General features: G+C 60.3%; 48 protein-coding genes and 1 tRNA gene (1 of these 49 running past the window's edge). 15 read left to right on the forward strand and 34 right to left on the reverse strand.

The window, feature by feature from the left end:
• Positions 1–118: 118 nt before the first annotated feature.
• Positions 119–2,296 (reverse strand): malate synthase G, encoded by a 2,178-nt coding sequence (locus tag ACM6I7_RS06840; protein ID WP_414888210.1) that lies wholly within the window; start codon positions 2,294–2,296, stop codon positions 119–121.
• Between the two features lie 636 nt (positions 2,297–2,932).
• Here ACM6I7_RS06840 and ACM6I7_RS06845 point away from each other — a divergent pair.
• On the forward strand, positions 2,933–3,451 hold the full coding sequence (locus ACM6I7_RS06845) for a glycine cleavage system protein R (protein ID WP_123469342.1): 519 nt from the start codon (positions 2,933–2,935) through the stop codon (positions 3,449–3,451).
• 223 nt (positions 3,452–3,674) lie between these two features.
• Here the strand turns inward: ACM6I7_RS06845 and rarD are convergent, their stop codons facing one another.
• The 5 genes from rarD to ACM6I7_RS06870 all read right to left on the reverse strand — a co-directional run bounded on the left by rarD (position 3,675) and on the right by ACM6I7_RS06870 (position 9,601).
• Complete coding sequence (rarD, locus tag ACM6I7_RS06850; protein WP_095137447.1) at positions 3,675–4,562, reverse strand: EamA family transporter RarD; 888 nt, start codon at positions 4,560–4,562, stop codon at positions 3,675–3,677.
• A gap of 193 nt (positions 4,563–4,755) precedes the next feature.
• Entirely contained in the window at positions 4,756–5,730 is a 975-nt protein-coding gene (locus tag ACM6I7_RS06855; RefSeq protein WP_115988752.1) for a serine/threonine protein kinase, read from the reverse strand.
• A 209-nt stretch (positions 5,731–5,939) separates the two neighbouring features.
• The gene (locus ACM6I7_RS06860) at positions 5,940–7,841 is read right to left on the reverse strand and encodes a PhoX family protein (RefSeq protein WP_414888211.1); all 1,902 of its coding nucleotides are present in this window, start codon (positions 7,839–7,841) and stop codon (positions 5,940–5,942) included.
• Positions 7,842–7,911: 70 nt separating this feature from the next.
• Entirely contained in the window at positions 7,912–8,676 is a 765-nt protein-coding gene (locus tag ACM6I7_RS06865; protein ID WP_097089095.1) for a TOBE domain-containing protein, read from the reverse strand.
• Between the two features lie 190 nt (positions 8,677–8,866).
• Positions 8,867–9,601, reverse strand: coding sequence for a ComF family protein (locus ACM6I7_RS06870; RefSeq protein ID WP_414888212.1), 735 nt, complete (start codon positions 9,599–9,601; stop codon positions 8,867–8,869).
• 91 nt (positions 9,602–9,692) lie between these two features.
• Here ACM6I7_RS06870 and bioB point away from each other — a divergent pair, with 91 nt between their 5' ends.
• The 9 genes from bioB (at position 9,693) to ACM6I7_RS06915 (ending at position 20,230) form a co-directional block, all read left to right on the forward strand.
• Positions 9,693–10,748 (forward strand): biotin synthase BioB, encoded by a 1,056-nt coding sequence (gene bioB / locus ACM6I7_RS06875; protein WP_027610689.1) that lies wholly within the window; start codon positions 9,693–9,695, stop codon positions 10,746–10,748.
• 159 nt (positions 10,749–10,907) lie between these two features.
• Positions 10,908–12,086 carry an 8-amino-7-oxononanoate synthase gene (gene bioF / locus ACM6I7_RS06880; RefSeq protein ID WP_414888213.1) on the forward strand — a complete coding sequence of 393 codons (1,179 nt, stop codon included), beginning with the start codon at positions 10,908–10,910 and terminating at the stop codon, positions 12,084–12,086.
• On the forward strand, positions 12,079–12,810 hold the full coding sequence (locus ACM6I7_RS06885) for an alpha/beta fold hydrolase (protein ID WP_414888214.1): 732 nt from the start codon (positions 12,079–12,081) through the stop codon (positions 12,808–12,810). Before bioF ends, ACM6I7_RS06885 begins: the two co-directional genes overlap by 8 nt.
• On the forward strand, positions 12,803–13,615 hold the full coding sequence (gene bioC / locus ACM6I7_RS06890) for a malonyl-ACP O-methyltransferase BioC (protein ID WP_414888215.1): 813 nt from the start codon (positions 12,803–12,805) through the stop codon (positions 13,613–13,615). Before ACM6I7_RS06885 ends, bioC begins: the two co-directional genes overlap by 8 nt.
• Positions 13,612–14,292 carry a dethiobiotin synthase gene (gene bioD, locus ACM6I7_RS06895; protein WP_098965936.1) on the forward strand — a complete coding sequence of 227 codons (681 nt, stop codon included), beginning with the start codon at positions 13,612–13,614 and terminating at the stop codon, positions 14,290–14,292. The genes bioC and bioD overlap by 4 nt, the downstream gene beginning before the upstream one ends.
• Positions 14,293–14,401: 109 nt before the next feature.
• Complete coding sequence (locus ACM6I7_RS06900; protein ID WP_003228898.1) at positions 14,402–14,698, forward strand: hypothetical protein; 297 nt, start codon at positions 14,402–14,404, stop codon at positions 14,696–14,698.
• A gap of 276 nt (positions 14,699–14,974) precedes the next feature.
• Positions 14,975–16,780, forward strand: coding sequence for a phenylacyl-CoA dehydrogenase (locus ACM6I7_RS06905; protein WP_095137437.1), 1,806 nt, complete (start codon positions 14,975–14,977; stop codon positions 16,778–16,780).
• A 192-nt stretch (positions 16,781–16,972) separates the two neighbouring features.
• Positions 16,973–18,262, forward strand: a complete 1,290-nt coding sequence (locus ACM6I7_RS06910; RefSeq protein WP_414888216.1) for a GGDEF domain-containing protein — start codon at positions 16,973–16,975, stop codon at positions 18,260–18,262.
• 189 nt (positions 18,263–18,451) lie between these two features.
• A complete protein-coding gene (locus ACM6I7_RS06915) occupies positions 18,452–20,230 on the forward strand; it encodes an acyl-CoA dehydrogenase C-terminal domain-containing protein (RefSeq protein WP_414888217.1) in 1,779 nt (592 codons plus the stop codon).
• 226 nt (positions 20,231–20,456) lie between these two features.
• Here the strand turns inward: ACM6I7_RS06915 and ACM6I7_RS06920 are convergent, their stop codons facing one another.
• Positions 20,457–21,386, reverse strand: coding sequence for a LysR family transcriptional regulator (locus ACM6I7_RS06920; protein WP_096796669.1), 930 nt, complete (start codon positions 21,384–21,386; stop codon positions 20,457–20,459).
• Between the two features lie 169 nt (positions 21,387–21,555).
• Here ACM6I7_RS06920 and ACM6I7_RS06925 point away from each other — a divergent pair, with 169 nt between their 5' ends.
• A complete protein-coding gene (locus ACM6I7_RS06925) occupies positions 21,556–22,839 on the forward strand; it encodes an aminotransferase class III-fold pyridoxal phosphate-dependent enzyme (protein WP_115988761.1) in 1,284 nt (427 codons plus the stop codon).
• Between the two features lie 196 nt (positions 22,840–23,035).
• On the forward strand, positions 23,036–23,194 hold the full coding sequence (locus ACM6I7_RS06930) for a YqaE/Pmp3 family membrane protein (protein WP_003228885.1): 159 nt from the start codon (positions 23,036–23,038) through the stop codon (positions 23,192–23,194).
• A 133-nt stretch (positions 23,195–23,327) separates the two neighbouring features.
• Here the strand turns inward: ACM6I7_RS06930 and ACM6I7_RS06935 are convergent, their stop codons facing one another.
• The 16 genes from ACM6I7_RS06935 to rpsU all read right to left on the reverse strand — a co-directional run bounded on the left by ACM6I7_RS06935 (position 23,328) and on the right by rpsU (position 43,871).
• Positions 23,328–25,139, reverse strand: coding sequence for an alpha/beta hydrolase family protein (locus tag ACM6I7_RS06935; protein WP_115988762.1), 1,812 nt, complete (start codon positions 25,137–25,139; stop codon positions 23,328–23,330).
• On the reverse strand, positions 25,105–26,277 hold the full coding sequence (pqqE, locus tag ACM6I7_RS06940; protein ID WP_115988763.1) for a pyrroloquinoline quinone biosynthesis protein PqqE: 1,173 nt from the start codon (positions 26,275–26,277) through the stop codon (positions 25,105–25,107). Before pqqE ends, ACM6I7_RS06935 begins: the two co-directional genes overlap by 35 nt.
• Positions 26,249–26,524: a pyrroloquinoline quinone biosynthesis peptide chaperone PqqD gene (pqqD, locus tag ACM6I7_RS06945; protein ID WP_003228880.1), complete on the reverse strand. Its 276-nt coding sequence runs from the start codon at positions 26,522–26,524 to the stop codon at positions 26,249–26,251. Before pqqD ends, pqqE begins: the two co-directional genes overlap by 29 nt.
• Entirely contained in the window at positions 26,521–27,273 is a 753-nt protein-coding gene (pqqC, locus tag ACM6I7_RS06950) for a pyrroloquinoline-quinone synthase PqqC (protein WP_414888218.1), read from the reverse strand. Before pqqC ends, pqqD begins: the two co-directional genes overlap by 4 nt.
• A 142-nt stretch (positions 27,274–27,415) precedes the next feature.
• Complete coding sequence (gene pqqB / locus ACM6I7_RS06955) at positions 27,416–28,327, reverse strand: pyrroloquinoline quinone biosynthesis protein PqqB (RefSeq protein WP_027610702.1); 912 nt, start codon at positions 28,325–28,327, stop codon at positions 27,416–27,418.
• A gap of 81 nt (positions 28,328–28,408) precedes the next feature.
• Positions 28,409–28,483, reverse strand: coding sequence for a pyrroloquinoline quinone precursor peptide PqqA (pqqA, locus tag ACM6I7_RS06960; protein ID WP_003422658.1), 75 nt, complete (start codon positions 28,481–28,483; stop codon positions 28,409–28,411).
• A gap of 158 nt (positions 28,484–28,641) precedes the next feature.
• Positions 28,642–31,059: a pyrroloquinoline quinone biosynthesis protein PqqF gene (gene pqqF / locus ACM6I7_RS06965; RefSeq protein WP_414888219.1), complete on the reverse strand. Its 2,418-nt coding sequence runs from the start codon at positions 31,057–31,059 to the stop codon at positions 28,642–28,644.
• Between the two features lie 48 nt (positions 31,060–31,107).
• Positions 31,108–31,902 carry a carbon-nitrogen hydrolase family protein gene (locus ACM6I7_RS06970; RefSeq protein WP_414888220.1) on the reverse strand — a complete coding sequence of 265 codons (795 nt, stop codon included), beginning with the start codon at positions 31,900–31,902 and terminating at the stop codon, positions 31,108–31,110.
• A 12-nt stretch (positions 31,903–31,914) separates the two neighbouring features.
• Positions 31,915–33,597, reverse strand: coding sequence for a flavin monoamine oxidase family protein (locus ACM6I7_RS06975; RefSeq protein ID WP_414888221.1), 1,683 nt, complete (start codon positions 33,595–33,597; stop codon positions 31,915–31,917).
• Between the two features lie 207 nt (positions 33,598–33,804).
• Positions 33,805–34,266, reverse strand: coding sequence for an Lrp/AsnC family transcriptional regulator (locus ACM6I7_RS06980; RefSeq protein ID WP_115988767.1), 462 nt, complete (start codon positions 34,264–34,266; stop codon positions 33,805–33,807).
• Between the two features lie 295 nt (positions 34,267–34,561).
• On the reverse strand, positions 34,562–34,891 hold the full coding sequence (locus tag ACM6I7_RS06985) for a PBECR2 nuclease fold domain-containing protein (protein WP_414888222.1): 330 nt from the start codon (positions 34,889–34,891) through the stop codon (positions 34,562–34,564).
• Positions 34,892–35,326: 435 nt separating this feature from the next.
• A tRNA-Ile gene (locus tag ACM6I7_RS06990) sits at positions 35,327–35,403 on the reverse strand.
• A gap of 15 nt (positions 35,404–35,418) precedes the next feature.
• Entirely contained in the window at positions 35,419–39,165 is a 3,747-nt protein-coding gene (locus tag ACM6I7_RS06995) for a bifunctional diguanylate cyclase/phosphodiesterase (protein ID WP_027610708.1), read from the reverse strand.
• Positions 39,166–39,291: 126 nt separating this feature from the next.
• Positions 39,292–41,139: an RNA polymerase sigma factor RpoD gene (rpoD, locus tag ACM6I7_RS07000; protein ID WP_027610709.1), complete on the reverse strand. Its 1,848-nt coding sequence runs from the start codon at positions 41,137–41,139 to the stop codon at positions 39,292–39,294.
• Positions 41,140–41,206: 67 nt separating this feature from the next.
• Positions 41,207–43,174: a DNA primase gene (gene dnaG, locus ACM6I7_RS07005; protein ID WP_336841133.1), complete on the reverse strand. Its 1,968-nt coding sequence runs from the start codon at positions 43,172–43,174 to the stop codon at positions 41,207–41,209.
• Between the two features lie 481 nt (positions 43,175–43,655).
• Positions 43,656–43,871 carry a 30S ribosomal protein S21 gene (gene rpsU / locus ACM6I7_RS07010; protein WP_002551877.1) on the reverse strand — a complete coding sequence of 72 codons (216 nt, stop codon included), beginning with the start codon at positions 43,869–43,871 and terminating at the stop codon, positions 43,656–43,658.
• 199 nt (positions 43,872–44,070) lie between these two features.
• On the opposite strand from rpsU, the gene tsaD reads away from it, so the two are divergent.
• Entirely contained in the window at positions 44,071–45,096 is a 1,026-nt protein-coding gene (gene tsaD, locus ACM6I7_RS07015) for a tRNA (adenosine(37)-N6)-threonylcarbamoyltransferase complex transferase subunit TsaD (protein WP_414888223.1), read from the forward strand.
• A 35-nt stretch (positions 45,097–45,131) separates the two neighbouring features.
• Here the strand turns inward: tsaD and plsY are convergent, their stop codons facing one another.
• Complete coding sequence (plsY, locus tag ACM6I7_RS07020; RefSeq protein WP_027610711.1) at positions 45,132–45,701, reverse strand: glycerol-3-phosphate 1-O-acyltransferase PlsY; 570 nt, start codon at positions 45,699–45,701, stop codon at positions 45,132–45,134.
• A gap of 74 nt (positions 45,702–45,775) precedes the next feature.
• Between plsY and folB the strand changes: the two genes are divergently transcribed.
• Entirely contained in the window at positions 45,776–46,132 is a 357-nt protein-coding gene (folB, locus tag ACM6I7_RS07025; RefSeq protein ID WP_003228857.1) for a dihydroneopterin aldolase, read from the forward strand.
• Complete coding sequence (gene folK / locus ACM6I7_RS07030) at positions 46,123–46,641, forward strand: 2-amino-4-hydroxy-6-hydroxymethyldihydropteridine diphosphokinase (protein ID WP_027610712.1); 519 nt, start codon at positions 46,123–46,125, stop codon at positions 46,639–46,641. Before folB ends, folK begins: the two co-directional genes overlap by 10 nt.
• Before the next feature lie 80 nt (positions 46,642–46,721).
• On the opposite strand, the gene ACM6I7_RS07035 is transcribed toward folK, so the two are convergent.
• From ACM6I7_RS07035 to ACM6I7_RS07080, 10 genes are all read right to left on the reverse strand, one after another.
• The gene (locus ACM6I7_RS07035; RefSeq protein WP_414888224.1) at positions 46,722–47,951 is read right to left on the reverse strand and encodes a multifunctional CCA addition/repair protein; all 1,230 of its coding nucleotides are present in this window, start codon (positions 47,949–47,951) and stop codon (positions 46,722–46,724) included.
• A gap of 64 nt (positions 47,952–48,015) precedes the next feature.
• Positions 48,016–49,578 (reverse strand): SpoVR family protein, encoded by a 1,563-nt coding sequence (locus ACM6I7_RS07040; protein ID WP_414888225.1) that lies wholly within the window; start codon positions 49,576–49,578, stop codon positions 48,016–48,018.
• On the reverse strand, positions 49,575–50,846 hold the full coding sequence (locus tag ACM6I7_RS07045) for a YeaH/YhbH family protein (RefSeq protein ID WP_003228849.1): 1,272 nt from the start codon (positions 50,844–50,846) through the stop codon (positions 49,575–49,577). The genes ACM6I7_RS07040 and ACM6I7_RS07045 overlap by 4 nt, the downstream gene beginning before the upstream one ends.
• Before the next feature lie 107 nt (positions 50,847–50,953).
• A complete protein-coding gene (locus tag ACM6I7_RS07050) occupies positions 50,954–52,876 on the reverse strand; it encodes a PrkA family serine protein kinase (RefSeq protein ID WP_003228848.1) in 1,923 nt (640 codons plus the stop codon).
• Between the two features lie 294 nt (positions 52,877–53,170).
• The gene (gene glpE / locus ACM6I7_RS07055; RefSeq protein WP_027610715.1) at positions 53,171–53,500 is read right to left on the reverse strand and encodes a thiosulfate sulfurtransferase GlpE; all 330 of its coding nucleotides are present in this window, start codon (positions 53,498–53,500) and stop codon (positions 53,171–53,173) included.
• 33 nt (positions 53,501–53,533) lie between these two features.
• On the reverse strand, positions 53,534–54,415 hold the full coding sequence (locus ACM6I7_RS07060; protein WP_027610716.1) for a symmetrical bis(5'-nucleosyl)-tetraphosphatase: 882 nt from the start codon (positions 54,413–54,415) through the stop codon (positions 53,534–53,536).
• Complete coding sequence (gene apaG, locus ACM6I7_RS07065; protein WP_027610717.1) at positions 54,415–54,795, reverse strand: Co2+/Mg2+ efflux protein ApaG; 381 nt, start codon at positions 54,793–54,795, stop codon at positions 54,415–54,417. Before apaG ends, ACM6I7_RS07060 begins: the two co-directional genes overlap by 1 nt.
• 114 nt (positions 54,796–54,909) lie before the next feature.
• Entirely contained in the window at positions 54,910–55,728 is an 819-nt protein-coding gene (gene rsmA, locus ACM6I7_RS07070; RefSeq protein WP_027610718.1) for a 16S rRNA (adenine(1518)-N(6)/adenine(1519)-N(6))-dimethyltransferase RsmA, read from the reverse strand.
• A complete protein-coding gene (pdxA, locus tag ACM6I7_RS07075) occupies positions 55,725–56,714 on the reverse strand; it encodes a 4-hydroxythreonine-4-phosphate dehydrogenase PdxA (RefSeq protein WP_414888226.1) in 990 nt (329 codons plus the stop codon). Before pdxA ends, rsmA begins: the two co-directional genes overlap by 4 nt.
• On the reverse strand, positions 56,711–57,671 hold the 3' portion of the coding sequence (locus ACM6I7_RS07080) for a peptidylprolyl isomerase (protein WP_414888227.1). The gene runs 356 nt beyond the window's last position; only the last 961 of its 1,317 coding nucleotides appear in the window; its start codon lies off the right edge, out of view — the gene reads right to left on this strand; its stop codon occupies positions 56,711–56,713. Before ACM6I7_RS07080 ends, pdxA begins: the two co-directional genes overlap by 4 nt.

Consider the following 57,671-nt stretch of genomic DNA (forward strand, 5'->3'; position numbering starts at 1 on the left):
GGGGGAGAGGGCTGGGGTGAGGGGGACCGGTCTAAAGTCCTCCACAAATCACCTCCCAAACCGCACAAACAAAAAAGCCCTGATCTCTCGATCAGGGCTTTTTCACATCAGCGCAAACTTACAGGCCGTTGGCCTTCTTGAACTCGCGACGACGACGGTGCAGTACCGGCTCGGTGTAGCCGTTCGGCTGTTTGGTGCCTTCGATCACCAGTTCGACCGCCGCCTGGAAGGCGATGTTGCTGTCGAAGTTCGGTGCCAGCGGACGGTACAGCGGGTCGTTGGCGTTCTGACGGTCAACCACTGGCGCCATGCGCTTGAGGCTTTCCATCACTTGCGCTTCGGTGACGATACCGTGGCGCAGCCAGTTGGCGATGTGCTGGCTGGAGATGCGCAGCGTTGCACGGTCTTCCATCAGGCCGACGTCATTGATGTCCGGCACCTTGGAGCAACCCACGCCCTGGTCGATCCAGCGCACCACGTAACCGAGAATGCCCTGGGCGTTGTTGTCCAGTTCGTTCTTGATCTGCTCCGGGGTCCAGCTCGGGTTGACCGCCAGCGGAATGGTCAGGATGTCGTCTACCGAAGCACGGGCACGCTTGGCCAGTTCGGCCTGACGGGCGAACACGTCGACCTTGTGGTAGTGCAGCGCGTGCAGCGCAGCGGCGGTCGGCGACGGTACCCAGGCGGTGTTGGCACCGGCCAGCGGGTGCGCGATTTTCTGTTCGAGCATCGCCGCCATCAGGTCGGGCATCGCCCACATGCCTTTACCGATTTGTGCACGACCTTGCAGGCCGGTGCTCAGACCGATATCGACGTTCCAGTTCTCGTAGGCGCCGATCCACTTCTCGGCCTTCATGTCGGCCTTGCGCACCATCGGGCCAGCTTCCATGGAGGTGTGGATTTCGTCGCCGGTACGGTCGAGGAAACCGGTGTTGATGAACACCACGCGCTCGCTGGCAGCCTTGATGCAGGCTTTGAGGTTGACCGTGGTGCGGCGCTCCTCGTCCATGATCCCGACTTTCAGGGTGTTGCGCTTGAGGCCCAGCACATCTTCGATGCGACCGAACAACTCGTTGGTGAACGCCGCTTCTTCCGGGCCGTGCATCTTCGGTTTGACGATGTAGACCGAGCCGGTGCGGGTGTTCTTGCGCGAGGTGTTGCCGTTGAGGTTGTGCATCGCCGCGAGGCACGTCACCAGACCGTCGAGAATGCCTTCCGGCACTTCATTGCCGTGTTTGTCGAGGATCGCGTCGATGGTCATCAGGTGACCGACGTTACGCACGAACAGCAGCGAGCGACCGTGCAGGGTCAGTTCACTGCCATCGACCTTGGTGTAGGTGCGATCCGGGTTCATGGTGCGGGTGAAAGTCTGGCCGCCCTTGGCGACTTCTTCGGACAGGTCGCCCTTCATCAGGCCGAGCCAGTTGCGGTAGATCACCACTTTGTCGTCGGCATCGACGGCAGCCACGGAGTCTTCGCAGTCCATGATGGTGGTCAGTGCCGCTTCCATCAGGATGTCTTTGACGCCGGCGGCATCGGTCTGGCCGACCGGGGTGCTGGCGTCGATCTGGATTTCGAAATGCAGGCCGTGGTTCTTCAGCAGGATCGCGACCGGCGCGTCTGCCGGGCCCTGGAAGCCGATCAGTTGAGCATCGTCACGCAGGCCGGTGTTGCTGCCGCCCTTGAGGGTGACCAGCAGTTTGCCGTCAACGATCTTGTAAGCCGTCGAATCGACGTGGGAGCCAGCGGCCAGGGGCGCCGCTTCGTCGAGGAACGCGCGGGCGAAGGCGATGACTTTGTCGCCACGCACCTTGTTGTAGCCTTTGCCTTTTTCCGCGCCACCGTCTTCGCTGATCGCGTCGGTGCCGTAAAGGGCGTCGTACAGCGAACCCCAGCGGGCGTTCGAGGCGTTGAGGGCGAAGCGGGCGTTCATCACCGGAACCACGAGTTGCGGGCCGGCGGTACGGGCGATTTCATCATCGACGTTTTGCGTCGTTGCCTGGAAATCAGCCGCTTCTGGCAGCAGATAACCGATTTCTTGCAGGAAGGCTTTGTAGGCCACGGCGTCGTGCGCCTGACCAGCACGCTCCTGATGCCAGGCATCAAGACGAGCCTGGAAGTCATCGCGTTTGGCGAGTAGGGCTTTGTTCTTCGGCGCCAGGTCATGAATGACCTTGTCGGCACCTTCCCAGAATTTTTCGGCGGTGAGGCCGGTACCGGGAATGGCTTCGTTGTTCACGAAGTCGAACAGGACTTTGGCGACCTGCAGGCCACCGACTTGAACGTGTTCAGTCATTGCTTGCCTCACTCTGCTCAGCTATTTCGCTTTTCAGCTCTTCAATTTTGACAATGAAGCCTCTGGCCATTTAAACCACAAACCTTCCGACCAGTACATGCCATTGCTGGCGGCTGGGCTGGGACCAATCAACGGCTTGGGGGCCTTGCTGACGGGGCTTTCAGGGTTGCGAACGTGCCTTGGGCAGACATCGATCCAGCGTTATGTAGTGCGCGCCGAGGCATACTACATGATGCGTTGCGCTTGTGAAAATCAGACTAATAACGTCGTTCTGCGACCTCATGACGCATTGCGGTCACGTCGCGGAACGGGATGTTCTCAAAAAACCATCGGATTGTTCCAGCTAAATATAAAAAGTTGTACACATAAATCCTTTCTGCCTGCTATGGCATTCCCCTGCGGTGCACACTCTGTGGCGAGGGGATTTATCCCGGATGGGTGGCGAAGCCGCCCCCTGCGCGCTGACAGGTAGACCGAGCTGACAGGGTTTACGGCTGCTGCGCAACCGATCGGGGATAAATCCCCTCGCCACAGGTTGCATCCAAAACCAAGACACAGGTTTGCTGCCTGGGCTGAATCAAACCCTTGCCTATACTTGCCTTTCTATAACAAAAGTCATGACAAGAGGGCGGCGCCATGGACCATCTCGTACTCACTGTGTTTGCTCCGGACAAGCCGGGGCAGGTCGAGCGCATCGCCCAATGCATCGCCGAGCACGGCGGCAACTGGCTGGAAAGCCGCATGTCACGGATGGCCGGGCAGTTCGCCGGGATTCTGCGGGTGGGCGTACCGGCGGAGGCTTACGACGAATTAGTCGATTCCCTACAAGCGCTGTCGGCACAGGGCATTCGCGTGCTGATCGCGGAGAGTGGTATCGAGCAGTCCTGCACCTGGAAACCGATTGCCATGGAACTGGTGGGCAATGACCGCCCGGGCATCGTGCGCGACATCACCCGTTTGCTCAGCGAGCAGGGGGTGAACCTCGAACGGCTGGTGACCGAAGTGCGGCCGGCGCCGATGAGCAGCGAGCCGCTGTTCCACGCCGAAGCGATTCTGGCGGTGCCGCTGACCTTGTCGCTGGATGTGCTGCAATCGCGTCTGGAAACCCTGGCCGATGATCTGATGGTCGAACTGGTGTTACGCACAGAAGTTTAATCGCTGCCCGGGTTATCCAGTTTTTACATGCACCTGCCTGTGGATAACCTGTAGAGACCGGGCGCAACGCCACGTCGGCCGTGGCTTGCAGCATGCTGATCAAAAAACCGCCAGCATTCAGTGACTTGCGCACAAACGGCGGGGATCACGCTGTGGATAACCTTGGGAAGGAACGTTGCAGGCCACGAGAACCGTGGCCTGCGAAGCTTTGTGCGTTTTTTGATCAGCTGCGCCGGCGCAAACTGATCACTGCATCGACGCTGTAAACGGCCAGACCAGCCCAGATGAAGATGAACGCGATCAGCGTGCTCGACGACAAATGCTCACCAAACAGCAGCACCGCCTGCAGCAGCACCAGGGTTGGCGCGGTGTACTGGAGGAAACCGATGGTGGTGTAGGGCAGATGACGGGTGGCAGCATTGAAACACACCAGCGGGATGAGCGTCACCGGCCCCGCCGCGACCAGCCACCAGGCTTGCGAGGTGGTCCAAAACTCGGGTTGGGCGCTGGTGGCGGTCTGGTTGAACAGAAGCCAGGCCACGGCAATTGGCACCAGCATCCAGGTTTCCACCACCAGCCCCGGCAAGGCCTTGACCGGCGCCTGTTTGCGGATCAAACCGTAAAAGCCGAAGGTCAGTGCCAGCACCAGCGACACCCACGGCAGACTGCCGACCTGCCACACCTGCTGCGCCACGCCGACGGCGGCCAGCCCCACCGCGATCCACTGCATGCGCCGCAGGCGTTCGCCGAGAATCAGCATCCCCAACAGCACGTTGACCAGCGGGTTGATGTAGTAACCGAGGCTGGCTTCGAGCATGCGCCCGTTGTTCACCGACCACACATAGGTCAGCCAGTTGGCCGCAATCAAGGTGCCGCTCAGGGCCAGAATCGCCAGACGCTTGGGGTTGTCGAGCAACTCGCGCAACCAGCCCGGATGCTTCCACACCATCAGCAACAGCGCACCGAACAGTGCCGACCACAACACGCGGTGAATGATGATCTCGACAGCGGGGACTTCGGCGATGGCTTTGAAGTAGATCGGGAACAGGCCCCAGATGATGTAGGCACTCAGGCCCAGAATGTACCCGCGACGCGGGTTGGCGGCTTGCATGCAGAATCCTTGCTTAGGCAGCTGACAAAGCAGGGATTGTAAGGAGATTTGTTGGCAAATGAGTTTTGAATTTGTGAACACTGGCCAAATGTGGGAGCGGGCTTGCTCGCGAATGCGGTGTATCAGCAGCAGAATAATTGCCTGACACACCGCCTTCGGGAGCAAGCCCCCTCCCACAATGGTTTGTGGTGAATCAGAAAAGTTTCAGTGGTTCTTCGTTCAGTGCCGACAGCTGCTCACGCAACGCCAGCACCTGATCGCCCCAATACCGTTCGGTACCAAACCAAGGAAAGCTGTGCGGGAACGCCGGGTCATCCCAACGCCGTGCCAGCCAGGCGCTGTAGTGCATCAGGCGCAGGGCGCGCAGCGGTTCGATCAGCGCCAGTTCACGGGGATCGAAGTCGTGGAATTCGTTGTAGCCGTCCATCAGTTCCGACAGTTGCCCGAGGCATTCCTGACGGTCGCCGGCGAGCATCATCCAGATGTCCTGCACGGCCGGGCCCATGCGGCAGTCGTCGAGGTCGACGATGTGGAACATTTCATCGCGGCACATCATGTTCCCGGGGTGACAGTCGCCGTGCATGCGGATGTTCTGGTGCGGCGTGGCGGCGTAGACGTCTTCGACCCGCTTGAGCAGGTCGCGGGCGACGGACTCGTAGGCCGGCAGCAGGCTCTTGGGGATGAAGTTGCCTTCAAGCAACGTCGCCAGCGAGGCATAGCCGAAGTTCTGCACGCCCAGTGCTTCACGGTGTTCGAACGGTTTGGTCGCGCCGACCGCATGAATCCGCCCGAGCAACTGGCCGAGGCGATACAACTGATCGAGATTGCCCGGCTCCGGCGCACGCCCGCCGCGACGCGGAAACAGGGTGAAGCGGAAACCGGCGTGTTCGTGCAGGGTCTGGCCGTTGTGGATCAGCGGCGCCACCACCGGGATTTCGACGTCGGCCAGTTCGAAGGTGAACTGGTGTTCTTCGAGGATGGCTTCGTTGGTCCAGCGCTGCGGACGGTAGAACTTGGCGATCAGCGGTTCGGAGTCTTCGATGCCGACCTGATAGACGCGGTTCTCGTAGCTGTTGAGCGCCAGAATGCGCGCATCACTGAGAAACCCGATGCTTTCGACGGCATCGAGTACGAGATCGGGTGTGAGGGTTTCAAACGGGTGGGCCATGCTGACTCCTGCGCGCAGCAGGCTGCCGCGTCCGGCCCAGCATGGTAGCGCAGACTGTGGGAGTTGAGGGTTTTGCCTTGAATAGTGGGCTGCCTGGAAGGGCCTCTTCGGGAGCAAGCCCCCTCCCACAGTGGATATCCGGTGTGCCGACCATCTCATGCACTCAGCCGATCCAATGTGGGAGCGGGCTTGCTCGCGAAAGCGATTTATCAGGCGCCGACGATCCCGCCATCCTCACGGGTAATCGCCATCACCGAAGACCGTGGCTTGCCATTCGGCAGATGCTCGGGGAAGGTCGAACCACCGTTCTCGCCCGGATGCTGAATCCCGACAAACAGGGTTTTCTGGTCCGGCGAGAAGCTGATCCCGGTGACTTCGCAACCTATCGGCCCGACCATGAAGCGGCGAATCTCGCCGGTCTTCGGGTCGGCACAGAGCATCTGGTTGTTGCCCATCCCGGCAAAGTCCCCAGCGTTGCTCGAGTCGCCGTCAGTCAGAATCCACAAGCGCCCGGCCTTGTCGAAGCCCAAACCGTCCGGGCTGTTGAACATGTTCTGCGGGGTGATGTTCGACGAACCGCCCTTCGGCGTACCGGCGTGTACACCCGGGTTGCCGGCGACCACAAACAGGTCCCAGGCGAAGGTTTTCGCCGCATGATCGTCGCGGTCGGTGCGCCAGCGCAGGATCTGTCCGTAGACGTTCTTCGCGCGCGGGTTCGGCCCGCCCACCGGCTGCCCGTCTTCGCCGCGCTTGGCGTTGTTGGTCAGGGTGCAATAAACCTGGCCGTCCTTCGGGCTGACCACGATCCATTCCGGGCGGTCCATGCGCGTGGCGCCGACCACACTGGCGGCGAGGCGGGCGTGGATCAGCACTTCGGCCTGATCGGCGAAACCGCTGCTGGCGTCGATGCCGTTCTTGCCGTGGGTCAGTTCGATCCACTGGCCCTGGCCTTTCGGGTGATCCGGGTTGCCGTCGCCGGCGTCGAACCTGGCCACATACAGCGTGCCGTGGTCGAGGAGGTCGCGGTTGGCTTTCGCATTGCGATGGTTGATGCGGTCGCGGCTGACGAACTTGTAGATGAACTCGCCACGCTCGTCGTCGCCCATGTACACCACGGCGCGACCGTCATCGGTCTCGGCCAGTGCGGCGTTTTCATGCTTGAAGCGGCCGAGGGCGGTGCGCTTGACCGGGGTCGATTGCGGATCGAACGGATCGATCTCGACCACCCAGCCGTGACGGTTGAGTTCGTTGGGGTTCTTGGCCATGTCGAAGCGCGGGTCGAACGGGTGCCAGTTGATCTCGCGGCTGGCGGCCGACACGCCGTAGCGCTTTTGCGCCGGGTCGAACTGCTGCTGGGCGTTGCTGCTGCCAAAGCAATCGGTGAAGTTTTCTTCGCAGGTCAGATAGGTGCCCCACGGTGTCTTGCCGTTGGCGCAGTTCTGGAAGGTGCCGAGGACTCTCTTGCCGTGCTTGTCGGCGGCCGTCTTCATCAGCTCGTGACCAGCCGCCGGGCCGCTGATGCGCAGCGGCGAGTTGCCGTGGATGCGGCGGTTGTAGCGCGAGCCCTGGACGAACTGCCATTGGCCGTTCCTGCGCTGCACTTCGATCACCGACACGCCTTCACAGGCCAGCGCCTTGCGCACGTCTTCGGCCGATTGCGGCATGCCGCCGTGCGGGTAGAGGTAGCGATAATTGGTGTATTCGTTGTTGATCGCCATCAACGCACGGTTTCGGTCGTCGGGGAATTCGAACAGGCTCATGCCGTCGTTGTTGTCGCCGAACTGCACTTCCTGGGCGGCGGCGGTGCCATTGCCGCTCGGATCGAACGCCGGGCCGTTCTTGTGCAGCGGCTGACCCCAACTGATCAGCACAGAGGACTTGTAGCCCTTGGGCAGGCTGATGACATCGGTGGTCGCGGCGGGAATGCTCTCGAAACCGAGCAGGCGGCTGTTGCCGGCGCTGATGCCGGTGGCCAGCGCGCTGCGGCTCAGCAGGTTGCCGCCGAGGAACATGGCGGCGCCGCACAGCGCACCGGCGCTGATGAAACCGCGACGGCTGAGGCCGACCATCTTTTCCAGATCTGTGGATTGGTTTTCTTCTAATAGGCTCACATCAGGCTCCCTGCTTGGTTTTGGCAGCCACCTTAATGAGCGTCGATTACGCTTTCGTTGCAGCGCCTTATTACAGCGGCGTGCCGATCAGCACATTGGACGGCGAGAACTGCACCTGCACCGGTTGCTCGACACTCAGCCCGCGGGTGCGAAGCTGCAGCGGCTCCGCCAGAGCGCAGAGCGTCTGGCCGTTGGGCAGGGCGATGCGCACTTCGCTGGGGCCGTCTTCGGCATCGAGAATGGCTTCGATAGTGCCGCTCAGAAGATTGTGTCCAGATGTTGCAACTTGCTCCGGGGGCAGTAGTTCAAGCCAGCCAGCCTTGATCAAGGCCACCACTTCGGTGCCCGGTTGCAGTTCCAGGTGCACGGTGCTGTCGTGGGTGATCTGCGCGTTGATCCACAGGCCTTCGGCCAGTTCGAGGCGAATTAGGTCGTTGCGGCCCTGACCCTCGATAGCCACGACTTTGCCGTGCAACTGGTTGCGCGCGCTGGTTCTGAGCATCAATCGCCCAAGCAGATCCAGATCGCTGGCGTCCTCAGCGGCCTCCAGCACCTGCGCCTGTAAAGCTTGCAGCTTTTGGTACAGACGCAACACCCGTTCGCCTTCGCTGGACAATCTGGCACCGCCGCCGCCCTTGCCGCCGACCGCACGTTCCACCAGCGGTTTCTGCGCCAGGTTGTTCAGCTCATCAATCGCATCCCACGCCGCTTTGTAACTCAGCCCGGCGCTTTTTGCGGCGCGGGTGATCGAGCCCTGTTCGGCAATGTGTTGCAGCAGGGCGATGCGCTGCGGACGGCGGACGATGTGCTGGGAGAGCAGGGTGGGCAGGGACATGGATGGGTGCTTTTTCACGGTGGCGGTGGGAAGTGAAGTTGGCGGCTTGGAGCGCGAGAGTCAAGCCGCACGCTGTCCTCCCTGTGGGAGCGGGCTTGCTCGCGAAGGCGGTGGGTCAGTCGCCAAAGATGCTGAATGTGCAGGCCCCTTCGCGAGCAAGCCCGCTCCCACAATGGGATTGTGCTGACTTTCAGTTCCCCGGTTTTGGCGTGCGCGCCAGGCAATACACGTCAACTCGCGCCGCCCCTGCATCCCGCAGCAGTCGCGCCAGTGCCTGGGCCGTGGCGCCGGTGGTCAGCACATCATCAATCAACGCGAAGTGCCGACCTTTCACCTTTGCGTCAGGGGCCAGAGCGAAGGCGTGACGCAAATTGCGCTTGCGCGCCTTAGCGTCGAGATCCTGTTGGGCGCTGGTGTCGTGGATCCGCCGTAGAGCATGTTCCTCAAAAGGCAGATCCAGCTGTTGGCTCAACCATCGGCCCAGCATCGCCGCTTGATTGAACCCGCGTTGACGCAGACGTTTGCTCGCCAGTGGCACCGGCAACAACACATCGGGCCGCGGCAAACCTTCATCGAAGCGATGTTGCAGGTATTGTCCGGCAACGTCGGCGAGCAGGTGACCAAACGGCCATTTCGCGTTGTGTTTAAAGCGCGTAATCAGACTGTCCACCGGGAAGTCATAGCGCCACGGCACCACCACCTGTTCGAACGCCGGCGGCTCTAGCCGGCATCCGCCGCAGGTCAGGCCAGCGCTGGGCAGCGGCAAGGCGCAGGTCTGGCAATGGTCGCCGAGCCAGGGCAGATCGGTTTCGCAGGCGACGCAGATTGGCACTTCTGCTTCTGCGGGTTCATCGCACAACAAACAGCTTTGTACGTTTTTTAAACAGATGTAAACCTGTGCTTCGTCTCGTGGTTGACAGCGCATGACTCTTCCTTAAATATGCCGAACATCCGTGTCGCGCCTGTGGGTATTCCGTTCCCGCAGCCGCCAGCCAAGCATAACCAAGGAACTGCCCATGAGCGCCAGCACCTCTGCCACCCTGCGTCACGACTGGTCTTTAGCCGAAGTCAAAGCGCTCTTCGTACAGCCATTCAACGACTTGCTGTTCCAGGCGCAGACGGTGCACCGTGCACATTTCAACGCCAATCGCGTGCAGGTTTCCACGCTGCTGTCGATCAAGACCGGTGCCTGCCCGGAAGACTGCAAGTACTGCCCACAGTCCGGTCACTACAACACCGGCCTGGAAAAAGAAAAGCTGATGGAAGTGCAGAAAGTCCTCGAAGAGGCTGCCCGCGCCAAAGCCATCGGCTCGACCCGTTTCTGCATGGGCGCGGCGTGGAAGCACCCGTCGGCCAAAGACATGCCGTATGTGCTGAAGATGGTTGAAGGCGTGAAAGCCATGGGTCTGGAAACCTGCATGACTCTCGGTCGTCTCGATCAGGAACAGACCGAGGCGCTGGCCAAGGCTGGTCTCGATTACTACAACCACAACCTCGACACCTCGCCGGAGTTCTACGGCAGCATCATCACCACCCGTACTTACAGCGAGCGCCTGCAAACCCTGGCTTATGTGCGTGAGTCGGGGATGAAGATCTGCTCCGGCGGCATTCTCGGCATGGGCGAGTCGCTGGACGACCGCGCCAACCTGCTGATCCAGTTGGCCAACCTGCCGGAGCATCCGGAGTCGGTGCCGATCAACATGCTGGTGAAGGTCGCCGGCACGCCGCTGGAAAACGCCGATGACGTCGATCCGTTCGACTTCATCCGCATGCTCGCCGTGGCGCGCATCCTCATGCCGCAATCCCACGTACGCCTGTCCGCCGGCCGCGAAGCGATGAACGAGCAGATGCAGGCGTTGGCGTTCTTCGCCGGTGCCAACTCGATTTTCTACGGCGACAAACTGCTGACCACCGCCAACCCGCAGGCCGACAAGGACATGCAACTGTTCGCGCGTCTGGGCATTCAACCGGAAGCGCGCGAAGAGCATGCCGATGAAGTGCATCAGGCCGCGATCGAGCAGGCGCTGGTGGAGCAGAAGAGCAGCGAGCAGTTCTATAACGCGGCGGTCTAAACCTGCGCGGATTTCTCTGAAGGAATGCAAAACCCCTGTGGGAGCGGGCTTGCTCGCGAAAGCGTCAGTGCAGTCGACATTACCGTTGAATGTCAGACCGCCTTCGCGAGCAAGCCCGCTCCCACAGGGAATCTGTGTCACTTGAAAGTCGAGGCCTGCATGTCTTTCGATCTCGCCGCACGCCTTGCTGCCCGCCGTGCCGAAAATCTCTACCGCCAGCGTCCGTTGCTCGAGTCCCCGCAAGGGCCTGAAGTGGTGGTCGACGGCCAGCCGTTGCTGGCGTTCTGTAACAACGACTACCTCGGACTGGCCAATCACCCGCAGGTGATCGAAGCCTGGCGCGCCGGTGCCGAGCGCTGGGGCGTCGGTGGTGGCGCGTCGCATCTGGTGATCGGCCACAGCGGCCCGCATCACGCACTGGAAGAAGCACTGGCTGACCTCACCGGCCGGCCGCGTGCGTTGCTGTTTACCACCGGCTACATGGCCAATCTCGGCGCGGTCACGGCACTGGTCGGGCAGGGCGATACGGTGCTGGAAGATCGCCTCAATCACGCCTCGTTGCTGGATGCCGGTCTGTTGTCCGGCGCGCGTTTCAATCGTTATCTGCACAACGACGCCGACAGCCTGGCCAAGCGCCTGGAGAAAGCCACCGGCAACACGCTGGTGGTCACCGACGGCGTGTTCAGCATGGACGGCGATCTCGCCGATCTGCCAGCGCTGGCGCGCGAGGCCAAGGCCAAAGGCGCGTGGCTGATGGTTGATGATGCCCATGGCTTCGGCCCGCTCGGTGCCAATGGCGGCGGGATCGTCGAGCATTTCGGCTTGAGTCAGGACGATGTGCCGGTGCTGGTTGGCACCCTCGGCAAGGCGTTCGGCACCGCCGGTGCTTTCGTCGCCGGCAGCGAAGAGCTGATCGAAAGCCTGATCCAGTTCGCCCGGCCCTACATCTACACCACCAGCCAGCCACCGGCGTTAGCCTGTGCGACGCTGAAAAGTCTGGAATTACTGCGCAGCGAGCATTGGCGGCGTGAGCACCTTAACCTGCTGATCCGCCAATTTCGTCGAGGGGCCGAGCAGATCGGTCTGCAACTGATGGACAGTTTCACCCCGATCCAGCCGATCCTGATCGGCGACGCCGGTCGAGCCGTGCGCCTGTCGCAGCTGCTGCGCGAACGCGGCTTGATGGTCACGGCAATCCGTCCGCCTACCGTCCCGGCAGGAAGTGCACGCCTGCGCGTGACCCTGACCGCCGCTCACAGCGAGGCGCAGGTGCAGCTATTGTTAGAAGGACTGGCCGATTGCTTTGCCCAACTGCCGCCGGAGCCAAGCCATGCGTGATCGCCTGATTCTGCTGCCCGGCTGGGGCCTCGGTGTTTCGCCACTGGAGCCTCTGGCCGCGGCGTTGCAGGGGCTCGACGAGCATCTGCATGTCGAGATCGAGCCGTTGCCGGAGCTCGATTCCAGCGACCTGCAGGACTGGCTCGACGAATTCGATGAATGTATTCCTCAAGACGTGTGGCTGGGCGGTTGGTCGCTGGGCGGCATGCTTGCCTCTGAACTGGCAGCACGTCGCGGCGAGCGTTGCTGCGGTCTGCTGACGCTGGCGAGCAATCCTTCATTTGTCGCCCATGAGCGTTGGCCGAGTGCGATGCCGGGCGAGACGTTCGATGCATTTCTCGCCAGCTGCCAGACCGACCCGCGGATGACCCTAAAACGGTTCTCGTTGTTGTGTGCTCAGGGCGCGCAGGACCCGCGCGGCATGTCGCGGCTGCTGCTGGGTGGCGCGCCGGCCACTTCGCCGCAAGCGTTGATGGCCGGGCTTGAACTGCTGGCGCAGATCGACACGCGCGAAGCGTTGCAGGCGTTTCGCGGCCCGCAGTTGCACTTGTTCGCCGGTCAGGACGGCCTGGTGCCGGCAGAAGCGGCGGGGGCGTTGTTCGCCCTGTTGCCGGATATCGAAATTGGTCTGATCGAACAGGCCAGTCATGCGTTTCTTCTGGAAGACCCCCATGGCGTGGCGGGTGCGATCCAGGCTTTTCTACACGAGTGCGGTGATGACTGATTTGTCTCTTGTTGCGCTGCCTGGCGGCTTGCCTGACAAGCGCCAGGTCGCGGCCTCTTTCTCCCGTGCGGCGGCCAGCTACGACAGCGTTGCCGAGTTGCAGCGCGACGTCGGTTCACAGTTGCTCGCGCGCTTGCCAGCGGGTTTTGTGCCGGCACGCTGGCTGGATCTGGGCTGCGGCACCGGCTATTTCACTCGCGCATTGGCCGAGCGATATGTCGAAGGTCAGGGGCTGGCGCTGGATATCGCCGAGGGCATGCTCAATCACGCACGACCATTGGGCGGCGCGCAGCATTTCATCGCCGGTGATGCGGAGCGCCTGCCGTTGCAGGATTCGACGTGTGAGCTGATTTTTTCCAGCCTCGCGGTGCAGTGGTGTGCGGACTTCGAATCGGTGCTCAGTGAGGCTTTTCGCGTACTGAAACCCGGTGGGATTTTTGCGTTTGCTAGTCTTTGTGAAGGGACGTTGTACGAGTTACGGGACAGTTGGCGGCAGGTCGATGGTCTGGTGCACGTCAACCGCTTCCGCGAATTCGCCCGGTATGAGCAGTTGTGTGCCGAAAGTGGCTTGCGTACGGTGAGTCTGCAGAATCAGGCGCATGTGTTGCACTACCCGGATGTGCGCAGCCTGACTCACGAACTCAAGGCACTCGGCGCGCACAATCTGAACCCCGGTCGGCCGGGTGGCTTGACCGGACGCGCGCGGATTCTCGGCCTGGTCGAGGCTTACGAGCAGTTCCGTCAGGCACAGGGATTGCCGGCGACTTACCAGGTGGTCTACGCCGTGTTGGAGAAACCCTTATGAGCGCAGCCTATTTCATCACCGGGACTGACACCGATGTCGGCAAGACCACCGTGGCTGCCGGGTTGCTGCATGCTGCGCGCTCGGCAGGGCTGAGTACGGCGGCGGGGAAACCGGTTGCCTCGGGCTGCGAGGTAACGCCCAAGGGTTTGCGCAATGCCGATGCGCTGGCGTTGCTCGCCGAGTGTTCGGTGCCGCTGACTTATCAACAGGTCAATCCGGTGGCATTCGAGCCGGCCATCGCGCCGCATCTGGCAGCGCGTGAGGCCGGCGTCGCGCTGACCGTGCAATCGTTGCTGGCGCCGATGCGCGAAATTCTGGCGCTGAATGCCGATTTCACCTTGATCGAAGGGGCGGGTGGCTGGCGGGTGCCGTTGGCCGATCAGGACAATCTGTCGGATCTGGCCATCGCGTTGAAGCTGCCGGTGATTCTGGTGGTGGGTGTGCGCCTGGGCTGCATCAGTCATGCCTTGCTGACGGCCGAGGCGATTGCCCGCGATGGCCTGCAGCTGGCCGGTTGGGTGGCCAATATCATCGATCCGAAAACCTCGCGTCTGGAAGAGAATCTGGCGACGCTGGCCGAGCGGATTCCCGCGCCGTGTCTGGGGCGGGTACCGAAACTGAAGTCGCTTAGCGCCGAGGCGGTAGCTGATCATCTGCAACTCGATCTGCTCGATTAATGTTTTTGGCTATGACAAGGCACTGTGCCATCATTATTTTTGACGGGTGTTTTTCTGGCGCCTCTGCTTCAATGGCAACCATTGATCCTTCCCAAGGATGAGAACTCCCATGGAAATCTCCGGTAACACAGCTTTTTATGCGGGTTTGAGCACGATTCAGACCGGTCAGAACCGTGTCGATCAGGCGGCCAGCCAGATCGCCAACAACACCATCGAGCGCTCGGTCACCAGCCAGTCTTCCGAGGCGCAGGTCGATCGTCTGCGCGGTATCGACCGCAGTCAGCAAATGGATCCGGGCAGCGCCATGGCCGAAATGGCCCAGGGCAAGTTTCAGGTAGAGCTGGGCACCAAGGTCGCCAAGGCTTCCGATGAAATGCTCGGTACGATCATCGATACGTTTGCCTGACTTTTCGCGCCTCCTGCCTGCCGAACGCCGCGTCTTGTCGCGGCGTTTTTCGTTGTAAGTCCTTCTCCCTCAACTAATCTTTTTTCATTGCCCGTGACGCTTTGCAGTTCATGGCGGTTTGCCGTGTCCGGCATTTGAAAAAAGTCATGACGAACGGCAAAAGATCGACGCTTGACAAGATTTCGGCGTAAACGTATGTTTCAAACAACTGTTTGACCGTCACAACAAATCAACGCGGTCGTTCATTCCCGGTTACATCAGCAGAGGTTTATCGCTATGCCTGACTACAAGGCCCCCTTGCGTGATATTCGCTTCGTTCGTGACGAACTGCTCGGCTACGAAGCGCACTATCAGAGCCTTCCAGCTTGCTCCGAAGCAACGCCGGACATGGTTGACGCCATTCTTGAAGAAGGCGCCAAGTTTTGTGAGCAGGTACTGGCACCGCTGAACCGTGTGGGCGACCTCGAAGGCTGCACCTGGAGCGAGTCCGGCGTGAAGACCCCGACTGGCTTCAAAGAAGCCTACAAGCAATTCGTCGAAGGCGGCTGGCCAAGCCTGGCGCACGACGTCGAGCACGGCGGTCAAGGCCTTCCAGAGTCGCTAGGTCTGGCTGTGAGCGAAATGGTCGGTGAAGCCAACTGGTCGTGGGGCATGTACCCAGGCCTGTCCCACGGCGCGATGAACACCATCTCCGAGCACGGCACCCCTGAGCAGCAAGAAGCCTATTTGACCAAACTGGTTTCCGGCGAGTGGACCGGCACCATGTGCCTGACCGAACCGCACTGCGGCACCGACCTGGGCATGCTGCGCACCAAGGCCGAGCCTCAGGCTGATGGCTCCTACAAGGTTTCCGGGACCAAGATCTTCATCTCGGCCGGTGAACACGACATGGCCGACAACATCGTCCACATCGTACTGGCCCGCCTGCCGGACGCTCCGGCTGGCACCAAAGGCATTTCCCTGTTCATCGTTCCAAAGTTCCTGCCGAACGCCGATGGCACCATCGGTGCGCGCAACGCAGTGAGCTGCGGTTCGCTGGAACACAAGATGGGCATCCACGGCAACGCCACTTGCGTGATGAACTTCGACGGCGCCACCGGTTTCCTGATCGGCCCGGCGAACAAAGGCCTGAACTGCATGTTCACCTTCATGAACACCGCACGTCTGGGTACCGCGCTGCAAGGTCTGGCCCACGCCGAGATCGGCTTCCAGGGTGGCCTGAAATACGCTCGCGATCGTCTGCAAATGCGCTCCCTGACTGGCCCGAAAGCGCCGGACAAGGCCGCTGACCCGATCATCGTGCACCCTGACGTACGTCGCATGCTGCTGACCATGAAGGCCTTCGCCGAAGGCAACCGTGCGATGGTGTACTTCACCGCCAAACAGGTCGACATCGTCAAATACGGCGTCGACGAAGAAGAGAAGAAGAAGGCCGACGCACTGCTGGCGTTCATGACGCCGATCGCCAAGGCGTTCATGACAGAAGTCGGTTTCGAAGCCGCCAACCACGGCGTGCAGATCTACGGTGGCCACGGCTTCATCGCCGAGTGGGGCATGGAGCAGAACGTTCGCGACAGCCGCATTTCGATGCTGTACGAAGGCACCACCGGCATCCAGGCACTCGACCTGCTGGGCCGTAAAGTGCTGATGACTCAAGGCGAGGCCCTGAAGGGCTTCACCAAGATCGTCCACAAGTTCTGCCAGAACAACGAAGGCAACGAAGCCGTCAAAGAATTCGTTGCACCGCTGGCTGCACTGAACAAAGAGTGGGGCGAGCTGACCATGAAGGTCGGTATGGCAGCCATGAAAGACCGTGAAGAAGTCGGCGCGGCCTCCGTGGACTACCTGATGTACTCCGGTTACGCCTGTCTGGCCTACTTCTGGGCCGACATGGCACGTCTGGCAGCCGAGAAGCTGGCAGAAGGCACCGGCGACGCCGCGTTCTACACCGCCAAGCTGCAAACCGCGCGCTTCTACTTCCAGCGCATCCTGCCACGTACCCGTACCCACGTGGCCACCATGCTGTCGGGCGCCAACAACCTGATGGACATGAAAGAAGAAGACTTCGCCCTGGGCTACTAAGCCTCAACGCGGTCTGACGAAAACCGCTGCTCCCTTGGGGGCAGCGGTTTTTTTGTTTCCGAATCGCTCAGAAACCCGGGTTTTCTGCCGTTAAAGAGACTGCGTGTGATCTGGATCACATTGTGTGTGCTTAACTGGCCACATTGCAGGCACAATGCCATCTCTTTGATATGACGGGTCGGAGCTTTACCCTTGCCGCGTTCTTCCGCTGTACGTTTCAGCCATTTCCTACCTTCACTGCTGTTGTTGCTCGCGGGGTTGGCGGCTGCGTACGTCAAAGACCTCAACGTGTTCTTCACTTCGCTGTTCAACGTGTTGCCGACCCTGGTTCTGCTGTTGGGCGGCGCTTACTGTGCGGTTTACCGACGTCAGCGCGAGCTGTTTCTGATGCTCACGGTGTACATCGCCTACTTCTTGCTCGACACCCAGACCGACTATTACCGCGACAATGGCAAGGTGCGCGAAGACGCCGCCGTGGTGTTTCACCTGGTCTGTCTGCTGTTGCCGTTGCTGTTCGGGCTGTTCGCGGCGTGGCAGGAACGTACCCATCTGTTTCAGGACATGGTCGCGCGCTTCGCCGTGTTGCTGGCCTTTGGCAGTGTTGCTCTGGGGCTTGAACAAAGTTATCCGCAGGCGCTGCTGATGTGGCTCTCGGAAATCCGCTGGCCGGCGCTCCACGGCGCCTGGATGAGCCTGATCCAGATGTCCTATCCGGTGTTTCTTTCGGCGTTCCTGCTGTTGGCCTGGCAATACTGGCGCAACCCGCGTCCGTTGCATGCGGCGCAACTGGTCGGCCTGCTCGGGGTGTTCTGGATGCTGCCGAAAACCTTCATCCTGCCGTTCACCCTGAACATCATGTGCAGTCAGGTGATGCTGATGATTGCCGCTGCCGTGGCGCATGAGGCCTATCAAATGGCCTTCCGCGATGAACTCACCGGTCTGCCGGGGCGTCGTGCGCTCAATGAACGGATGCAGCGCCTGGGGCGCAACTATGTGCTGGCGATGAGCGACGTCGATCACTTCAAGAAATTCAACGACACCCACGGTCACGACGTCGGTGACCAAGTGCTACGGCTGGTCGCCAGCAAGCTGTCGAAAATCAGCGGTGGCGGTAGGGCATATCGCTATGGTGGTGAGGAATTCGCCTTGGTGTTTGCGGGCAAAACCCTCGAGGAGTGCATGCCGCATCTGGAGGTGATTCGCGAGTCGATTGCCTCCTATAACATCCAGTTGCGCAATCAGGAGAACCGTCCGCAGGACGATCAGCAAGGTCGTCAGCGTCGTAGCGGCAGCGGTGCTTCCAGTGTGTCGGTCACGGTCAGTATCGGCGTCGCCGAGCGCGTCGAGCAACGGACACCGGAGGAAGTGCTCAAGTCCGCCGACCAGGCGTTATACAGCGCCAAGGGCGCCGGCCGTAACTGCGTCATGGCGTTCGGACAGAACCGTCGCGGCGCGGTGCGCATGGAGAGCGCTACTGGCTGACTCAAGCCACACGCCATCACTCAAAAGCCCGCTGATTGCGGGCTTTCTTTTATCTCTGAATGCTGGTGACCAAAAATAACAAATCAGTCACCGGTTGACCCTATGTGTCGCAAAAGTTGTTGAGGTACACTCGGCCTCAACGAAAACACTCTTCCACGAATCACCTGTTTAGATCTTGCGAGGTTTGCCATGGCTGACTACAAAGCGCCGCTGCGCGATATGCGCTTCGTCCTCAATGAAGTATTCGAAGTCGCCAAACTCTGGGCCGAACTGCCGGCCTTGGCCGAGACTGTCGATGCAGAAACCGTAGAAGCCATTCTCGAAGAAGCCGGCAAGGTCACCAGCAAAAGCATCGCGCCACTGAGCCGTGCGGCCGACGAAGAAGGCTGCCACTGGAAGGACGGTGCCGTCAGCACCCCGGCCGGTTTCCCACAGGCCTATCAGACTTACGCTGAAGGCGGCTGGGTCGGTGTCGGTGGCGATCCGGCCTACGGCGGCATGGGCATGCCCAAGGCTGTCTCGGCGCAGGTCGAAGAGATGGTCAACTCCGCCAGTCTGTCGTTCGGCCTGTACCCGATGCTGACCGCCGGCGCCTGCCTGTCGATCAACGCCCACGCCAGCGAAGAGCTGAAGGCCGCCTACCTGCCGAACATGTACGCCGGGATCTGGGCCGGCTCCATGTGCCTGACCGAGCCGCACGCCGGCACCGACCTGGGCATCATCCGCACCAAGGCCGAACCGCAGGCTGACGGTTCCTACAAGGTCAGCGGCACCAAGATCTTCATCACCGGCGGTGAGCACGACCTGACCGAGAACATCATCCACCTGGTGCTGGCGAAACTGCCGGACGCACCTGCTGGCCCGAAAGGCATTTCGCTGTTCCTGGTGCCGAAGTTCATGGTCAATGCCGATGGCAGCTTGGGCGCGCGCAACCCGGCGAACTGTGGTTCGATCGAACACAAGATGGGCATCCAGGCGTCCGCGACCTGCGTGATGAACTTCGATGAAGCTGTGGGCTATCTGGTCGGCGAGCCGAACAAGGGCCTGGCGGCGATGTTCACCATGATGAACTACGAGCGTCTGGGCGTCGGTATTCAAGGTCTGGCCAGCGGTGAGCGTTCGTATCAGAACGCCGTTGAATACGCTCGTGATCGTCTGCAAAGCCGTTCGCCGACCGGCGCGCAGAACAAGGACAAGGTTGCCGACCCGATCATCGTTCACCCGGACGTGCGTCGCATGCTGCTGACCATGAAAGCCTCGAACGAGGGGGGTCGCGCCTTCTCCACGTACGTGGCGATGCAACTCGACACCGCCAAGTTCAGCGAAGACTCGACCACTCGCAAGCGCGCAGAAGACCTGGTCGCACTGTTGACTCCGGTGGCCAAGGCATTCCTCACCGACCTGGGCCTGGAAACCACCGTCCACGGTCAGCAGATTTTTGGCGGCCACGGCTACATCCGCGAGTGGGGCCAGGAGCAACTGGTGCGTGACGTGCGAATCACCCAGATTTACGAAGGCACCAACGGCATTCAGGCGCTGGACCTGGTCGGGCGCAAGATCGTCGGCAGCGGTGGCGCGTTCTACAAGCTGTTCGCTGACGAGATCCGCCACTTCACCGCGACCGCCAGCGCTGACCTCGGTGAATTCACCAAGCCGCTGAACGATGCCGTCAGCACCCTCGACGAGCTGACGGCGTGGCTGCTGGATCGGGCGAAAACCAATCCGAACGAAATCGGCGCGGCCTCGGTCGAATATCTGCAAGCGTTCGGCTACACCGCTTATGCCTACATGTGGGCACTGATGGCGAAAGCCGCGCTGGGCAAAGAAGCGCAGGACGATTTCTACGCCAGCAAGCTGGGTACCGCACGCTTCTATTTCGCCCGTCTGCTGCCGCGTATCCACTCGCTGAGCGCATCGGTGAAGGCTGGCAGCGAGTCGCTGTTCCTGCTGAATGCTGAGCAGTTTTGATGATGTAACGTCATGTAAGCATTCTCTTACATGACGTGCTGCTGTTCTCCCATAGGCGTAGATTGGATCCACAGCTAATCTACAACTCATGGACGTCGCGCAGGAAGCGCAAAGCAACAACACGGACACGTAGGATTCTGCCAGGGTGGCGGAGTGAAATGGATGTCAGGGAAACAGTCTGCAAAGCCCCGCTTCGGCGGGGTTTTCTTTTGCCTGCAGAAAAGTATCAGGCCAGCGGATCCAGTGGCGGTGCGGCTTTCAACGGTTTGTCTTCACGCTGAATCACTTCTTCCAGCAATGTGCGCAGTAAGGCCAAAGACGCCTGCTGGCGTTGCACATCGCGGCACACCAGCCCAACCTTCAGCGGCACCCGTGGTTCGCTCAACGGCTTCCACAACAGATCCTCATCGTCGTATTCCTTCTGTGAACGCCCGGGCAGCACCGTCGCCAGTTTGGTGTGCGGCAGACTGTCGAGAATCCCCAGCATATTGTTCAGCTCGGCCTGTACTTGCGGGCGTCTACCCAGGCTGGTCAACTGAGCCTGCCAGATCTGCCGGATCTGAAACTCTTCGCCCAGCAGCAACATCGGCAATTCCGCAGCCTGCCGCATTGAGACCTTCTTGAATTCACGTAGCGGGTGATCCGCCGGGATGACCAGCGTCAGTTCGTCCTCGTACAGCATCACGCCATGCAGCCCCGGTTGGCGCGGCGGCAGGTAGCTGATGCCGATGTCCAGTGAGCCGTTGAGCAAACGGCGCTCGATCTCCAGCCCCGTCAGTTCATAGATCTGCACCACAAGATGCGGCTGCGCCTTGCGCACCCGTTCGAGCATTTGCGGCACAAGGCTGGTGTGCACGGTTTGCAGTACGCCGATCGCCAGCGTACGCAAGGCCTGCCCCTTGAAGTTGCCCAGCGCTTCCCGCGCCCGCTGCAAACCGTCGAGCAGCGGCACGGCGTGGTTGTACAGCGTGTGCGCGGCAAGGGTTGGCAACAGGCGTTTGCTGCTGCGTTCGAACAGGGTGACGTCGAGGTTCTGTTCGAGCTGGCGAATCTGCTGCGACAGCGCCGGTTGCGAAATCGACAGGCGTTCGGCGGCCCGGCCGACATGACCCTCTTCGTAGACCGCGACGAAATAACGCAGTTGTTTGAAATCCATAAGTAATACTTATCGAAAATGCTGGTAAATCGAAATGGCCCGAAGCCGTCAGTGAGCCTAGTCTAACCGCAATCACAAGGCTTACAGGGCCAGAGAGCGCGATGAATAGCGTTTGCTTCGACAATGTTTGCATAGGCGGTTCAAAAAACCTCAAGCAAGGTTTTTTGCAATGAATCTGTTCAGTCTGCGGCGTCAGGCGCCGAGTCTCGATGACCTCGCTTTCGAGGCCGGTCCACCCCAGGCAGGCGATAGCCTGAATGCCGAGCGACTGATGCCCAGCGTCGAGCGACCGGCGCAGGTCTTCGTGCGTGGCCAGGGCTCCTGGTTGTGGGACAGCAACGACCGCGCTTATCTCGACTTCTCCCAGGCCGGCGGCGCCAACAGCCTCGGCCACAGCCCTTCGGCACTGGTCAAAGCCATCGCCAGTCAGGCCCAGGCGTTGATCAATCCCGGTTTCAATCTGCACAACCGCGGCATGCTCAGCCTTGCCGAGCGCCTGTGCGCCAGCACTTCCAGCGATCAGGCTTACCTGCTCAATAGCGGCAGCGAGGCCTGTGAAGCGGCGATCAAACTGGCGCGCAAATGGGGGCAACTGAATCGCGGCGGCGCCTCGCGGATCATCGTCGCGAAGCAGGGTTGCCATGGCCGCAGCCTGGCAACGATTTCCGCGTCGGACAGTTGCAACCTGCACAACCGCTTCGCACCGTTGCTGCCGGGTTTCGATCTGGTGCCGTTCAATGACTTGCCTGCGTTACATGCCGCCGTCGATGCGCAAACCGTGGCGATCATGCTCGAACCGATTCAGAGCGATGCCGGGGTGATTCCGGCCACTGAGCATTACCTCAAAGGCGTCGAGCGCCTGTGCCGCGAGCTGGGCATTTTGCTGATCCTCGACGAAGTGCAGACCGGTATCGGTCGCTGCGGCACTTTGCTCGCGGAACAGTCCTACGGCGTGCGCGCCGATATCGTTGTGCTCGGCAAAGGCCTCGGCGGCGGTGTTCCTCTGGCGGCGTTATTGGCCCGTGGCAAGGCCTGCTGTTTTGACGCCGGTGAACTGGGCGGCACTCATCACGGCAACGCACTGATGACCGCGGCCGGTCTGGTGGTGCTCGACAGCTTGCAGGATCGGGCATTTCTCGAGCAGGTCAAAGACCTCGGCCAGCACCTCCGCGAAGGTCTAGCTCGATTGGCACACCGCTACGGGCATGGCGAACTGCGTGGTCAAGGCCTGTTCTGGGGACTGAGCCTGTCAGAGGATTCCGCCGATGCCGTAGTCAAAGCCGCCTTGCACGAAGGCCTGCTGCTCAACGCGCCGCAAGCCAACTGCCTGCGTTTCACCCCGGCACTCACCGTCAGCAAGGCCAACATCGACGAAATGCTCCTGCGCCTGGCCCGCGCCTTCTCGCGAGTACGTACCGCGCAACTGCAATGCCGCAAAGGGATTGCCGTCTGAGCTGAAGTTTCCTGCCCGATTTCAAGAACCGTCTCGCGGTATAACGCACGCCCCACGCCTGATTCTTTTGGCGTGGGGCGTTTTTTTGTGCCCGATGGTGGCGATCAAATGGCGTTTGCACTGAACCCTGACGAACGGCGCAGGTCGATTAGCTTGTATGGCTCATGTGAGCCAACCCCCATTCAGGAGCTGACCCATGGACTTCATTCGTATCATCATCGCTATTCTGTTGCCGCCACTGGGTGTGTTTCTGCAGGTCGGGTTCGGCGGGGCGTTTTGGCTGAACATTCTGCTGACGCTGTGCGGCTACATTCCCGGGATCGTGCATGCGGTGTACATCATCGCCAAGCGCTGAGTTCAGCGGCACCTGATAGATAGCTTTCGCGAGCAGGCTCGCTCCCACAGGGGATTTTGTGCACAACACAGATCCAATGTGGGAGCGAGCCTGCTCGCGAATGGGACGACGCTATTTTGAATTGGGGCGGTGATCAGTCCGCCAACCCCATCACCCGCCGATAAAACCGCCACTCCTGCTCCAGCGCATGCGCCTGATTGGCGGCGCGACGGAAACCATGGCGTTCGTCGGCGTAGTAATGCGCCTCGACCGGGATGCCGTTTTGCTCCAGCGCCGCGACCATGTCGCGGGTCTGTTGCGGCACCACCACCGCATCCAGCTCACCCTGAAAGAAAATCACCGGCACACGGATGTTGCTCGCATGCAGTAGCGGCGTGCGGGCGGCATAGCGCTCGGCGTCCTGCTCAGGATCACCGATCAGCCAGTCCAGATAATCACCTTCAAACTTGTGGGTTGCCCGGGCCAATGCCACCGGGTCGCTGACGCCATAGAGGCTGGCGCCCGCGCGGAACACCTGCTGAAACGCCAACGCGCATAACGTGGTGTAACCCCCGGCGCTGCCGCCGCGGATAAACGCGCGCTCGCCGTCGATCAGACCTTGCTCGGCCAGATATGCCACCACTGCGCAGGCGTCCTCGACATCCACCTCACCCCAACTCAGATGCAACGCCTGACGATATTCGCGACCGTAACCGCTGCTGCCGCGATAGTTGAGGTCGGCGACGGCGAAGCCGCGTTGCGTCCAGTACTGAATGCGCGGGTCGAGCATCGGGTAGCAGGCCGAGGTCGGACCGCCGTGGATGAACACCACCAGTGGCGGTCGCACTTCATCGTTCATCGCCGGATAAAAGAAGCCGTGAGCCTCACCGCTGCCGCTCGGGTAGCGCAAGGTCTGCGGACGGCTGATGCACTCCGCCGGCAAAGGCGCCACACCGCCAGCCAGCACATTCACTTCGCGGGTATCGCGATCAATGGCGATCACCGCAGAAGGGCTGATCGGCGAAGCGGCGATGCAATAGATAAATTGCTGATCCAGCGCCAGATGGCGGAAGCGGCTGTAGTCGCCGGTGAAGTCTTCGCCGTCGAGCGCCAGGCGACCAAAACCGCCTTCGCTCCAGCTCGCCAGAAACGAATCGCCCACCGGCAACCAGGTGCAGCCACCCATTTGCCACGGGGCGGGCGCATGATCGGCCTCGGCGCAGGACAGTCGCTGCAAACCGTCGGACGTTTCGCCCCACGGCTGCCAGAAACCGCCGCGATCAGTCAGGCACAACAAGCGTCCTTTCGCGTCGAACCGCGGTTGCTGGATCGACTCTTCAAGGTCAGCCCCCGCCACGCAACGCGGTGCGCCAAAGCCACCCTCAGCCAGACGCTCGGCCACCATCAATCGCGTGGATGTCCAAGGCTGATGCGGCCGACTCCACTCGATCCAGGCCAATCGCGAACCGTCCGGGCTGATCACCGGTGCTGCATAAAAATCCGCACCTTCAGCCAGCAAATGCCGGGTGCCGTCGGCCAGATCAATCGCTACCAGCCGATGCTGGTCGCGCAGTTCCTCGACCGCCAGCACCTGGCCGCAAGCAAAATGCAGATCGCCATAACGACACTCGCCAGAAGTCAGCACCTCGGGCGCGCCATCCAGCGTCTGCCGATACAACTGCTGATCCGCCTCATTGACGAAAACCACCCCGTCCGGCGTCAGACAAAACGCGCCACCGCCATATTCGTACACCCGGCTACGCACACTGAAACCGTCCGGCGTCAGACATTTCGCCGCGCCGTCTCGCCAGTGCCAGATCCGGCACGCAGCATCTTCGGGGCGATATTCATTCCAGAACAAACCGTGGGCACCGAGTTGCAGTTCGGCGAAATCCATTCCGGCGGCGACAGCCTGGGCGGCGCTGAAAGGCTCAGCCCTTGGCGATGAGGCGTGAGTTTCGTTCATTACGGAAGGCCAGTTGTTCGATGGTCTGGGTGGCGGTCTCGGCTTCTTCTCGGGCCTTGAGAATCACGCCGTGATGGTCGGACTTGCTGCACACCGGGTCGGCATTGCTCGCGTCCCCCGTGAGCATGAACGCCTGACAGCGGCAGCCGCCGAAATCCTGTTCCTTCTCGTCGCAGGAGCGGCATGGCTCAGGCATCCAGTCGTAACCGCGAAAGCGGTTGAAGCCGAACGAGTCGTACCAGATGTGCTGCATGCTGTGGTCGCGCACGTTGGGAAATTGTACCGGCAGCTGTCGGGCGCCATGACAGGGCAGGGCAGTGCCGTCCGGAGTCACCGTCAGAAAAATACTGCCCCAGCCGTTCATGCAGGCTTTCGGGCGTTCTTCGTAGTAGTCCGGGGTGACGAAAATCAGCTTGCACGGATGCCCTTCGGCTTCCAGTTTGGCGCGGTATTCGTTGGTGATGCGTTCGGCGCGCACCAGTTGCTCTTTGGTCGGCAACAGGCCGACACGGTTGAGCTGCGCCCAGCCGTAGAACTGGCAGGTGGCGAGTTCGACGAAGTCCGCTTCGAGCGCGATACACAGCTCGATGATGCGGTCGATCTTGTCGATGTTGTGCCGGTGGGTGACGAAGTTCAGCACCATCGGATAGCCGTGGGCCTTCACCGCGCGAGCCATTTCCAGTTTCTGCGCGAAGGCTTTTTTCGAGCCGGCGAGCAGGTTGTTCACTTGCTCGTCGCTGGCCTGGAAACTGATCTGGATGTGATCGAGGCCGGCCTTCTTGAAGTCACTGATCTTCTGCTCGGTCAGACCGATGCCGGAAGTGATCAGGTTGGTGTAGAAACCCAACTGTCGCGCTTCACGGATCAGTTCGGCGAGGTCCTGACGCACCAGCGGTTCGCCACCGGAAAAGCCCAGTTGCGCCGCGCCCATCTCCCGCGCTTCGCGGAAGACCTTGATCCACTGCTCGGTGCTCAGCTCTTTGCCCTGCTCGGCGAAATCCAGCGGATTGGAGCAGTACGGGCATTGCAGCGGGCAGCGGTAGGTCAGCTCGGCGAGCAGCCACAGCGGCAGGCCGACTTCAGATTTTGGCGGTACTTGCACCGATGCTTCAGGCAAGTTCGATCCAGTGCTGCGCACGGGCAACCTCCATGAATTGCTCGATGTCTTCACCGAGCTCGGGCACGCCGGGAAACTGCTCGTCGAGTTTGGCGATGATCGCCGCGACATCGCGTTCACCGTCGATCAAGCCGCCGATCAGCGCGGCGCTGTCGTTGAGCTTGATCATGCCCTCGGGGTAGAGCAGCACGTGGCCTTTTTGCGCCGGTTCATACTGAAAACGGTAACCGGGACGCCAGGTCGGGATCTTGCTGCGATCAAAACTCATAGGGTGATTCCTTTGTGCCAGACCCGCTGCTCGGTGACGCTGTGATACGGCGGGCGGTTCAGTTCGTAAGCCATGCTCATGGCATCGAGCATGCTCCAAAGAATGTCCAGTTTGAACTGGAGAATTTCCAGCATGCGCTCCTGACCCTCGCGGGTCTTGTAGTGCTCGAGCGTGATCGCCAGACCGTGCTCGACATCGCGCCGCGCTTGACCCAGGCGAGTGCGGAAATATTCGTAACCGGCCGGGTCGATCCACGGGTAATGCTGCGGCCAGCTGTCGAGACGCGACTGGTGGATCTGCGGCGCGAACAGTTCGGTCAGCGAGCTGCTGGCGGCTTCCTGCCAACTGGCGCGGCGAGCGAAATTGACGTAGGCATCGACGGCGAAACGCACGCCGGGCAGCACCAGTTCCTGGGAGCGCAGTTGATCCGGGTCGAGGCCGACCGCCTGACCGAGCCGCAGCCAGGCTTCAATGCCGCCGTCTTCACCGGGGGCGCCATCGTGGTCGAGCAGGCGTTGAATCCACTCCCGGCGAATCTCGCGATCCGGGCAATTGGCGAGGATCGCCGCGTCTTTCAGGGGGATGTTCACCTGATAGTAGAAGCGGTTGGCGACCCAGCCCTGAATCTGCTCGCGGGTGGCACGGCCTTCGTACATCGCCACGTGATATGGGTGGTAGATGTGGTAGTAGGTGCCTTTGGCGCGCAGGGCGGCTTCGAATTCGCTGGGGGACAGCGGGGTGTCGGTCATTGCGGTTCTCCGGGGAACAACCCTAGAAATCTTTTCTGTTTGCACTGGCCTCTTCGCGAGCAGGCTCGCTCCCACAGGTTGATCGCATTCCAAATGTGGGAGCGAGCCTGCTCGCGAAGGGCCGCGCATCGGTATCTGCGGCTTACAGCACAATACTCATGCCATCAAACGCCACTTCAACATTACGCCGCGCCAGCTCCGCGCGCTCCGGCGAATCTTCATCGAGAATCGGGTTGGTGTTGTTGATGTGGATAAGCACCTTGCGCTGCTCGGGCAACTGCTCCAGCACTTCGAGCATGCCGTCGGGGCCGTTCTGCGCCAGGTGGCCCATCTCGCGACCGGTGCGGGTGCCGACGCCACGGCGCTGCATTTCATCGTCATCCCACAGCGTTCCGTCCACCAGCAGGCAATCACTGCCGGCCATGATCTCCAGCAATGGCACATCAACCTTGCCCAGCCCCGGTGCATAGAACAGTTTGCCGCCGGTGTTCATGTCTTCGACGATCAGGCCGATGTTGTCGCCCGGGTGCGGGTCGAAACGGTGCGGCGAATACGGTGGCGCGGCGCTGCGCAACGGCAGCGGGGTGAAGCGCAGGTTCGGGCAGGCAGCGACAGTGAAGCTCTGGTCGAGCTCGATGCGATTCCAGTTCAGTCCGCCGTTCCAGTGGGTCAGCATCTTGAACAGCGGGAAACCGGTGCTCAAATCTTCGTGAACCATGTCCGTGCACCAGACCTGATGCGGGCAGCCTTCACGCAGGCTGAGCAGGCCGGTGGTGTGGTCGATCTGGCTGTCCATCAGGATGATCGCGCTGATGCCGGTGTCGCGCAGTGCACGGCCCGGTTGCATCGGGGCGAAGCTCTGCAGTTGCGCGCGGATGTCCGGCGAAGCGTTGCACAGCACCCAGTTCACACCGTCATCGGAAATTGCGATGGACGATTGGGTGCGGGCCTTGGCATTCAGGCTGCCGTCGCGAAAGCCTGCGCAATTGACGCAGTTGCAGTTCCACTGCGGAAATCCGCCACCGGCGGCCGAACCCAGAATCTGGACGAACATGAACGCTCCCATCTTTCAACGCTGAAAATAAAACGCCCCGGCGAGCCGAGGCGTTGCACTGCAAGTCTGCGTAGGCAGAACTCAGCGGCTGGCGAAGTACATGGTGACTTCGAAGCCGATACGCAGGTCGGTGTAAGCCGGTTTTGTCCAGGACATAGGGTGACTCCTCATTGGGTGGGTGGGATAGCGCTGTCCATAGTTATAGTCCACGGCAGCGCAGGGATGTTCCAAATAGTTAGGCTGCTATGTTACTCAAAATTTCAACGGTATTGCCCGTGAATCTTTGAGAAAGCTCCTTGCAGCCTTGGTAATGATCATTTTGTCGCTTGCCACGGCGCGCCAGGTGACGATTCGTTGGCCAGGCAGCGCCAGCCGCCCTCGGCGTTGAGCAACCGCTGCGCTGCCTCCAGCAATGTTGAGCGTTTCAGTTGACTAATGGCTGTGTGCAGTTGCGCCAGATAATCCGACGAGTGGCCGGCGAGCTTGGCCTGCCACAGCAACTCGGCGGCGTCTTTGCCGGACAGATGACTCTCATCGAACTGATCCGCGAGTGACTGGCGTTGCTGGTTGAAGTCCTCTTCATCGAGGTTTTCGATCAGCGCAGGAATGCCCTCGAGGAACTGCTGGATATGCCCAAGCATTTCAACTGGCGCAGTATTTGGCGACTGCACACCAAACAGCAATCCACTCTGGCCATGCATCTGTCGCAAGGCGCTGAATACCGCGTAGCCCAATTGCAATTCGACCCGCAGGCGCTGATAAAACGGGGTTTGACACAGTTGCGCGAGCAGGCGCCAGGCGGCTTCGTCGGCGATCTCGCGGCTGGCGCTCGGGCAGAACAGCAGCAACGCATGCTCGCTGGACGCGGTGTCGATGTGGCTCCACAGATGTTGCGTATTGATCGTCGGCGCGGTCGGCAATTGATTGTCCGGTGTGCCGGGGATGCGGCTCAGGGCCAGGCCCATGGCCGATTGCGTCTGTGCGTTGAGGCCAAGGGCCAGTCCGTCCCAGCGCGAAGTTGTCCACAGCTGTTTGACGTCGTTCGACTCGACGGCCGATGACAGACAATATTCAGGCAACGCCTTGAGCAACTGGCGGATCGGTATCAACGGTGTTTCTGCCTCTGCGCTCGCTGAATCGGCGTCAATTTGCGTCAGACATTTCAGCGCGTGTTCGAGGACACTGGGCATCGGCTCCTGCAAGCCCGTCAGTTTCAGCAGCCACTGCGTGCCGGTGGCGCTGAACGCCAATTCGACGCCGGCCTGCCGCGCGTCTTCCTGCGTTTCCCGCAGGCTGCGTCGCAGCTTGCCTTGCAGATCTGTGCCGGCCGCCGACTGCGTTTGCCAACGCAAGTAAATCGCGCCGTGGTCGCTATGATCCGGCAACGCCTGGCTGAATTGCATCGGCGAACGCTCACGCCGACCGCGCGAGCGATCCTGAGCGAAAGTCCGCAAGCCACGATGGGCGCTGGTCTGGCCGCGAATCAGGCCGGCGTTGGCCAGCGGCTCGTTGGAGCCTAGAAAAGGATTGGCGGCAGGCAGGTGCCAATGGTCGCTGAAGTTATCCACAACACCGATGTCGCGCAGGATCTGTTTGAGCGCAACAACGCCGTTTTCCGACAGACCGTTTTCGCGTTGTTCACTGTCGAGCCGCGCCAGTTGCAGGGCGCCGCTGATTTGCTGCTGACGCTCACGCAGCTTGGTGTATTCCTCGCGCAACGCTGCCCAGTCCTGTTGCGCGGCAAAGAAGCTCAACCAGTCCAGAAGCTGTTCACGAATGGCGCTGAAGGATTCGGCTGGGGTGGTGAATTGCAGATGCAGCAGCGCTTGCCCGGCGAACTGATACAGCGGCACGGCTTTCAAACCGTCCGCGAGGCGTTGTTGCTGCAAATGGGCGAGCAGCCCGCCGGGCTTGGCGCTGTTCAGCCAATGGCAGAGAAACGCCAGCGCTTCGGCGGACGAGTCGGGCAGTGCTTCGAAAGCGAACAGCAGATGGCTGCTTCGCTCGCCGACCTGTTGATAACTTTTTACCGTCAACGGCAGGGGGGCTGCCTGTTCGGCCTTATCCCCAACCGGCAGCGCGGCGGCGAACCGCTGCGCCAGTACGCGCAGCTCCTCAATGCTCTGCGGCCCGACCAGGCTTAGCGTCATTTGCCCGGTACGATAAAACTGCTGATGGAAATCCTTCAGCGCCTGTTGAAACGCTGGTAACTCAACTTTCAGGCTGTCGCGATTTCCCGCATGAAACCCGCGCAGCGGATGTGTGGCCGGCAATCCCTCGTACAGCGCCAGTTCCTGCTGAGCCGTCGGATCTTGCGACCACGCGACGAATTCCGCGTCCAGCACTTCGCGTTCGCGCAACTGATCGTTCGGATTCATACGCGGCTGGGCGAGCATGTCTGACAGACGCTCAAGCCCGGCGCTGAAGGCCGAGGTCGGCAGTTCGAAGAAGAAGTCGGTGGTGCGTTCACGGGTGCTGGCATTCACTTGCCCACCGTGACTTTGCACGTAGGCCATCAGCGCCTGACTCGCAGGAAAACGCTCAGTGCCGAGAAACAGTAAATGCTCAAGAAAATGCGCCAGTCCCGGCCACTTGAGTGGCACGTCATGGCTACCGGCAGCCACCCGCAACGCAGCGGCACTGCGCTTCAAGCCGGGCACCTGACGCAGGGTCACGCGCAAGCCGTTTGGCAGGGTTTCAGTGTGGGGGCGGGGGTGAGTCGGCGCAGGCATGGGCACTTCCAGAACAGTGAAGTGCCAATGCTAGCGGATTGGGTGGGGTCAGCGCTTGTTCAACGCGTGGTAAAGCTCGGGACGACGGTCGTTGAGGTAGCGATTGGCGGCGCGGGAATCTGCCATCAACTGTCGATCCAGCTCACCGACGATCAATGCTTCATCGAGTCCGGCCTGGGCGATACGGCTGCCGTCCGGCGCGGCGATGCTGCTTTGTCCGCAATAGTGGATCTCGCCTTCCTGCCCGCAATAATTGGCGTACGCCACGTAACACTGGTTTTCGAAGGCACGGGAACGCACGGTAACGTCAGCGACGAAATCGAACGGAATCATGTTTGCCGTCGGCACCAGAATCAGCTCGGCACCGGCCAGCGCCAGACGCCGCGCGTTCTCGGGAAACTCCAGGTCGTAGCAGATCAGGAAACCGAGCTTCCAGCCGTTGAGCTCGACCACCGGAAACGCATCTTCGCCGGTGCTGAACATCGAACGATCCAGGTCGCCGAACAGATGGGTCTTGCGGTAGTTGCACAGGCGCTCGCCGTGCGCGTCGATCAACTGCACGGCGTTGTAGATCTGCCCATCGGTCGTGCGCTCGGGGTACCCGTAAGCAATTGCCAGCCCGGCGGCTTTGGCGATTCGACCGATCTGTTGCGCCCATTCACCGTTGTAGACCTCGGCCAGCGTACTGACTGCCTCGGCGCCGATGTTGTAGCCGGTCAGGAACATCTCCGGCAGCACCAGCAGGTCGGCACCCTTGGCCTCCATCGCCAGTTGCTGCAGGCGATGCAGGTTGGCGGCGGGTTCCAGGGGCAGCGGTGGACATTGGTAAAGGGCTACACGCATCGGGGATTCCTCTTACTCGGGCAGGGCGATAGGGCCGATGTCTTTGAACACATCACCCGGGCCCGGGTTCTCTTTATGTGTCGAACCGCCGAAGTGTTTCATGATGCCCCACACTGCGTTGAGCGAAGTCTGCACCGCGCCTTCGACCCACGCCGGGGTCCACGACACGTCGTCACCGGCGATGAAAATCCCGCGCTGCTCGGCTGGCATGTCGTCCTGCATGAAGTGCGCGTACATCCGCTGGTTGTAACGGTAGTGGCCGGGCAGGGCGCCTTTGAATGCGCCGAGGAAGTACGGGTCGGCTTCCCACGAAACCGTGATCGGATCACCGATGATCCGCGCGGCGATGTCAACTTTCGGGTAGATCTTCTTCAGCGCGTTCAACGCCAGCTCCACGCGTTTTTCTACCGGGTGCGGCAGCATCTTCAGCGCGTCGCTCATCCACGAATAGGACAGGCAGATCACCCCCGGCTTATCGTCACCGTTGTCGAACAGATAGGTGCCGCGGGTCAGGCGATCGGTGAGGGTCATGCTCATCAGGTCGCGGCCGGTTTCCGGATCCTTGTCCTTCCAGAATGGACGGTCGACCATCACGAAGGTCTTCGACGACTGCATGTAGCGCGTGCGGTCCAGCGCCATCCACATCTTCTGCGAGAACAGGGTTTCGTCGCATTCGATCTGCGTGGTCAGCAGCCAGCTCTGGCAGGTGGTCAGCACGGCGGCGTACTCGCGGGTGTCGCCGTTGTTGTCGGTGACGGCGAAACGGCCGTCCGGCGCGTGAGCGATTTTCTTCACGCCGGAACGCGGCGCGCCACGGTGCAGGGATTTCAGGCTGGTGCCTTCCGGCCAGTGCACGCAGCGCTCCGGCACATGCCGCCAGATGCCTTGCGGCACTTGCTCCACACCGCCCACCACCAGGTGCTGGTGATCATCGCAGTTGGTCATCACCACGCGGAAGATTTCCAGCATCGAATTGGGGAAGTCCGAGTCCCAGCCGCCGGTACCGAAACCGACCTGACCGAACACTTCGCGGTGATGGAACGACAGTTTGGCGAAGGCTTTGGAAGTGGCCACGAAGTCGTAGAACGTGCGGTCGTCCCACAGCGGCACTAGTTTGTTCCACAGTTCTTTGAGGCGTGGCACATCACGGTCACGGATGGCTTGCTGGATATCAGCGAACTGCGAGCCCGCCTCCAGCGCATCCGCCCAGGCGTCAGCCACTTCCTGGAACAGTGCAGGAAGATCCTTCAGGCTTTGTGCGTAATGGGTTTTGCCTTCGAGATCGATCACGGTGCTGCCGGAAGCCGGCGTCAGCGGGTTCGGGAAAGGTTTTGTCTCAAGACCGAGCTTGTCGACGTAGTGATAAAACGCAGTAGAGGACACCGGGAAACGCATGCCACCCAGTTCCGCGACGATGCCGTCGGTGCCGTTGAACGCTTGCGAACGCAGGCGGCCACCCAGTTTCGAGGCCTCGTACACCACCGGCTTCAAGCCGACCTTCATCAGTTCGTAGGCGGCCACCAGACCCGCGATACCCGCGCCGACAATCGCCACTTCAGCGCCGTGATGGTGTTCAGGAATGCTGCCGAGACCGGCCGGGTGTTCGATCCAGTCGTCGAAGGCGAACGGAAAGTCCGGGCCGAAAATGGTGACGGGTTTCTTACCGTCTGCAGGATGGCGATTGTTCTTGTTCATGGCTGACCTTGCTGGCGACCCGACGCAGGATGCGCGTCTGAGTATAGGAAAAGATGCCAGCCATTCTAGGGAGCGTAGAACACGTTAATAAGACGCAAAGTGTCGTCGTTTTGCCAGTTAATTTATCAATATGACGATTAATGACTACATTCCGACCAAATATAGGAGTGAGCCTGCTCGCGATGAGGCCATCAAGCTCACCAGCGCTCAAACCGGCTGCCCCCGATCAATCTTGCTGCTCAAAATGATCGAGGTCGTGGTCTTCTCCACCCCATCCACACTGCCAATCTGATCCAGCAACTGATCGAGCTGCTCCGGCGAATCTGTGCGCAGCCACGCCACATAATCAAATTCGCCACTCACCGCACACAACTGCTGCACCTGCGCCATCGCGCTCAACCGGCGCAATACCTCTTTGCCGGAACGCGGCTGCACCTTGATCCCGACATACGCCTGCAACCCGCCATCGACCACGCGCTGCCCCAAACGTACGCCATAACCGGTGATCACCTTGGCCCTCTCCAGCCGCGCCAACCGCGATGTGACGGTGGTCCGCGCAATGCCCAGCTGCCGGGCAAGCATGGCCACGCTTTCGCGGGCGTTGATTTGCAGGGCGGCGATCAGCCGGCGGTCGATTTCGTCGAGGGCGGGTGGGCGGGTGTCGGGCAAGGGTCGGCTCCGTGACTGTCGAGGGCGGATGAGTTTGCATGTTACAGGCACTATCAGCGACACGCTGCTGGCGATGACTGAACACGTCACTTATGCGTGGAGGCAATTGTTGCGCCAAAACAAACATCAAATATTTGGTTTGACTTGCCGGGCCTATTTATCAAGAATGCCAACAAGAGCGCGAAATCTGCTGCCTTGCAGGGCTTTAGCGGACGTAGGTACCTCAGCGATGCTGCAACATCGGTGTAAGGTGAGACCTCTTCATCCCATTTCCTGAGGATGCAAATATCAGGATTCAAATATCAAGGGCAGCCAAATGGCTGCCCTTTTCTTTGTCTTCAAGAATGTACCGCTTGTACAAAAGATCGCCATGGCGGTGCTTGTTCATTGCTCTTGACGGAGCGTGCATGAAATTCCAGAGGACGTGCCCGTTCCGCACATCGACCACGACGAGCATGTCGTTTTTTGCCTCATAGGCGTTGATGAATGCCAATCGGAAACCGCCATTATCGTAGAGGACTTTTCGTACTTCGAATGGTCCCGCCAGCGTGTCGATGGCATGTCGAACATAGCGTTCTCGGGAGTCTGGACGTTTCTCGACGATATGGGCCAGTTTGTCTCGCATGACTGCAACGTTTCCAATAGGCGTGAGGATAGTAACGGCCAGTACGGAATCGTCGACGAACCCGAAGTGATTCATAAGGATTTTGAGAGCGCCTTCGGCGTCGTCAGCCCTTTTGACTTCTTCGATTGCGGCTGACCGAATTTCTCTGGGCAATGTTCTTAGATCTGGCAGAGCAAGGTCAATCCAGGTTGGTCGGCTGCTTCCTTTATCAGTGGCGCAGCATTCACAAGCATAAAAACAATCCTGGACGGGCAGTGGCGTCCGGAGATTACTTGTCTGGGGAAACAGTCAACAAGGCGCGGGGAGGGGAGAAAACATAACTTCGGAACATTCCTACAGCCTTCGGGGAGGTCTTCCGAACATTGCGCTCGCAAAGATTGTCCCCTCAACTGATCGCCCAAGAAAAAGCCGCGCATGTAGCGCGGCTTTCAAATGTGGTGGGCCCACACGGACTTGAACCGTGGACCAAAGGATTATGAGTCCTCTGCTCTAACCAACTGAGCTATAGGCCCTCAGTAGGCCGCGGATTATAGCGACGGTTTGGCGGCTGTGCTATCCGAATAATCCGATACGGTTACACGAAGAAACGTTGCGGCGAATTCTTCCGGGGGCAGCGGCAGGCTGACGATGTAGCCCTGGATCTGTTCGCAACCTTCGGCGGCGAGGAATTGTTGCTGGGCCTGGGTCTCGACGCCTTCGGCGATCACGGTGAATTGCATGCTCCGGCCCAGAGCGATGATCGCGCGGACAATCGCCGCGTCGTGCGGGTCATCGGGCAGTCCGCGAACAAAGGACTGGTCGATCTTGAGGATGTCCAGCGGCAGGCGTTTGAGGTAGCTGAGCGAAGAATAACCGGTGCCGAAGTCGTCGATCGCCAGTTGTACGCCCAAGTGTTTGAGCTGGTGCAGCACCGCCAAGGCCTCCTCGGCCTGGCTCATGATGAAGTTTTCGGTAATTTCCAGTTGCAGTAAATCCGGCTGCAGACGGTTGTCCCTGAGCAGTTGTTCGATGCGTCCGAGCAGATTCGGTTGGCGTAGTTGCGCACCGGCGAGGTTGACTGACAGCGGGCCGAGGCTGTCGTAGATCTGGCTCCACTCGAACATCTGCCGGCAGGCGGTCTCGAGCACCCAATCGCCGATCTGCAGGATCATGCCGTTCTCTTCGGCCAGTGGAATGAAGTGCTCCGGCGGCACTTCGCCGAAGGTCGGGTGACGCCAGCGGATCAGTGCTTCGGCACCGACCAGGCGATGGTCGTCGAGGCTGATTTTCGGTTGGTAGTAGAGGAACAACTCTTCGCGCTCGATGGCCCGGCGCAGTTCGTGCTCCAGTGCCACGCGCTCGCTGGCCTGGGCAGTGAGGTCGCGAGTGTAGCTTTCGACGCGGTTGCGGCCCTTGGCCTTGGAGCGGTACATCGCCGCGTCGGCGTTTTTCACCAAGGTGGCGACATCGCAGCCATCCCGTGGATAGAGGCTGGTGCCGATGCTGGCGCTGATGAAAAACTCGTGCTCACCGGCCTGAAACGGTGCGCCAAAGCAGTTGAGCAGTTTGAATGCGATGTTGTCGGCATCGCTGGCTTGTTGCAGACCCGGCAGCAGAATGATGAATTCATCACCGCCCAGTCGTGCGACGGTGTCGATATCACGCAGTTGTTCTTTCAAACGCACGGCAATGCCTTTGAGCAGCAGATCGCCAACCGGGTGGCCGAGGCTGTCGTTGATGTGTTTGAAGCGGTCGAGATCGAGGAACAGCACCGCGCCCTGACCACCGTTTTCCTGCTGACTGTTCAGCGCGGTGAGCAGGCGACTTTCGAACAGGGTGCGATTCGGCAGGCCGGTGAGCGGGTCGTGGTGCGCCTGATAATCGAGCTTGGCTTGTGCGTGTTTGAGGCTGGAGATATCGGCGAACACCGCGACGAAGTGGGTGATGAACTTGTCGCGGTTGCGTACGGCGCTGATGGTCAGCCAGCTCGGATACAACTCGCCGTTCTTGCGCCGGTTGGAAATCTCACCCTGCCAGTGTCCCTCAGCAGTCAACTGGTGCCACATTGCCGCATAAAACGCGCTGTCATGCAGTCCCGAGGCGAGCAGACGCGGGGTGTGACCGAGGGCTTCGCTTTCGCTGTAGCCGGTGATTTCGGTGAACGCACGGTTCACCGCGCTGATGTGCTGCTGGGTGTCGGTGATCAACACGCCTTCGGCGGTGCTCTCGAATACGGTGGCGGCCTGCTGCAGTTTTTCCTGCATCAAATGGCGCTCGGTGATGTCCCGGGCAATGGTCAACATGCAGTCTTCTTCGCCGATCGGCAGCGGACGGCTGGAGACTTCGCACAGTCGGATTTGCCCGTCGCTGCGGCGGATATGGCAGGTGAAATCGCGTACGAAGCCGTCGCGGTGCAGCAGGTCGAGCATCTGCTTGCGTTCGTTGAGGTTGACCCAGATCCCCAGATCCAACGCCGAGCGATCCACCGACATCGCGCTGTTGAACCCGGTGATGCGGCTGAAGCCCTCGTTGACTTCCAGCAGCAAGCCATCGCTCTGACGCGACAGCAACAAGCCGTCCGGCGAGGCGTGAAAGGCCTTGGCGAACTTCTCTTCAGAGGTTTGCAGTTGCTGTTGGGTTTCCTTGAGCTGGGTGATGTCGCGCACGACCACCACCAACGCGGGAGTGGTGTCGAGGTCGAAGGGCTCGGCGGAGATCAGACCGGTGAACACCTGGCCGTTGTTGCGGCGAAAGGGCATCTCCAGGTTGCGGATGCTGCCGGCCTGCAAGCGCTGTAACAGCCCGGGCCCGACCCCGGGGATGCCCCAGATGTTGAGTTCAGTGGCGGTCTGGCCGACGACGTCCTTGGCCTTGAGGCCGATCTGTTCTTCAAAGGCTTCGTTGACCTCCAGCAGACAGCCGTCGGACAACCGCGCGATCACGAGGATATCCGGGCATTGCTGGAACACCGACGCGAACTTCTGCTCCGAAAGCCGCAGCGCCTCCTCAGTGCGCTTGGTTTCGCTGATGTCGATCATCAGCCCGCGCATCACAGGCTCGTGGCCATGTTCAATCAGACTGACAATGTCACGCACCCACAGGCAGCGCCCGTCAGCGGTGATCACCCGATAGTCGAGGGTGTGATCGCGTCCGTCGCGTACCGCCTCATCGCAAATGGCCTGGGCGCGGGTCAGGTCGGCGGGGTGAATGATGTTGCGCCAGAAGCCCGGAATCAGCCAGTGCGCCTGTGGATAACCGAGCAGATCTTCGGCATGGGGCGACACATAGCTGTAGGTGAAGTCGCTCATGCGCGCTTCCCAGGCGATGGCCGAAAGGCTCTCGACCAATCCGCGGTAATGATATTCGCTGCTGCGCAATTCCTGTTCGAGGTCGACGCGGCGGGCTATTTCCGAACTCAAGCGGCGATTGATGCGAATGACCACCGCCAGAATGCTGACCAGCAGCAACAGGCCCGGAAGGCCATAGATCAGAAGATCCGACCAGAATGTCCGATGGTCCAGAACATTGCCGACCCAATGTTCCTGAATGCTGCTGATTTCCTCGGGGCTCATGTCCGCCAGGACTTTGTCCAGAATGCCCACCAGCATTTTGTTGTCGCGGGGTACGCCCATTGCCAGCTGATAGCGATACGGGGTTTCGCCGCTGACGTATAAACCGTCGAGCTTGAGCTGGCGCAGACTCCAGACGCTGGAGGCAAGGTCGCCGACCACGGCGTCTACCTCATCGGTAGCCAGAGCCTGCAAGGCCGAGCTGACATTGGGCATGGCCACCAGATTCAGGTCGGGATGGTGGGTGCGCAGAAGTTCGTGGGGGGCGTAGTTCTCCACCACGGCGATCTTCAGACCGTACAGGTCCTCGATTTTGCGCGGTTGTGCGCCGCCGATATGGGCGAGGATCACGATCGGGAAATCGAGGTAGGGGCGGGTAAACGACAGATAGTTCTGGCGCTCCGGCGTGGACATGATCCCCGGCAGCAGGTCGATCTTGCCGGTTTTCACCTGCGCCAGCACTTCGGTCCAGCTCGATGGCTCGACCGGATTGAGTTTGATCGACAGGCGCTGGCGGATCACGTCGATATAGTCGGCGGCCAGGCCTTGATAGCGATTCTGTTCATCGCGGAACTCGAACGGCGGCCACGACGCATCGACACCCAGGCGCAAGTCCGGGTGAGCCGCCAGCCAGCTACGTTCTTCATCGGTCAGAGTCAGCGCGTCAGCCGTTGCGGTCCAGATCATCAGTGACAGCAAGAAAAGCACGGGCGCCAGTCTGGGCATAACCGTCTCGTTATGGCACGGGATTCATTGTTTCGAGTGTAGACGGGGTATGCCGGGGAGGGGCGGTGCGAGGGATTTAATCTGCCGCATAAACAAAACCCCCGGCCTGGGCCGGGGGTTCTGGTATCACTCGTCGAGGAAGGAGCGCAGATGCTCGCTTCGCGTCGGGTGGCGCAGCTTGCGCAGCGCCTTGGCTTCGATCTGACGGATCCGCTCACGCGTTACGTCAAACTGTTTGCCCACTTCTTCGAGTGTGTGGTCGGTGTTCATGTCGATACCGAAGCGCATGCGCAGTACCTTGGCTTCACGGGCAGTGAGGCCGGACAGCACTTCGCGGGTCGCTTCTTTCAGGCTTTCAACGGTTGCAACATCGATTGGCGACTGCATGGTCGAGTCTTCGATGAAGTCACCCAGATGAGAGTCTTCGTCATCACCGATCGGGGTTTCCATGGAGATCGGCTCTTTAGCGATCTTCAATACCTTGCGGATCTTGTCCTCAGGCATTTCCATGCGTTCGCCCAGCTCTTCCGGGGTCGGTTCGCGACCCATTTCCTGCAGCATCTGGCGGGAAATGCGGTTGAGCTTGTTGATTGTCTCGATCATGTGCACCGGAATACGGATGGTGCGGGCCTGGTCGGCGATCGAGCGAGTGATCGCCTGACGGATCCACCAGGTGGCATAAGTCGAGAATTTGTAACCACGACGGTATTCGAACTTGTCCACCGCTTTCATCAGACCGATGTTGCCTTCCTGGATCAGATCGAGGAATTGCAGGCCGCGGTTGGTGTACTTCTTGGCGATCGAGATCACCAGACGCAAGTTGGCTTCAACCATCTCTTTCTTCGCGCGGCGGGCCTTGGCCTCACCGATCGACATGCGACGGTTGATGTCCTTGATTTCAGCGATGGTCAGGCCGGTCTCGGTTTCCAGCGCGATCAGTTTCTGCTGGCAACGGATGATGTCCGGCTGTACGCGACCAATGGCTTCGGCGTATTTGCTCTTGCCTTTGGCCAAGGCGTCGGACCAGCTTTCGTCGACTTCATTGCCCGGGAACTGACGCAGGAAATCGGCGCGTGGCATACGTGCATCACGTACACACAGCTGCATGATCGCGCGCTCTTGCTGACGCAGACGATCCAGGGCGCTGCGAACACGCTCGACCAGGGCTTCGAATTGCTTCGGCACCAGTTTGATCGGCATGAACAGCTCGGCCAGGGCCAGCAACTCGGCAATCGCTGCCTTGTTGTGACGACCGTGCTTTTTCAGGGCCTTGCGGGTGATTTCCATCTGATCGGACACAGCGCCAAAACGCTGGGCCGCGATGACCGGATCCGGACCGCTTTCGGCTTCTTCTTCGTCATCCGAAGATTCGGCGTCATCGTCGTCGGTATCGTCGTCAGCCTTGGCGGCTTTCGCGTCGATCGGCGGTGGCACTTCGGCGGCCGGCGGCGCAATGCCGTCGTCCGGGTCGATGTAACCGCTCAGAACGTCGGACAGGCGACCACCCTCGGTGGTGACGCGAGTGTACTCGGAGAGAATGTGGTCAACCGTGCCAGGGAAGTGCGCGATCGCGCTCATCACTTCACGGATGCCTTCTTCGATACGTTTGGCGATTTCGATTTCGCCTTCACGAGTCAGAAGCTCGACCGTACCCATTTCACGCATGTACATGCGCACCGGGTCAGTGGTGCGACCGATATCGGTCTCCACCGCTGCCAACGCAGCGGCTGCTTCTTCCGCAGCGGCCTCGTCGGTATCGGCGTCGGCCAACATAAGGGCGTCCGCATCCGGAGCACTCTCGTGTACGGGGATCCCCATGTCGTTAATCATGCGGATGATGTCTTCCACCTGCTCCGGATCTGAAATATCCTCGGGCAGGTGGTCGTTGACCTCGGCGTAAGTCAGATACTTCTGCTCACGACCCAGTTTGATCAACTCAATAATACGAGACTGCTGTTGCGCTTTTCCGGACATAACACCCTATCCACTGAAGGTCTTGGCGGGCAAAAAACAAGCCGAGGATTATACCTGAGCTATGACCTCACGCGCCAGTTGAGGTCGGGTTTGATTCAGGAACATTGCGTTTTAGAAGCTCAAGAACCTGATGTTTCTCTTCGGTGCTCAAATCGCCTCGTCTTGATTTCGTAAGAAGTCTTTCAAGCACGCGTTCCCGTTGCTTCGCTGATAGGCTATTAATGGTGTCGAAAAACTGTTGTTCAAGGTTTTCATCGTTAATCAGCCATTCTTTCTCAGCGAGAGCCTTGAGTGTGCGCGCTTGATCCGTACCGTGCCAGCGCGCCATCAATGCACTTAAAGAGCGTAGCTTAGGATTCTTTTGCACTGCTTCGATGAGCGCGATCAACAGTTGATTGTTGCTATTGGCGTCATCGGCAAAATTGCGCGTGTTTTCGACTTTGTTGGCCAGTTGCGGGTGATGCAGCAATGTTCGCAGTGCGGTAAGAGTCGGCGATTCGACGCCAATTGGTGTGCGCGGGCGTTGTTGATCGCGATCGCCGCCACGCTTGCCGTTCTTGTCCCAGGGTTTCTTGTCCCATTTCTTGCCGCCGGCGCCGGGTTTCTTCGGCGTCCACTCCTGCTGCGGCACATACATGTCTTGTGCCTGCGGCTGATGGTAGTCGCTGTAATCCGGCATTGCGTCGTAATCGATGCCCGGATCGTAGGCGGGCGGCGCTTCCTGCGGCGCGCTTTGCGCCAGCTGGCTGACGGTTTCGCTGCTCAGGCCGGTGATTTCGGTCAGGCGCTGACGCATCAGGATGCGCAGGTTGGCGCCCGGCACTTTGTCGATCAGCGGCGCGGCGAGGGTGGCCATGTGGGCCTTGCCTTCGAGCGAGCGCGGATCGGCTTCCTCGGTCAGTTGCTGGAAGAAATAATCGGCCAGCGGTTGCGCATGTTGGTTGATTCGGGCCTTGAAGGCATCAGTGCCTTCGGCGCGAACCAGGGTGTCCGGGTCTTCGCCTTCGGGCAAAAACAGAAAGCGCGCGCGGCGCCCGTCCTGCAGGCACGGCAATGTTGCTTCCAGTGCGCGCCATGCGGCGTTGCGGCCGGCTTGGTCGCCGTCGAAACAGAACAAGACGTTCGGCACTACCCGAAACAGACGCTTGAGGTGTTCTTCGCTGGTTGCAGTGCCCAGGGTCGCGACGGCATTGCGCAAACCTTGCTGGGCGAGGGCGATGACGTCCATGTAACCCTCGACGACGATGATTTCGTCGAGGTTGCGGTTGTTCTTGCGTGCTTCATAGAGGCCGTAGAGCTCCTGGCCTTTATGAAAGACCGGGGTTTCCGGCGAGTTCAGGTATTTCGGCTTGTCGTCGCCGAGTACCCGGCCACCGAAAGCGATGATGCGGCCGCGGGTATCGCGGATCGGGAACATCACGCGATCGCGGAAGCGGTCATAGCGTTTGCCGGTTTCGGCGTTCTCGATCAGCAGGCCGGCGTCGATCATGGCCTTCTGCTGCAAAGTGTCGCTGCTCAAATGTTTGAACAGGTTGTCCCAGCCCGGCGGCGCGAAGCCGAGACCGAAGTCCCGGGCGATCTCGCCGGTCAGTCCGCGGCCCTTGAGATAATCCACCGCAGCCTTGCGCGCGGGATGACTCTTGAGCGCCTGGCGGTAGAAATCGGCGGCGGCGGTGAGCAGCGGGTACAGCGGCGAATCGGTTGGCTGCCGCGGTTTGTGCGGGCGGCCACTTTCTTCGCGGGGGATTTCCATGCCGGCGGCTTTAGCCAGGTCCTCAACCGCCTGGGGAAAATCCAGGTTGTCGTGGTCCATGAGAAAGCCGAGGGCGTTGCCACCGGCGCCGCAACCGAAGCAGTAATAGAACTGCTTGTCCGGGCTGACGCTGAACGATGGGGTTTTCTCTTTATGGAACGGGCAGCAGGCGGTGTAGTTCTTGCCGGCCTTTTTCAGTTGCACACGCGAGCTGACCACGTCGACGATGTCGGTGCGGTTCAGGAGGTCGTCAATAAAGCTCTGGGGAATCAGCCCGGCCATGGCGTTCTCGTCTGCGCTGTAATGAGTCCGATGCGAAGGGCGGCCGGACGCAGGTCTTGAGTGAGGCGCACAAAGTGGGCGGCTCGACCGGGTTCGGTTGCGTGATCGCTGTCGGGAAGTGTATCTGCCGAAAAACCACTGACGTTAGTACTCATCAGTTTTCGACTATTTGAAAGTGTTGCGCTGAATCCGCTGACGGCCGATAAATGGCCCCGGATAGCTCAATAAAACGGGCACGCATGCAGGTGCCTTGGGCTGATCGTCGTAAGAGGAATCAGTGGGTGTGCTCGTCAGTAGCCTTGAAAGGCTCGTCAGAAAAGACGTGCACCGCTGGCAAAAGAGCCAGGTCTGACGCGTGAAGCAGATTTGTCTCGGTCGCGTGTGCGGCTTCGACGGTGAAGCATCAAGCGTTTTACGCAAATGCCATTAGCCCGGCTGAGGGCCGGGCTTAGGCAAGAAGCTTGCTACGATCGTCTGTGTATTAGTACAGACGAACGGCGCGGCGCTGTTCGCGCTGAACTTTCTTGGCGTGACGCTTAACAGCGGCTGCTGCTTTGCGCTTACGCTCAGAAGTTGGCTTCTCGTAAAATTCGCGGCTACGAACTTCAGCCAGTACACCGGCTTTTTCGCAGGAGCGCTTGAAACGACGCAGAGCTACGTCGAAGGGTTCGTTCTCTTTAACTTTGACGGCTGGCATCCAGAGCTACCTTCATTCATTACCGGGGTCAACATCCTCGCGGCAAAAGAGCACTTGAAGACGTCGGTTTTTAAGGGTTGCGGATGTTAACCCCTCATCGCTCGGAATGCAAAGCCTCTGATCGAAAACCGCTAGTCGGGGCATCGCATGGCGACTATTATGCGCGCCTTCGAATTCAGCCTAAACAAGGCGCAAACCCATGCTAGTACTGGGATTAGAAACCTCCTGCGACGAAACCGGCGTCGCATTATACGACAGTGAGCGCGGCCTGCTGGCCGACGCGCTGTTCAGTCAGATCGACCTGCACCGCGTCTATGGTGGCGTGGTGCCGGAGCTGGCCTCGCGTGACCATGTCAAACGCATGCTGCCCTTGATTCGTCAGGTGTTGGCCGAGGCTGACTGCGTGCCGACCGAGATTGATGCGATCGCCTTCACCGCGGGCCCGGGCCTGGTCGGGGCGCTGCTGGTGGGTGCCTCGTGCGCTCAGGCGCTGGCGTTTGCCTGGGGCATTCCGGCGCTTGGTGTGCACCACATGGAGGGCCACTTGCTGGCGCCGATGCTGGAGCCAAAGCCGCCGGAATTCCCGTTCGTCGCTTTGTTGGTTTCCGGGGGGCATACGCAACTGGTTCAGGTCGATGGCATTGGCCAATACAGCCTGCTCGGCGAGACCCTCGACGATGCTGCAGGCGAAGCGTTCGACAAAACCGCGAAAATGATGGGCCTCAATTATCCGGGCGGGCCGGAAATCGCCAAGCTGGCCGAGAAGGGCGTCGTAGGACGTTTCACCTTCCCGCGTCCGATGTGTGATCGCCCGGGCCTGGATTTCAGCTTCAGCGGCTTGAAGACCTTTGCTCTCAATACCTGGCAGCAATGCGTCAACGCCGGGGACGACAGCGAGCAAGCCCGTTGCGACATCGCGCTGGCGTTCCAGCAGGCCGTGGTGGAGACTTTGACCATCAAGTGCAAGCGCGCCCTGAAACACGCGGGCATGACGCGTCTGGTGATCGCTGGCGGCGTCAGCGCCAACAAGGCCTTGCGCGCTTCGCTGGAAAAGATGCTCGGCGATATGCAGGGCGATGTGTTCTACGCCCGTCCCGAGTTCTGCACCGATAATGGCGCGATGATCGCGTTTGCCGGTTGTCAGCGTTTGCAGGCCGGTCAGCAGGAAAGTCTGGCGATCAGCGTGCAGGCGCGCTGGCCGATGGAGCAGTTGTCGGCACTGTGATTGGCGGTGCGATTGGCGGTGTGGCTGAGCGGTATTTAAAAATGCCGTTCGCGCCCGGCAAACAGGTCGCGTAGATTGCCGCGGTGGCGCCAGACGATCAGCAATGTCAATGCGCTCATCGGCAGCAGCGCCTCCGGTTCTTGCCACGCAAGCAAGGGCAGGGTCAGGGGCGTGGCGATCAACGCCGCCAGCGAGCTGGTACGGGTCAGGTAGAACGTCAGCAGCCAGGCGCACACCGCCAGCAGCGCGGCGGGTGGATACAGGCCCAGCAGCATGCCGGCAGCGGTGGCGACACCTTTGCCGCCGCGAAAACGGAAGTACAGCGGGAACAGGTGACCGATCACGGCGCACACGCCGATCCAGGCCTGATCCTGCAACGAAAGGCCAGCGGCCGCTGCGATCAGCACCGGTACCAGGCCTTTGCACAGATCACCGAGCAGGGTCAGGATCGCCAGTTTGCGACCGACCAGGCGCAGCATGTTGGTGGCGCCGGCATTACCCGAGCCACTCATTCGCGGATCCGGGTTTCCGGTCAGGCGGCTGAGCAAAATGGCGAAGGACAGAGAGCCGAGCAGGTAGGCGAGAGTCGCCAGTAACCAAAACATGCTAACTATTCCGGGCGAGGACGCCCTGATTCTAACGGCGCATTGCGCCCTTGTCGTGCAGCGGAGAAAAGTGCTTGGACAGAGTGTTTATCGAGGGCCTGGAAGTCGACACCGTGATCGGTGCTTACGACTGGGAGCGGGGCATTCGACAGTGCCTGCGTCTTGATCTGAGCTTCGCCTGGGACAATCGCCCGGCCGCCGCGGGTGACGACCTGACCCTGGCGCTCGATTACGCCAGCGTTTCCACGCGCATCCAGGCGTTTGCCGAGCAATCCCAATATCAACTGGTCGAGACCTTTGCCGAGCGCCTGGTCGAAGTGCTGATGGCCGAATTCAAGATCACCTGGGTTCGCCTCAAGCTGACCAAGCCGGGCGCCGTGCCGGCCGCCAAGGGTGGCGTGGGTGTGGAGATTGAGCGCGGATGTCGCTGACTCAGGTGTACCTCGGGCTCGGTAGCAATATCGAGCGCGAAACCCATTTGCGCGCCGGGCTCGACGCTTTGGCGACGTTTCTGGTGGATATCCGCTGTTCGGCGGTGTTCGAGAGTCAGCCGGTGGGGATAAAGAGCGGGCCTTTCTTCAACTTCGTGGTCTCGGCGCTTACCGATCTGCCCTTGATGGAGCTGGATCGGCGCCTGAAATTCATCGAAGCCGATAACGGTCGCTATGCGCCGGATCGCAAGGGGCTGCCGCTGGATATCGACGTGCTGTTATACGGCGATCTGACCGGTAACTTCGACGGCTTGATCCTGCCGCGTGCCGAAATCCTGAAAAACGCCTTTGTGTTGTGGCCGCTGTCGCTGATTGCGCCGGATCGAGTGCATCCGGGTGTGGGAAAAAGCTTCGCGACGTTGTGGGCCGAGGCGCAGATTGATCAGGTGTTGGCGCCGGTGGCCTTTGAGTGGCGTGGGCAGCAACTGACGTCTTCGGATTTACGTTGAATTAACGGCCGCTTTCGCGAGCAAGCCCACACATTTGGAATGCATTCCCCTTGTGGGAGCGGGCTTGCTCGCGAAGCTTTTCAGGCTGACGCCTTGTCTTTGTAGGCTTTTAGCGCCTTCAGTCGTTCTCGCTTCAGCGCTTCGCCCAGTTCCGGGCCTTTGAATCCCTTCTCCAGCAACGGCTGCACCGCGACTTCCCGCGCAGCCTGGGCAGCGCCGCGTAAATAATCGGCCTGTGGATAACTTCTCTGCTCCAGCCCTTTACGGCCTCGGGCGTCCATTTCGCATGCGCCGATAAACTCTTCAAACCGCTGCGGTCGTCGATACACATCAAAGCTCTGCAACAGCTCCAGCAATGTTGAGGCCTTCAATTCCAGCGCCCGGTGACAGTGGGTGTGGTACTTGCCGACAAGCAAGGCCAACTCCTGACAATCCTTCGGTGCCTTGAAGCGTTCGTTGACCGCTTTGATCAGCTTCAACCCAGTGTGTTCATGGGCGATATGTCGTGGCCACTCTTCTTCCGGCGTCAGGCCTTTGCCGAGGTCATGCAGCAGGCAAGCCCAGCGTACCGTCAGCGGTTGTTTGTGCAGCGCTGATTGCTCCAGAACGCTGAGAGTGTGCAGGCCGGTGTCGATTTCCGGGTGATGCACTTCCGGTTGTGGCACGCCAAACAGCGCGTCGACTTCCGGCATCAGTTCTTTCAGTGCGCCGCAATCGCGCAGCACCTGGATGAATACCTGCGGCTGATCTTCCATCAGTGCGCGGGAGATTTCTTTCCAGCTGCGTTCGGCGGTCAGCGCCTGCAGTTCGCCGGACTCGCTGAGCTGGCGCATCAGTTCCAGTGTTTCTGGTGCGACAGTGAAGCCAAGACTGGCATAACGGGCAGCAAAGCGCGCAACGCGCAGCACGCGGAGCGGATCTTCGGCGAATGCGGGGGAAACGTGGCGCAGGATCCGCGCTTCGAGATCGCGTTGCCCATGATAGGGATCGGTGAGGTTTTGCTGGTCGTCCTCGGCCATTGCATTGATGGTCAGGTCGCGGCGGATCAGGTCTTCTTCAAGAGTGACGTCAGGACTGGCGTGAAAAGTGAACCCGCCATAACCGCGACCGCTTTTGCGTTCGGTGCGGGCAAGGGCGTATTCCTCGCCGGTATTCGGGTGAAGGAATACCGGAAAATCCGCACCCACGGGGCGAAACCCTTGGGCGAGCATTTCCTCAGTGGTCGCGCCCACCACCACCCGATCAACGTCGGTGACCGGTATACCCAGCAAGCGATCGCGTACCGCACCGCCAACCTTGAAAATCTGCATAAAAAACCTCCGTTAGCCCGACAGGATAACCCTTGTGTCGGACTTTCGGAGGTCAGAACCGCATCTAGAGATGAATCACGGCCAGGTCGAGTCGACCGTAATCACCCTCGCTGTGTTCACTTCGCGGCGGTACGTGGTGAGTTTTCATGATCTGGTCGCCCTGAAGGGTTTCCAGGTGAATGTCGAAGCCCCACAACCGGTGCAGATGTTTCAGTACCTCGTGGGTGGAATCGCCCAAGGGTTTGCGGTCATGTTGCTGGTGACGCAGGGTCAGCGAGCGGTCGCCGCGGCGGTCGATGCTGTAGATCTGCACGTTCGGTTCGCGGTTGCCGAGGTTGTACTGCGCGGCCAGGGTTTCGCGGATGATCCGGTAACCGGTTTCGTCGTGGATCGCCGGCACCAGCAAATCGTCCTTCTGGTCGTCATCGAGGATGCTGAAGAGCTTCAGGTCGCGGATCACTTTGGGTGACAGGTACTGGAGGATGAAGCTCTCATCCTTGAAACTGCTCATGGCGAATTTGATGCTCGACAGCCAGTCGGAACCGGCGATGTCCGGAAACCAGCGCCGGTCTTCCTCGGTGGGGTTTTCGCACATGCGGCGGATGTCGCGATACATCGCGAAGCCCAGTGCGTAAGGGTTGATCCCGTTGTAGTAAGGGCTGTCGAAGCCTGGCTGGAACACCACGCTGGTATGCGAGGTGAGGAATTCCATCATGAACCCGTCGGTCACCAGGCCCTCGTCGTACAGGTCGTTCATCAGGGTGTAGTGCCAGAAGGTGGCCCAGCCTTCGTTCATCACCTGCGTCTGACGCTGTGGATAAAAATACTGGGCGATCTTGCGCACGATCCGCACGATCTCCCGTTGCCACGGCTCCAGCAACGGCGCGTGCTTCTCGATGAAATACAGGATGTTTTCCTGCGGTTCGGCGGGGAACCTGGCGTTGTCCTTGTCGCTGTACTTGTCCGCGCCTTTGGGGATGGTGCGCCACAGATCGTTGATCTGCTTCTGCATGTGTTCTTCGCGATCCTTCTGCCGCCGGCGTTCTTCCTCGGCGGAAATCGGGTAGGGACGTTTGTAGCGGTCGACCCCGTAATTCATCAGCGCATGGCAGGAGTCGAGCAGGTCTTCCACCGCATCGATACCGTGGCGCTCCTCGCATTGCATGATGTACTGCTTGGCGAACACCAGGTAGTCGATGATCGAACTGGCATCGGTCCAGGTGCGGAACAGGTAATTGCCCTTGAAGAAGCTGTTGTGGCCATAGCACGCGTGCGCCACCACCAGCGCCTGCATGCAGATGGTGTTTTCCTCCATCAGGTAGGCGATGCACGGATCCGAGTTGATCACGATCTCGTAGGCCAGCCCCATCTGGCCGCGGCTGTAGGATTTCTCGGTGCTGAGGAAGTGTTTGCCGTAGGACCAGTGGTGATAGCCCAGGGGCATGCCGACCGAGGCATAGGCGTCCATCATCTGTTCGGCGGTGATCACTTCGATCTGGTTGGGATAGGTGTCCAGGGCATAGCCGGCCGCAATCCGGGCGATTTCGCGGTCGTAGGCCTGGATCAGCTCGAACGTCCATTCGGAGCCGGTGGAAATGGGTTGGCGTTTCTGCTCTTTGGCGGTCATGTCACTAACCTGCGCTGGAAGAGTTCACGGAAGACCGGATAGATATCCCCGGCCGAGACCAGTTGCTGCTGGGCAAACGTGTCGGAAAAGGCTTCGGCGATGCGTTCGTATTCGTACCAGAGGGCCTGGTGTTCGCGCGGGGTGATCTCCACATAAGTGTAGTACTGCACAAACGGCATGATCTGATTGATCAGGATGTCGCGGCAGATCGGCGAGTCATCGTTCCAGTTGTCGCCGTCGGAAGCCTGCGCGGCGTAGATGTTCCATTCGTTGCTCGGGTAGCGCTCGGCCATGATCTCCTGCATCAGCTTCAGGGCGCTGGAGACGATGGTGCCGCCGGTTTCCCGCGAGTAGAAGAACTCTTCCTCGTCCACTTCCCGGGCGCTGGTGTGATGGCGGATGAACACTACGTCGATCTTGTCGTAGTTCCGCTTGAGGAACAGGTACAGCAGGATGAAAAAGCGTTTGGCGATGTCCTTGGTCGCCTGGGTCATCGAGCCGGACACGTCCATCAGGCAGAACATCACCGCTTTCGAGCTGGGGTTGGGTTGCTTGATCAGCAGGTTGTATTTCAAGTCGAAAGTATCGAGGAATGGCACGCGGTGAATGCGCGCGCTGAGTTTCTCGATTTCCGCTTCGAGTTCCTGAATATCGCCGAAGTTGTCCGGCTCTTCGCGCTTTAATCGCGCCAGTTCCTCTTTGGCCTCGCGCAGTTTGGCACGGCTGCTGCCGGACAGCGCAATGCGCCGGGCGTGGGCCGAGCGCAGGGTGCGGATGATATTGATCCGTGACGGGTTGCCCTCGTTGCTGATCCCCGCGCGCACGGTCTTGAAGGTGTCGGTACCGCTCAGGTTGCGTTTCACCAGATTCGGCAGTTCAAGGTCCTCGAACATGAACTCGAGGAATTCCTCCTGGGTGATCTGGAAGACGAATTCGTCCATGCCCTCGCCGGAATTGCCAGCCTTGCCGGGACCGCGTCCACCGCCGCCCCCCGGAGGCCTGGCGATGTGTTCGCCAGCAGTGAATTCCTTGTTGCCGGGATGAACCACGGTCTGCTTGCCGCCGCGACCGTGGTGAAGCACCGGTTCGTCGATATCGCGACCGGGAATGCTGATCTGTTCGCCGTGTTCCATGTCGGTGATGGAACGGCGGCTGACTGCCTCTTCGACAGCCTTCTTGATGTGATCACGGTAACGCCGCAGGAAGCGCTGGCGGTTAACCGTGCTCTTGTTCTTGCCATTGAGACGTCGGTCGATCACATAGCTCATACGTGGCCCTCCGGGCAGCTTCAAGTTGTGAGCTGCGAGCCGCAAGTAGAAGCACAGCGTTCACATGCTTTTTTCTTGCAGCTCGTAGCTTGAAGCTTGTAGCTGTTTTACTGCGATTTCCGGACCCGTAGGTACCATTCGGACAGAAGTCTTACCTGTTTGTCGGTGTAGCCGCGTTCGACCATTCGAGTAACGAAGTCGTTGTGTTTCTGTTGATCCTCTTTGCTCGCCTTGGCATTGAAGCTGATGACTGGCAGCAGGTCTTCGGTGTTCGAGAACATTTTCTTCTCGATGACCACCCGCAGTTTCTCGTAGCTGAGCCAGGTCGGGTTCTTGCCGTTGTTGTTGGCTCGGGCGCGCAACACGAAGTTGACGATTTCGTTGCGGAAATCCTTCGGATTGCTGATGCCCGCCGGTTTCTCGATTTTCTCCAGCTCTTCGTTCAGGGCGACACGGTTGAGAATCTCGCCGGTCTCCGGATCGCGGTATTCCTGATCCTGGATCCAGAAGTCCGCATACAGCACGTAGCGGTCGAAGATGTTCTGCCCGTATTCGCTGTAAGACTCCAGATAAGCGGTCTGGATCTCCTTGCCGATGAACTCGATATAACGCGGCGCCAGGTATTCCTTGAGGTAGCGCAGATAGCGCTCGCGGGTCTCGGCCTGGAACTGTTCCTGCTCGATCTGTTGTTCCAGCACATACAACAGGTGCACCGGGTTGGCGGCGATTTCATGCGGATCGAAGTTGAACACCTTGGACAGAATCTTGAACGCGAAACGGGTCGAGAGACCGTTCATGCCTTCGTCGACGCCCGCCGAATCGCGGTATTCCTGGATCGACTTGGCCTTTGGATCGGTGTCTTTCAGGTTTTCCCCGTCGTAGACGCGCATCTTCGAATAGATATTGGAGTTTTCCGGTTCCTTGAGGCGCGACAGCACGGTGAACTGCGCCAGCATCTTCAGAGTGTCGGGGGCGCAGTGGGCTTTGGCCAGCGAACTGTTGAACAGCAATTTGTCGTAAATCTTCACCTCGTCGCTGACCCGTAGGCAGTACGGCACTTTGACGATGTAGATCCGGTCGATGAACGCTTCGTTGTTCTTGTTGTTGCGGAAGGTGTGCCACTCCGATTCGTTGGAGTGCGCGAGCAGGATCCCGGTGAACGGAATCGCCCCCAGCCCTTCGGTACTGTTGTAGTTGCCTTCCTGCGTGGCGGTCAGCAATGGGTGCAGCACCTTGATCGGTGCCTTGAACATTTCGACGAATTCCATCAGGCCCTGGTTGGCCCGGCACAGCGCACCGGAGTAGCTGTAGGCGTCGGCGTCGTTCTGTGGGTATTCCTCGAGTTTGCGGATGTCGACCTTGCCTACCAGCGCCGAGATGTCCTGGTTGTTCTCGTCACCCGGTTCGGTCTTGGCCACGGCGATCTGGTTGAGAATCGACGGGTACAGCTTGACCACGCGGAACTGGCTGATGTCGCCGCCAAATTCAGCCAGGCGTTTGGTCGCCCACGGCGACATGATGGTGTTCAGGTAGCGCCGCGGGATGCCGAAGTCTTCCTCGAGGATCGCGCCATCTTCGGTGGCGTTGAACAGACCCAGAGGCGATTCGAATACCGGCGAGCCCTTGATCGCGTAGAAGGGCACTTTTTCCATCAGCTGTTTCAGCTTCTCGGCCAGGGACGATTTACCGCCACCGACGGGGCCGAGCAGGTAGAGGATTTGTTTCTTCTCTTCCAGGCCTTGGGCGGCATGGCGGAAATACGAGACGATCTGGTCGATGCATTCTTCCATCCCGTGGAAGTCTTCAAAGGCCGGATAGCGACGAATCACCTTGTTGGAGAAGATCCGCGACAGCCGCGAGTTGGTCGACGTGTCGAGCAGCTCGGGTTCGCCGATGGCCATCAATAGACGCTCGGCGGCGGAAACGTAAGCGCTGCGGTCCTTTTTGCACAGCTCTAGGTACTCCTGCAGCGAGAGTTCTTCCTGGCGTGTGGACTCGAAGCGTTGTTGGAAGTGGCTAAAGATACTCATGACGTCACCTCGCTCGATACGTGGAGCCGACGCCGGATCACTCAGTCGATGCTGGCAAGCAGCCGTGGTGGCCGCTTGTTTACCCCCCAGAACACTTTCGCGGTCGACAACCTTGAAAGTCACTCCCGATGACCCGTGCGCCGGTGTACCGGCTCTCCCCTGTTTTGGATGGCCTGGGCTTAAGGATAGTTGGGAATTCGAGAGGTAAAGGCGAGATACGTAATTAGTTGTGGCAGACCGTTCGTCTGCCGCGCGCAGGCCCACGGCAGCCGGGGCCTGCGCGTGACAAAAAAATTATTCGGCGGTGCCTTGCGCGGTTTCCGACGGATAAGTCGCACGCCACAGCTCGAAGCCGCCGTCCATGCTGTAGACGTCGGAGAAGCCCTGGCTGATCAGGTAGGCGGCCGCGCCCTGGCTGGAATTGCCGTGGTAGCAGACGACAACGGTCGGTGCATCGAGGTCGGCGCCTTGAATGAAGGCGTGCAGCGAGTGGTTGTCCAGATGCTTCGAACCGCTGATATGCAGGGCGGCAAAAGTTGCAGGATCACGGACATCGACCACGACTGCGCCTTGCTCACGCAGGGCATGGGCCTGTTCCGGGGGGATTCGTTTGAATTCGCTCATGGCGGGTTCCTGTAGCTCGGCAGAGTGCGCAGTCTAACGCGGGGCGCTGACTGGCGGAGTTTCGGGGATAAGTGGTGCGACTGATGGCGCAAGCCCGCCGTGTTCATCGCATTTGCATGACACGCGCTCGCCGCTGTCGACGTTCATCAGGGTCAGGCTGCCGCCCCAGACACAACCGGTGTCCAGTGCCGAGATGCCCGGTTCACGGACATCGCCTTCCAGCGCGGCCCAGTGGCCGAAAATGATGCGCAGACCGCGGGTCTTGCGCTCTTTGTGCTGGAACCATGGCTTATAGCCGGGCGGGGCAGTGTCGAGACCTTCCTTGCTCTTGAGGTCGAGCTTGCCCTCGGCAGTGCAGAAGCGCATGCGGGTGAAATAGTTGGTGATGACGCGCAGGCGGGTCACGCCCGTGAGCTCGCTGTCCCACTTCGCCGGCTCATTGCCGTACATGCCATCGAGATACAGCGGAAACAGGTTGTCGTCACGCAGTGCCGCTTCGGCCTCGGCCGCGTACTTCAGGGCCTTGCGCAAGGACCACTGCGGTGGGATGCCTGCGTGCACCATGGCTACTTCGCGTTGTTCGTCGTAGTGCATGAGTTTCTGCTGGCGCAGCCACTCGAGCAGATCGGCTGCGTCGGGGGCTTCAATGATCTCGCGCAGGGTATCGGACTTCTTCAGGCGCTCAATGTTGTTGGCTGCAGCGAGCAGGTGCAGGTCATGGTTACCCAGTACGCAAACCAGCGAATCGCGCATGCCGTAGAGAAAACGCAGGGTTTCCAGCGATTGCGGGCCGCGGTTGACCAGGTCGCCGACCAGCCACAGCCGATCGAGCTTCGGGTCGAAAGCCACTTGCTTGAGCAGACATTTGAGCGGTTCGAGGCAGCCTTGCAGGTCGCCGACGGCGTACGTCGTCATCAGTGCAGGGCTCCGGGGACGGCGAGGCGGAAAGGTTTGATGATCGCGTCGAAATGTTTACCGTCATCGGCGACCATTTCGTAAGTGCCCTCCATGGTGCCGACCTTGGTGGTCATCACCGTGCCGCTGCTGTAGGTGTGGCTTTTGCCAGCCTCGATCAGCGGTTGCTGGCCGACGACGCCAGCGCCGCGAACCTCTTCGACATGCCCGTCACCGTCGGTAATCACCCAATGTCGTGACATCAGCTGGGCAGGGCGCTCGCCATTGTTCTGCACGGTGATGGTGTAGGCGAAGGCGAAGCGGTTGTGCTCGGGTTGCGATTGTTCTGCCAGGTAGCGGGTAACGACACTGACGTCGACCTGATAACGAGAATCGGACATGCAAAAGGGCCTTAAGCAAAGCGGAACGCGAGGCGTAGCTGATGGGGAATCAGTCTAGGCAAGTATCGGGCAGTAAACCAGAGTGGCGGCCTGCCCGATAGCGTTCATCGCCGGTCAGTCGGCGGCGGGGGCGGCAGGAACCTGCTCGGCGAGCTTGTCGGCCAGGCGCACGAATGCGGCCAGGTCCAGTTGCTCGGGGCGCAGGCTGCCATCGACGCCGGCGGCTTCGATCTCGGCAGCGGTCATCAATTGCTTGAGGGTGTTGCGCAGGGTCTTGCGACGCTGGTTGAAGGCTTCGCGAACGACACGCTCGAGCAGACGATGATCCTTGGCCGGGTGCGGCAGTACCGCGTGCGGCACCAGACGGACGATGGCCGAGTCGACCTTCGGCGGCGGGTTGAACGCGCCCGGGCCGACGTTGAACAGGTGTTCCACACGGCAGTGATATTGAACCATGATCGACAGACGACCCCAGTCCCCGCCACCCGGGCCTGCGGCCAGGCGCTCGACCACTTCCTTCTGCAACATGAAGTGCATGTCGCGAATGATGCCGGCGTTGTTCAGCAGGTGGAAAATCAGCGGCGTTGAGATGTTGTACGGCAGGTTGCCGACCACGCGCAGGCTGTTCGGCGCAGCGTTGAGGGTGTTGAAGTCGAACTTCAGCGCATCGCCCTGATGCAGGTTGAAGTTGCTCTTGCCGGCAAACTGCTGGTTGAGGATCGGGATCAGGTCCTTGTCCAGTTCCACCACGTCGAGTTGCGCACCGGAGTTGAGCAGGCCAGCCGTCAGTGCGCCCTGGCCCGGGCCGATTTCCAGCATGCGGTCGCCGGATTTGGCACTGATGGAGCGCAGGATGCGGTCGATGACGCCGGCGTCGTGCAGGAAGTTCTGGCCAAAGCGTTTGCGCGCCTTGTGTTGGTATTGCTCGGTCATAAACGGGTCTCGGCCATCTGGTAGGCGGTTTCCAGGGCGACCTGCAGGCTGCCGGTGTCGATCTTGCCGCTGCCGGCCAGATCCAGGGCGGTGCCGTGGTCAACCGAGGTGCGGATGATCGGCAGGCCAAGGGTAATGTTGACTGCGGCGCCGAAGCCTTTGTACTTCAGCACGGGCAGGCCCTGGTCGTGGTACATCGCCAGCACTGCGTCGCAGTGCTCCAGATATTTGGGGGTAAACAGAGTGTCGGCAGGCAGCGGGCCACGAAGGTCCATGCCCTCGCCGCGCAGGCGCTCTAAGGTAGGTTCGATGATGTCGATTTCTTCATGGCCCAGGTGTCCGCCTTCGCCGGCGTGCGGGTTGAGTCCGCAGACCAGGATGCGTGGCTGGGTGATGCCGAATTTGTCTTGCAGGTCGGCGTGCAGAATCCGCGTGACCCGTTCCAGCCGTTCCGGCGTGATCGCATCGGCGATCTCGCGCAGGGGCAGGTGAGTGGTGACCAGTGCCACGCGCAAGCCGCGGGTGGCGAGCATCATGACCACTTGGGCGGTGTGGGTCAGGTCGGCGAGAAATTCCGTGTGTCCGGAGAACGGGATGCCGGATTCGTTGATCACGCCCTTGTGTACAGGGGCGGTGATCATCCCGGCGAAGTCGCCGTTCAGGCAGCCGTTGCCGGCGCGGGTCAGGGTTTCCAGAACGAAGGCAGCATTAGCCTGGTCCAGTTGCCCGGCAACCACGGGAGCGCTCAGCGGGGTGTCCCAGACGTACAGGCTGCTTGCCGGTGCCGGCGCGTCCGGCCAGTGACCGGGTGCCACTTCCAGCAAAGTGACGGCCAGCCCCAGCTGCGCGGCCCGCTCGGTGAGCAGGTCGCGGCTGGTGATGGCAATCAGGGGGTGTGGCTGGGCTTGCGAGGCGAGCAGCAGGCACAGGTCGGGACCGATGCCGGCTGGTTCGCCGGGTGTCAGCGCGAAACGCTTGGGTTTCACTGCGCTGCCTGGTCTGCACCAGGGAGTTTGATTTCTACGTAGGCTTCTTCACGAATCTGACGCAGCCAGTTTTGCAGCTCTTCATCGTATTTTTTGTTACGCAGAACGGTCATTGCTTGTTGCTCGCGAGCCTGCTCGGTGCTGTCGGTGGCGCGGCGGCCAAGGACTTCCAGTACGTGCCAGCCGTACTGAGTCTGGAACGGCTTGGACAGCTGACCTTGTGGGGTCTTGGCCATCACTTCGCGGAATTCCGGTACCAGTGCGTTCGGGTCGATCCAGTTCAGGTCGCCACCGTTGAGCGCCGAACCCGGGTCTTCGGAGTAGTTCTTCGCCAGTTCAGCGAAGTCTTCACCGGCCAGGATGCGATCGTACAGCGACTGCACCAGGGCCTTGGTCTTGGCTTCGTCACGGATCGGGCTTGGCTTGACCAGGATGTGGCGCACATGCACCTCATCACGCATCTGCGCTTCGCCACCACGTTTGGCCAGCAACTTGAGGATGATGAAACCACCCGGGGTACGTGCAGGCTGAGTGATGTCGCCAACGGCCATGCTGCTCAGCTCACGATCGAACGGCGGTGGCAGTTGCGCAGCTTTACGCCAGCCCATGTCGCCGCCTTCCAGGGCGTTGTCGCTGCCGGATTTGGCAACGGCCATCTGACCGAAGTCAGCACCTTTCTTGAGCTGCTGGTAAACGTCCATTGCCTGACGGTAAGCGCTCTGAATCGCTTCAGAATTGGCGCTTTCCGGCGTAGGAATCAGGATGTTGGCCAGGTGCAGCTCTTCGGACAGTTGCATCTTGCCCAGGTCGGAGGCGAGGAAGTTCTTCACTTCCTGCTCGGAGACCTGGATGCGCTCTGCCACACGGCGCTGACGCACACGGCTGATGATCATTTCGCGCTTGATCTGGTCACGGGCGTCGTCGTAGGACAGGCCATCGTGAGCCAGAGCCGCGCGG

It is taken from the genome of Pseudomonas sp. IT-93MI4, assembly GCF_949767635.1.
Lineage (GTDB): Bacteria > Pseudomonadota > Gammaproteobacteria > Pseudomonadales > Pseudomonadaceae > Aquipseudomonas > Aquipseudomonas putida_A.

Coding starts and splice junctions, on each gene's coding strand:
- ACM6I7_RS06840 (WP_414888210.1), bottom strand. CDS start 2,296: ATGACTGAACACGTTCAAGTCGGTGGCCTGCAGGTCGCCAAAGTCCTG.
- ACM6I7_RS06845 (WP_123469342.1), top strand. CDS start 2,933: ATGGACCATCTCGTACTCACTGTGTTTGCTCCGGACAAGCCGGGGCAG.
- rarD (WP_095137447.1), bottom strand. CDS start 4,562: ATGCAAGCCGCCAACCCGCGTCGCGGGTACATTCTGGGCCTGAGTGCC.
- ACM6I7_RS06855 (WP_115988752.1), bottom strand. CDS start 5,730: ATGGCCCACCCGTTTGAAACCCTCACACCCGATCTCGTACTCGATGCC.
- ACM6I7_RS06865 (WP_097089095.1), bottom strand. CDS start 8,676: ATGTCCCTGCCCACCCTGCTCTCCCAGCACATCGTCCGCCGTCCGCAG.
- ACM6I7_RS06870 (WP_414888212.1), bottom strand. CDS start 9,601: ATGCGCTGTCAACCACGAGACGAAGCACAGGTTTACATCTGTTTAAAA.
- bioB (WP_027610689.1), top strand. CDS start 9,693: ATGAGCGCCAGCACCTCTGCCACCCTGCGTCACGACTGGTCTTTAGCC.
- bioF (WP_414888213.1), top strand. CDS start 10,908: ATGTCTTTCGATCTCGCCGCACGCCTTGCTGCCCGCCGTGCCGAAAAT.
- ACM6I7_RS06885 (WP_414888214.1), top strand. CDS start 12,079: ATGCGTGATCGCCTGATTCTGCTGCCCGGCTGGGGCCTCGGTGTTTCG.
- bioC (WP_414888215.1), top strand. CDS start 12,803: ATGACTGATTTGTCTCTTGTTGCGCTGCCTGGCGGCTTGCCTGACAAG.
- bioD (WP_098965936.1), top strand. CDS start 13,612: ATGAGCGCAGCCTATTTCATCACCGGGACTGACACCGATGTCGGCAAG.
- ACM6I7_RS06900 (WP_003228898.1), top strand. CDS start 14,402: ATGGAAATCTCCGGTAACACAGCTTTTTATGCGGGTTTGAGCACGATT.
- ACM6I7_RS06905 (WP_095137437.1), top strand. CDS start 14,975: ATGCCTGACTACAAGGCCCCCTTGCGTGATATTCGCTTCGTTCGTGAC.
- ACM6I7_RS06915 (WP_414888217.1), top strand. CDS start 18,452: ATGGCTGACTACAAAGCGCCGCTGCGCGATATGCGCTTCGTCCTCAAT.
- ACM6I7_RS06920 (WP_096796669.1), bottom strand. CDS start 21,386: ATGGATTTCAAACAACTGCGTTATTTCGTCGCGGTCTACGAAGAGGGT.
- ACM6I7_RS06925 (WP_115988761.1), top strand. CDS start 21,556: ATGAATCTGTTCAGTCTGCGGCGTCAGGCGCCGAGTCTCGATGACCTC.
- ACM6I7_RS06930 (WP_003228885.1), top strand. CDS start 23,036: ATGGACTTCATTCGTATCATCATCGCTATTCTGTTGCCGCCACTGGGT.
- ACM6I7_RS06935 (WP_115988762.1), bottom strand. CDS start 25,139: ATGAACGAAACTCACGCCTCATCGCCAAGGGCTGAGCCTTTCAGCGCC.
- pqqD (WP_003228880.1), bottom strand. CDS start 26,524: ATGAGTTTTGATCGCAGCAAGATCCCGACCTGGCGTCCCGGTTACCGT.
- pqqC (WP_414888218.1), bottom strand. CDS start 27,273: ATGACCGACACCCCGCTGTCCCCCAGCGAATTCGAAGCCGCCCTGCGC.
- pqqB (WP_027610702.1), bottom strand. CDS start 28,327: ATGTTCGTCCAGATTCTGGGTTCGGCCGCCGGTGGCGGATTTCCGCAG.
- pqqF (WP_414888219.1), bottom strand. CDS start 31,059: ATGCCTGCGCCGACTCACCCCCGCCCCCACACTGAAACCCTGCCAAAC.
- ACM6I7_RS06970 (WP_414888220.1), bottom strand. CDS start 31,902: ATGCGTGTAGCCCTTTACCAATGTCCACCGCTGCCCCTGGAACCCGCC.
- ACM6I7_RS06975 (WP_414888221.1), bottom strand. CDS start 33,597: ATGAACAAGAACAATCGCCATCCTGCAGACGGTAAGAAACCCGTCACC.
- ACM6I7_RS06985 (WP_414888222.1), bottom strand. CDS start 34,891: ATGCGAGACAAACTGGCCCATATCGTCGAGAAACGTCCAGACTCCCGA.
- ACM6I7_RS06995 (WP_027610708.1), bottom strand. CDS start 39,165: ATGCCCAGACTGGCGCCCGTGCTTTTCTTGCTGTCACTGATGATCTGG.
- rpoD (WP_027610709.1), bottom strand. CDS start 41,139: ATGTCCGGAAAAGCGCAACAGCAGTCTCGTATTATTGAGTTGATCAAA.
- dnaG (WP_336841133.1), bottom strand. CDS start 43,174: ATGGCCGGGCTGATTCCCCAGAGCTTTATTGACGACCTCCTGAACCGC.
- rpsU (WP_002551877.1), bottom strand. CDS start 43,871: ATGCCAGCCGTCAAAGTTAAAGAGAACGAACCCTTCGACGTAGCTCTG.
- tsaD (WP_414888223.1), top strand. CDS start 44,071: ATGCTAGTACTGGGATTAGAAACCTCCTGCGACGAAACCGGCGTCGCA.
- plsY (WP_027610711.1), bottom strand. CDS start 45,701: ATGTTTTGGTTACTGGCGACTCTCGCCTACCTGCTCGGCTCTCTGTCC.
- folK (WP_027610712.1), top strand. CDS start 46,123: ATGTCGCTGACTCAGGTGTACCTCGGGCTCGGTAGCAATATCGAGCGC.
- ACM6I7_RS07035 (WP_414888224.1), bottom strand. CDS start 47,951: ATGCAGATTTTCAAGGTTGGCGGTGCGGTACGCGATCGCTTGCTGGGT.
- ACM6I7_RS07040 (WP_414888225.1), bottom strand. CDS start 49,578: ATGACCGCCAAAGAGCAGAAACGCCAACCCATTTCCACCGGCTCCGAA.
- ACM6I7_RS07045 (WP_003228849.1), bottom strand. CDS start 50,846: ATGAGCTATGTGATCGACCGACGTCTCAATGGCAAGAACAAGAGCACG.
- ACM6I7_RS07050 (WP_003228848.1), bottom strand. CDS start 52,876: ATGAGTATCTTTAGCCACTTCCAACAACGCTTCGAGTCCACACGCCAG.
- glpE (WP_027610715.1), bottom strand. CDS start 53,500: ATGAGCGAATTCAAACGAATCCCCCCGGAACAGGCCCATGCCCTGCGT.
- ACM6I7_RS07060 (WP_027610716.1), bottom strand. CDS start 54,415: ATGACGACGTACGCCGTCGGCGACCTGCAAGGCTGCCTCGAACCGCTC.
- apaG (WP_027610717.1), bottom strand. CDS start 54,795: ATGTCCGATTCTCGTTATCAGGTCGACGTCAGTGTCGTTACCCGCTAC.
- rsmA (WP_027610718.1), bottom strand. CDS start 55,728: ATGACCGAGCAATACCAACACAAGGCGCGCAAACGCTTTGGCCAGAAC.